The 57,232-nt window shown below is 70.8% G+C and carries 47 protein-coding genes (2 of these 47 running past the window's edge); 26 read left to right on the plus strand and 21 right to left on the minus strand.

What is annotated here, in order from left to right; genetic code table 11:
- Together ACFOY2_RS21490 and ACFOY2_RS21495 are read left to right on the plus strand one after the other, a co-directional pair.
- A protein-coding gene (locus ACFOY2_RS21490; protein WP_379529838.1) for a hypothetical protein crosses the window boundary here: on the plus strand, nt 1–35 show its 3' portion. 268 nt of this gene lie to the left of the window's left edge; the window shows 35 of its 303 coding nt (coding positions 269–303); the start codon falls outside the window, past its left edge; its stop codon occupies nt 33–35.
- 123 nt (nt 36–158) lie between these two features.
- The gene (locus ACFOY2_RS21495; RefSeq protein WP_379529839.1) at nt 159–581 is read left to right on the plus strand and encodes a hypothetical protein; all 423 of its coding nucleotides are present in this window, start codon (nt 159–161) and stop codon (nt 579–581) included.
- Here the strand turns inward: ACFOY2_RS21495 and ACFOY2_RS21500 are convergent.
- On the minus strand, nt 578–2,425 hold the full coding sequence (locus tag ACFOY2_RS21500) for an ABC transporter ATP-binding protein (RefSeq protein WP_379529840.1): 1,848 nt from the start codon (nt 2,423–2,425) through the stop codon (nt 578–580). The two genes, ACFOY2_RS21495 and ACFOY2_RS21500, sit on opposite strands and share 4 nt — an antisense overlap.
- Nucleotides 2,422–4,146 carry an ABC transporter ATP-binding protein gene (locus ACFOY2_RS21505; RefSeq protein WP_379529841.1) on the minus strand — a complete coding sequence of 575 codons (1,725 nt, stop codon included), beginning with the start codon at nt 4,144–4,146 and terminating at the stop codon, nt 2,422–2,424. Before ACFOY2_RS21505 ends, ACFOY2_RS21500 begins: the two co-directional genes overlap by 4 nt.
- Nucleotides 4,147–4,475: 329 nt before the next feature.
- On the opposite strand from ACFOY2_RS21505, the gene ACFOY2_RS21510 reads away from it, so the two are divergent.
- A complete protein-coding gene (locus ACFOY2_RS21510) occupies nt 4,476–5,768 on the plus strand; it encodes a sensor histidine kinase (protein ID WP_379529842.1) in 1,293 nt (430 codons plus the stop codon).
- A gap of 64 nt (nt 5,769–5,832) precedes the next feature.
- Here the strand turns inward: ACFOY2_RS21510 and ACFOY2_RS21515 are convergent, their stop codons facing one another.
- Nucleotides 5,833–6,291 (minus strand): aggregation-promoting factor C-terminal-like domain-containing protein, encoded by a 459-nt coding sequence (locus tag ACFOY2_RS21515; protein WP_379529843.1) that lies wholly within the window; start codon nt 6,289–6,291, stop codon nt 5,833–5,835.
- Nucleotides 6,292–6,627: 336 nt separating this feature from the next.
- Nucleotides 6,628–7,026, minus strand: a complete 399-nt coding sequence (locus tag ACFOY2_RS21520; RefSeq protein ID WP_379529844.1) for an aggregation-promoting factor C-terminal-like domain-containing protein — start codon at nt 7,024–7,026, stop codon at nt 6,628–6,630.
- 188 nt (nt 7,027–7,214) lie between these two features.
- Here ACFOY2_RS21520 and ACFOY2_RS21525 point away from each other — a divergent pair, with 188 nt between their 5' ends.
- Nucleotides 7,215–7,700, plus strand: coding sequence for a glutathione peroxidase (locus tag ACFOY2_RS21525; protein ID WP_357805274.1), 486 nt, complete (start codon nt 7,215–7,217; stop codon nt 7,698–7,700).
- Nucleotides 7,701–7,810: 110 nt separating this feature from the next.
- On the opposite strand, the gene ACFOY2_RS21530 is transcribed toward ACFOY2_RS21525, so the two are convergent.
- Entirely contained in the window at nt 7,811–8,686 is an 876-nt protein-coding gene (locus tag ACFOY2_RS21530) for an alpha/beta fold hydrolase (protein WP_379529845.1), read from the minus strand.
- Between the two features lie 2 nt (nt 8,687–8,688).
- The gene (locus tag ACFOY2_RS21535; protein WP_379529846.1) at nt 8,689–11,424 is read right to left on the minus strand and encodes a helix-turn-helix transcriptional regulator; all 2,736 of its coding nucleotides are present in this window, start codon (nt 11,422–11,424) and stop codon (nt 8,689–8,691) included.
- An 81-nt stretch (nt 11,425–11,505) separates the two neighbouring features.
- Here ACFOY2_RS21535 and ACFOY2_RS21540 point away from each other — a divergent pair, with 81 nt between their 5' ends.
- Nucleotides 11,506–12,639: a hypothetical protein gene (locus ACFOY2_RS21540; RefSeq protein WP_379529847.1), complete on the plus strand. Its 1,134-nt coding sequence runs from the start codon at nt 11,506–11,508 to the stop codon at nt 12,637–12,639.
- A gap of 12 nt (nt 12,640–12,651) precedes the next feature.
- Here the strand turns inward: ACFOY2_RS21540 and ACFOY2_RS21545 are convergent, their stop codons facing one another.
- Nucleotides 12,652–13,710, minus strand: a complete 1,059-nt coding sequence (locus tag ACFOY2_RS21545; RefSeq protein WP_379529848.1) for a LacI family DNA-binding transcriptional regulator — start codon at nt 13,708–13,710, stop codon at nt 12,652–12,654.
- 178 nt (nt 13,711–13,888) lie between these two features.
- On the opposite strand from ACFOY2_RS21545, the gene ACFOY2_RS21550 reads away from it, so the two are divergent.
- Nucleotides 13,889–15,100: an ABC transporter ATP-binding protein gene (locus ACFOY2_RS21550; RefSeq protein ID WP_379529849.1), complete on the plus strand. Its 1,212-nt coding sequence runs from the start codon at nt 13,889–13,891 to the stop codon at nt 15,098–15,100.
- A gap of 116 nt (nt 15,101–15,216) precedes the next feature.
- Here ACFOY2_RS21550 and ACFOY2_RS21555 read toward each other — a convergent pair whose 3' ends face one another.
- Nucleotides 15,217–15,972, minus strand: coding sequence for an SDR family NAD(P)-dependent oxidoreductase (locus ACFOY2_RS21555; RefSeq protein WP_379529850.1), 756 nt, complete (start codon nt 15,970–15,972; stop codon nt 15,217–15,219).
- A 35-nt stretch (nt 15,973–16,007) separates the two neighbouring features.
- On the opposite strand from ACFOY2_RS21555, the gene ACFOY2_RS21560 reads away from it, so the two are divergent.
- Complete coding sequence (locus ACFOY2_RS21560; RefSeq protein WP_379529851.1) at nt 16,008–17,150, plus strand: PQQ-dependent sugar dehydrogenase; 1,143 nt, start codon at nt 16,008–16,010, stop codon at nt 17,148–17,150.
- A gap of 9 nt (nt 17,151–17,159) precedes the next feature.
- On the opposite strand, the gene ACFOY2_RS21565 is transcribed toward ACFOY2_RS21560, so the two are convergent.
- Nucleotides 17,160–17,471 (minus strand): carboxymuconolactone decarboxylase family protein, encoded by a 312-nt coding sequence (locus ACFOY2_RS21565; RefSeq protein ID WP_357805304.1) that lies wholly within the window; start codon nt 17,469–17,471, stop codon nt 17,160–17,162.
- Nucleotides 17,472–17,717: 246 nt separating this feature from the next.
- Between ACFOY2_RS21565 and ACFOY2_RS21570 the strand changes: the two genes are divergently transcribed.
- From ACFOY2_RS21570 to ACFOY2_RS21580, 3 genes are read left to right on the plus strand one after another with little or no spacing between them, the layout of a single operon-like run.
- Nucleotides 17,718–18,398, plus strand: coding sequence for a hypothetical protein (locus ACFOY2_RS21570; RefSeq protein WP_379529852.1), 681 nt, complete (start codon nt 17,718–17,720; stop codon nt 18,396–18,398).
- 10 nt (nt 18,399–18,408) lie between these two features.
- A complete protein-coding gene (locus ACFOY2_RS21575) occupies nt 18,409–21,210 on the plus strand; it encodes an AAA family ATPase (protein ID WP_379529853.1) in 2,802 nt (933 codons plus the stop codon).
- A 27-nt stretch (nt 21,211–21,237) separates the two neighbouring features.
- A complete protein-coding gene (locus tag ACFOY2_RS21580; protein ID WP_379529854.1) occupies nt 21,238–22,683 on the plus strand; it encodes an MFS transporter in 1,446 nt (481 codons plus the stop codon).
- On the opposite strand, the gene ACFOY2_RS21585 is transcribed toward ACFOY2_RS21580, so the two are convergent.
- Complete coding sequence (locus tag ACFOY2_RS21585; RefSeq protein WP_379529855.1) at nt 22,680–23,855, minus strand: TerC family protein; 1,176 nt, start codon at nt 23,853–23,855, stop codon at nt 22,680–22,682. The two genes, ACFOY2_RS21580 and ACFOY2_RS21585, sit on opposite strands and share 4 nt — an antisense overlap.
- 152 nt (nt 23,856–24,007) lie before the next feature.
- On the opposite strand from ACFOY2_RS21585, the gene ACFOY2_RS21590 reads away from it, so the two are divergent.
- Both ACFOY2_RS21590 and glnII read left to right on the plus strand, forming a co-directional pair.
- Nucleotides 24,008–24,472, plus strand: a complete 465-nt coding sequence (locus tag ACFOY2_RS21590; protein ID WP_379529856.1) for a hypothetical protein — start codon at nt 24,008–24,010, stop codon at nt 24,470–24,472.
- Nucleotides 24,473–24,585: 113 nt separating this feature from the next.
- Nucleotides 24,586–25,605, plus strand: a complete 1,020-nt coding sequence (gene glnII, locus ACFOY2_RS21595; RefSeq protein WP_379529857.1) for a glutamine synthetase — start codon at nt 24,586–24,588, stop codon at nt 25,603–25,605.
- Nucleotides 25,606–25,644: 39 nt separating this feature from the next.
- Here glnII and ACFOY2_RS21600 read toward each other — a convergent pair whose 3' ends face one another.
- From ACFOY2_RS21600 to ACFOY2_RS21610, 3 genes are all read right to left on the minus strand, one after another.
- Entirely contained in the window at nt 25,645–27,183 is a 1,539-nt protein-coding gene (locus ACFOY2_RS21600) for an aldehyde dehydrogenase family protein (RefSeq protein ID WP_379529858.1), read from the minus strand.
- A 95-nt stretch (nt 27,184–27,278) separates the two neighbouring features.
- Nucleotides 27,279–30,533 (minus strand): NACHT N-terminal Helical domain 1-containing protein, encoded by a 3,255-nt coding sequence (locus ACFOY2_RS21605; RefSeq protein ID WP_379529859.1) that lies wholly within the window; start codon nt 30,531–30,533, stop codon nt 27,279–27,281.
- Nucleotides 30,534–30,535: 2 nt separating this feature from the next.
- The gene (locus tag ACFOY2_RS21610; protein WP_379529860.1) at nt 30,536–31,021 is read right to left on the minus strand and encodes a cupin domain-containing protein; all 486 of its coding nucleotides are present in this window, start codon (nt 31,019–31,021) and stop codon (nt 30,536–30,538) included.
- Between the two features lie 171 nt (nt 31,022–31,192).
- Here ACFOY2_RS21610 and ACFOY2_RS21615 point away from each other — a divergent pair, with 171 nt between their 5' ends.
- The 5 genes from ACFOY2_RS21615 to ACFOY2_RS21635 all read left to right on the plus strand — a co-directional run bounded on the left by ACFOY2_RS21615 (nt 31,193) and on the right by ACFOY2_RS21635 (nt 38,887).
- On the plus strand, nt 31,193–32,761 hold the full coding sequence (locus ACFOY2_RS21615; protein WP_379529861.1) for an SWIM zinc finger family protein: 1,569 nt from the start codon (nt 31,193–31,195) through the stop codon (nt 32,759–32,761).
- A 164-nt stretch (nt 32,762–32,925) separates the two neighbouring features.
- Complete coding sequence (locus ACFOY2_RS21620) at nt 32,926–34,239, plus strand: DUF5691 domain-containing protein (RefSeq protein ID WP_379529862.1); 1,314 nt, start codon at nt 32,926–32,928, stop codon at nt 34,237–34,239.
- Between the two features lie 16 nt (nt 34,240–34,255).
- Nucleotides 34,256–35,320 (plus strand): ATP-binding protein, encoded by a 1,065-nt coding sequence (locus ACFOY2_RS21625; RefSeq protein WP_379529863.1) that lies wholly within the window; start codon nt 34,256–34,258, stop codon nt 35,318–35,320.
- Nucleotides 35,317–37,602: a DUF5682 family protein gene (locus tag ACFOY2_RS21630; RefSeq protein ID WP_379529864.1), complete on the plus strand. Its 2,286-nt coding sequence runs from the start codon at nt 35,317–35,319 to the stop codon at nt 37,600–37,602. The genes ACFOY2_RS21625 and ACFOY2_RS21630 overlap by 4 nt, the downstream gene beginning before the upstream one ends.
- A gap of 100 nt (nt 37,603–37,702) precedes the next feature.
- Nucleotides 37,703–38,887 (plus strand): VWA domain-containing protein, encoded by a 1,185-nt coding sequence (locus tag ACFOY2_RS21635; RefSeq protein WP_379529865.1) that lies wholly within the window; start codon nt 37,703–37,705, stop codon nt 38,885–38,887.
- Between the two features lie 49 nt (nt 38,888–38,936).
- On the opposite strand, the gene ACFOY2_RS21640 is transcribed toward ACFOY2_RS21635, so the two are convergent.
- Nucleotides 38,937–40,382, minus strand: a complete 1,446-nt coding sequence (locus ACFOY2_RS21640) for a DHA2 family efflux MFS transporter permease subunit (RefSeq protein WP_379529866.1) — start codon at nt 40,380–40,382, stop codon at nt 38,937–38,939.
- A 101-nt stretch (nt 40,383–40,483) separates the two neighbouring features.
- Between ACFOY2_RS21640 and ACFOY2_RS21645 the strand changes: the two genes are divergently transcribed.
- The 3 genes from ACFOY2_RS21645 (at nt 40,484) to ACFOY2_RS21655 (ending at nt 43,699) form a co-directional block, all read left to right on the plus strand.
- Nucleotides 40,484–41,245 (plus strand): TetR/AcrR family transcriptional regulator, encoded by a 762-nt coding sequence (locus ACFOY2_RS21645; protein ID WP_379529867.1) that lies wholly within the window; start codon nt 40,484–40,486, stop codon nt 41,243–41,245.
- A gap of 62 nt (nt 41,246–41,307) precedes the next feature.
- A complete protein-coding gene (locus tag ACFOY2_RS21650; protein ID WP_379529868.1) occupies nt 41,308–42,684 on the plus strand; it encodes an MFS transporter in 1,377 nt (458 codons plus the stop codon).
- A 10-nt stretch (nt 42,685–42,694) separates the two neighbouring features.
- Complete coding sequence (locus ACFOY2_RS21655; protein WP_379529869.1) at nt 42,695–43,699, plus strand: enolase C-terminal domain-like protein; 1,005 nt, start codon at nt 42,695–42,697, stop codon at nt 43,697–43,699.
- Nucleotides 43,700–43,727: 28 nt separating this feature from the next.
- Here ACFOY2_RS21655 and ACFOY2_RS21660 read toward each other — a convergent pair whose 3' ends face one another.
- The 5 genes from ACFOY2_RS21660 to ACFOY2_RS21680 form a co-directional block, all read right to left on the minus strand.
- Nucleotides 43,728–44,063, minus strand: a complete 336-nt coding sequence (locus ACFOY2_RS21660) for a toxin-antitoxin system YwqK family antitoxin (RefSeq protein ID WP_379529870.1) — start codon at nt 44,061–44,063, stop codon at nt 43,728–43,730.
- A complete protein-coding gene (locus tag ACFOY2_RS21665; RefSeq protein ID WP_379529871.1) occupies nt 44,060–45,691 on the minus strand; it encodes a putative T7SS-secreted protein in 1,632 nt (543 codons plus the stop codon). Before ACFOY2_RS21665 ends, ACFOY2_RS21660 begins: the two co-directional genes overlap by 4 nt.
- 81 nt (nt 45,692–45,772) lie before the next feature.
- Nucleotides 45,773–45,955 carry a hypothetical protein gene (locus tag ACFOY2_RS21670; RefSeq protein ID WP_379529872.1) on the minus strand — a complete coding sequence of 61 codons (183 nt, stop codon included), beginning with the start codon at nt 45,953–45,955 and terminating at the stop codon, nt 45,773–45,775.
- Nucleotides 45,956–46,070: 115 nt separating this feature from the next.
- Complete coding sequence (locus ACFOY2_RS21675) at nt 46,071–48,914, minus strand: ankyrin repeat domain-containing protein (protein ID WP_379529873.1); 2,844 nt, start codon at nt 48,912–48,914, stop codon at nt 46,071–46,073.
- Nucleotides 48,915–49,040: 126 nt separating this feature from the next.
- A complete protein-coding gene (locus tag ACFOY2_RS21680; RefSeq protein ID WP_379529874.1) occupies nt 49,041–50,183 on the minus strand; it encodes an ROK family transcriptional regulator in 1,143 nt (380 codons plus the stop codon).
- 106 nt (nt 50,184–50,289) lie between these two features.
- Between ACFOY2_RS21680 and ACFOY2_RS21685 the strand changes: the two genes are divergently transcribed.
- Genes ACFOY2_RS21685 through ACFOY2_RS21700 form a run of 4 tightly spaced genes read left to right on the plus strand, consistent with a single transcriptional unit; the run spans nt 50,290 to nt 53,618 of the window.
- Entirely contained in the window at nt 50,290–51,192 is a 903-nt protein-coding gene (locus ACFOY2_RS21685; protein ID WP_379529875.1) for a glutamate ABC transporter substrate-binding protein, read from the plus strand.
- Nucleotides 51,192–51,836, plus strand: a complete 645-nt coding sequence (locus ACFOY2_RS21690; RefSeq protein ID WP_379529876.1) for an amino acid ABC transporter permease — start codon at nt 51,192–51,194, stop codon at nt 51,834–51,836. The genes ACFOY2_RS21685 and ACFOY2_RS21690 overlap by 1 nt, the downstream gene beginning before the upstream one ends.
- Entirely contained in the window at nt 51,833–52,654 is an 822-nt protein-coding gene (locus ACFOY2_RS21695) for an amino acid ABC transporter permease (protein ID WP_379529877.1), read from the plus strand. The genes ACFOY2_RS21690 and ACFOY2_RS21695 overlap by 4 nt, the downstream gene beginning before the upstream one ends.
- Entirely contained in the window at nt 52,647–53,618 is a 972-nt protein-coding gene (locus ACFOY2_RS21700) for an asparaginase (protein WP_379529878.1), read from the plus strand. The genes ACFOY2_RS21695 and ACFOY2_RS21700 overlap by 8 nt, the downstream gene beginning before the upstream one ends.
- Here ACFOY2_RS21700 and ACFOY2_RS21705 read toward each other — a convergent pair.
- Nucleotides 53,590–55,080, minus strand: a complete 1,491-nt coding sequence (locus ACFOY2_RS21705; protein WP_379529879.1) for an LCP family protein — start codon at nt 55,078–55,080, stop codon at nt 53,590–53,592. The genes ACFOY2_RS21700 and ACFOY2_RS21705 overlap by 29 nt on opposite strands.
- Nucleotides 55,081–55,199: 119 nt before the next feature.
- Here ACFOY2_RS21705 and ACFOY2_RS21710 point away from each other — a divergent pair, with 119 nt between their 5' ends.
- Nucleotides 55,200–55,364, plus strand: a complete 165-nt coding sequence (locus ACFOY2_RS21710) for a hypothetical protein (RefSeq protein ID WP_379529880.1) — start codon at nt 55,200–55,202, stop codon at nt 55,362–55,364.
- Between the two features lies 1 nt (nt 55,365).
- Nucleotides 55,366–56,280 carry an alpha/beta hydrolase gene (locus ACFOY2_RS21715; RefSeq protein WP_379529942.1) on the plus strand — a complete coding sequence of 305 codons (915 nt, stop codon included), beginning with the start codon at nt 55,366–55,368 and terminating at the stop codon, nt 56,278–56,280.
- A 17-nt stretch (nt 56,281–56,297) separates the two neighbouring features.
- On the opposite strand, the gene ACFOY2_RS21720 is transcribed toward ACFOY2_RS21715, so the two are convergent.
- Nucleotides 56,298–57,232: the 3' portion of an alpha/beta hydrolase family protein gene (locus ACFOY2_RS21720; RefSeq protein ID WP_379529881.1), read on the minus strand. The gene runs 559 nt beyond the window's last position; 935 of the gene's 1,494 nt are visible here — the last part of the coding sequence; its start codon lies off the right edge, out of view; it ends in the stop codon at nt 56,298–56,300.

A 57,232-nucleotide genomic window follows, 5' to 3' on the forward strand; every position in this document is an offset into this window, starting at 1 on the left:
CGCTGCTCAGCCCGGTCAGAAAACCGCTTTACTGACGAATAACCTGACACTTGGTGAGCATTCCATAGCTGAAAGTGTCATAAGCCCCGCCTTGCGGGGGCGCGAACCCGGGTGGACACTCAAGATGAGCGACCGATTTGTGGTCTGAGGTGATTCTTGTGCCAGACGGGTTTGACTCCCCCGAGACGTGGCCCTTCGAGTGCCTTCGTTGCTTATACGTCTGGGAAGAGGAGTTCGTCGTCAGACGTCTCACCGACAACCACGGCAACGAGGTCGAGATCTGGCTCAGCTCGGGAGTGGCGGTGCCACCGCCCCGGTCAGGCACGTGTTGCCCGCGATGCGGCGCCTACCGCGTGACCTCCTTCCCCTCCGGGTACCTGGCACACCACCCCGAGCTCGTGCCCGCGCCGGAACCGGAGCCCGAGCCGTTGTTCGTGCCGGTGATCCAGCCGGGCAGCAGGCCCGCTGAACGGTCCCCGCTGCCCGGCCGGTTGCTGGTCGCGTTAGGGCTGCCGCTGGCCGCGTTCGTCGGCTACGAGCTCTTCGCGAACCTGGTGCACCCGGCGCGCCCGCACCACTAGCTCAGGCTGTCCAGCCACGCCTGGTGCAACCCGGCGAAGCGGCCCGACGCGGCGATGAGCCGGTCCGGCGATCCGTCCTCGACGATCTCGCCGCGCTCCATCACCAGCACCCGATCGGCGATCTCCACCGTCGACAGCCGGTGCGCGATGATCAGCGCGGTCCGGTCGGCGAGGATCGTCCGCAACGCGCGCTGCACGAGGCGCTCGCTCGGCACGTCGAGGCTGGAGGTGGCCTCGTCCAGGATGAGCACCGCGGGATCGGCCAGGAACGCCCTGGCGAAGGCGACGAGCTGGCGCTGCCCGGCGGACATCCGGCCGCCGCGCTTGCCGACCTCGGTGTCGTAGCCGTCGGGCAGGGACGAGATGAACTCGTGCGCGCCGATCGCCTTGGCCGCCTCGCGGATCTCGCGGTCGGTGGCGTCGGGGCGGCCGAACCTGATGTTGTCCGCGACCGTGCCGCTGAACAGGAAGTTCTCCTGGGTGACCATGACCACGGCCTGGCGCAGCGACGCCTCGTCCAGCATGCGCAGGTCGACGCCGTCGAGCAGCACGCGGCCGTCGGTCGGGTCGTAGAAGCGGGAGATCAGCTTGGCCAGCGTGGTCTTGCCGGCGCCCGTCGCGCCGACCAGCGCCACGCTCTGCCCGGCCGGGACGGTCAGGTCGAGCCGCGGCAGGATCGGCATCTCCTCGACGTAGGCGAACCTGACGCCCTCGAAGCGCACCTTGCCACGTGCCCTGCCCTGGGGCAGCGGCTGCGGCTCGCGCGGCTCGGGCACCGACGGCTCCTCCTCCAGCACGCCTGACAACTTCTCCAGCGCCGCGCCCGCCGACTGCAGCGTGTTGTAGAACTGGCTGACCTCCTGCATCGGCTCGTAGAACTGGCGCAGGTACAGCAGGAACGCGGTCAGCACGCCGACCAGGACCTCGCCGTTCAGCGCCAGCCAGCCGCCGTAGAGCAGCACCCCGCCGATCGTCAGGTTGCCGATCAGCTTGACGCCGGTCATGAACGTCGCGCCGAGCAGCATGCTGCGCGCGTTCGCGCCCCGGTAGTCGTCGTTGAGCTGCTGGAAGATCTCCTGGTTACGCGGCTGCCTGCGGAAGGCCTGCACCGCGCGGATGCCGGTCATCGACTCCACGAAGTGCACGATCACCAGCGCCACCGTCTCCCGCGTACGCCGGTAGACGATCGCCGACTGCCGCCGGAACCACCGGGTGAACAGCACCAGCAACGGCAGCGGCAGCAGCGCCATCAGGCCCAGGTTGAAGTCCAGCACCAGCAGCAGCACGGCCGTGCCCACCATGGTCAGCACGGCCTTGACCAGCGCGTCGAACCCCGACTGGAGCAGCTCGGCGATGGCCTCGATGTCGGAGGTCAGCCGCGAGATGACCCGGCCGGAGGTGTAACCCTCGTGGAAGCTCAGCGACAGCCGCTGGAAGTGGTCGAACACCCTCCTGCGCAGCTCCAGCAGGATGCCCTGCCCGATCCGCCCCGACAGCCGCAGGAACGCCTGCCGGGTGATCGCCTGCGTGATCGCCGCGGCCAGGATGACCCCGACCACGGTCAGCAGCACGTCAGGGCCCTCGCCGCGCTGGATCGGCGGGATGCCCGCGTCGATGCCGACGGAGACCAGGAAGGGGATCGACAGCCCGGCCGCGTTGGAGACCACGATGATCGCGACGAGCAGCGCGATCTTCTTCCGGTACGGGCGGAGCAGGTCGCCCAGCAGCCGCCGGGAACGCGCCCGCAGCAGGACGGAGATCTTGTCGGGCAGCTCGTCCTGGTCCTCGGAGGCCACGCCGCGCCAGTCGGCCGCGCTCGCGGGGGTGGTGGTCGTCGTGGTCATCGCAGCGCTCCTTCCGACGCGTCGTCGAAGTCGGCGTCCTGAGCGAGCAACTCCCGGTATTCGGGCACCTCGGCCAGCAACTGCTGGTGCTGTCCGACGTGGGTGATCGTGCCGCCGCGCAGCAGCGCCACCTTGTCGGCCAGCAGCACGGTGGAGGCGCGGTGGGCGACCACGATGCCGGTGGCGTCGCGCAGCACGTGCCGCAGCGCCTCCTCCACCAGCGCCTCGGTCTCCACGTCGAGCGCGGACAGCGTGTCGTCGAGCACCAGGATCCGCGGCTTGCTCAGCACGGCCCGCGCCAGGGCGAGCCGCTGTCGCTGGCCGCCGGACAGCGACAGGCCCTGCTCGCCGATGCGGGTGTCCAGGCCCCACGGCAGGTCGTAGACGAACATGGCCTGCGCGGTCTGGATGGCGGCGTCGAGCTCCTCCTCGGTGGCGTCGGTCCGGCCGAGGGTGAGGTTCTCGCGCACGCTCATGGAGAACAGCGTCGGCTCCTCGAACGCGGTGGCCACCACCGAGCGCAGGTCCGGCAGCGTCAGGTCGCGCACGTCCTGCCCGTCGATCGTGACCCGGCCCTCGGTCGGGTCCATCAGCCTGGGCACCAGCGCGGTCATCGTCGTCTTGCCCGAGCCGGTCGCGCCCACGATGGCCACGGTCTCGCCCGGCGCGACCTCCAGCCAAACGTCGCGCAGCACCGGCTCGTCGGAGTCGGGGAAGCGGAACCCGACGCCCTCGAAGCGCAGGTGGCCGCGCGGCGTGGCGACGGTGCCGGTGCCGTCCTGGATCGAGGGGACGGTGTCCATGACCTCCATGACGCGGTCGGCGGAGGTCATGGCCTCCTGGGCCATGGCCAGGATGTAGCCGAGGCTGGCGATCGGCCACACGAGCTGGAGCATCAGCGTGGTGAAGGCGACCAGCGCGCCCAGGGTCAGCGAGCCGGTGCCGACCGCCAGCGCGCCGAGCAGCAGCACCAGGGCCAGCGTGATGTTGGGGATGATCTCCAGGAAGGAGAAGAACTTGCCGGACAGGCGGACCTTGTCCATCGACGTGCCGTACACCTTGAGCGCGGCCTCGTCGTAGCGGTCGAAGACGTGGTGGCGGCGGCCGAAGGCCTTGATGGTGCGGATGCCGATCGCGGCCTCCTCGACGAGCGTGGCGAGGTCGCCCTGCTCGTCCTGCACCTGGCGGGAGATCTTGATGTAGCGCTTCTCGAAGCGCAGGGACGTCCAGATGATCGGCACCGACGAGGCCAGCACCAGCAGCCCGAGCGGCCAGTACTTGTTCATCAGCAGCACGGTCACCGTGATGAGCTGCAGGATGTTCATGACCAGGAAGAGCATCCCGAAGCCGAGGAAGCGGCGGATCGTGGACAGATCCGTCGTGGCCCGGGATAACAGCTGGCCCGACTGCCAGTCGCCGTGGAAGCCCATGGGCAGCCGCTGCAGGTGCTCGTAGAGATCGTCGCGGATGGCGGTCTCCAGGCCGAGCACCGGTTTGACCTGAGCCCACCGCCGGAGGAAGATCAGCAGGGCCTCGACCACGCCAATGCCGATGGCGAGGAGCCCCAGCGGGAGCAGCCCGTCGGAGTCGCCGTGGGCCACGGGCCCGTCGATGACCTTCTCGCTGATGAGGGGCAGGGCGATCGCGGCGCCGATGCCGACGAGCGCGGCCAGCCAGATGAAGACCAGTCTGACGGCGTACGGGCGGAGGTAGGACTTCATCCGCCACAGGGAGTTGGAAGACAGCAGGGGACGGCGAGGTTTGTGCGTATCGGGAGGCATCCCTTCTAGGCTAATACGGACGTTCAACAGGTTTTCTGTGGCTTCCAGGTGGGTTTTGTGTTCCTGACGTGGGAAAACGTGAACGATCGTGCATGTGAGGGCATTGATGGTTTCCGTTGTGATCTGTTGGGGAATGTCGTGATTGACAGGCCGCTGCCTCCCACGCGGACCGCACCGCGACTTCGGCCGCTGAAAGGCGTTTGACCTGCGGTTTGTACTTTGCGTGGCAGAGTTAGACCATGGGGTTCGGGCAGTCCATCAGGGCTCGGATGACGATCGCGACAGTGGCGGTGTTCGGCGTCATCCTCCTCGTGGGTGTCATCGCGATCTCCCTGTCGTACCCGGTGCGGGCCAGAGCCGACCTCGTCGACCAGGCCTCCGCGGCGAGCCGCCACGTCATCGCCATGATCGACAAGGAGCGCCTGGACGGGCCGATCCCCTCGCAGAAGGGCGTCTACCTCCTGCAGGTCGTCGACGACAACGGCCAGGTGGTCGCCTCGAACGAGACCATCCCCGGCATATCGCCGATCACCAGGGCCAGGCCGGGCGGGGGCGACACCCGGGTGGAGGACCGGGTGTGCCGGTCCGACGGGTGCCTGGTCGTGGTGGGGATCAGCGACGAGGCCAGCGCGTACGGCAGCGTCATCGCCTACTCGGCCATGCGCGAGCCGCTCCTGCTGCGCTCCCACTTCCTGCCCGCGCTCCTGTACGGCGGCTCCCTGCTGCTGGTGGCCCTGCTGGCGTGGGGCGCCTGGTTCGGCGTCGGCCGCGTCCTGGCCCCCGTGGAGCGGATCAGGTCGGGGCTGGAACGCATCAGCGCCCACGACCTGAGCCAGCGCATCGAGGTGCCCAGGACCGACGACGAGGTCGCCGAACTGGCCACCACCGTCAACGACACCCTGGCCCGGCTGGAGGACGCCGTGGCCCGGCACCGCCGCTTCGTCTCCGACGCCTCCCACGAACTGCGCGCCCCGATCACGGCCCTGATGGTGCGCCTGGAAGCCGGGATGGAGGATCGCGACGAGGCCGACTGGCGGGCCGCGCTGGAGGACGCGCGGCGGTTGTCGGCCATCGTGCACGACCTGCTGCTGATGGCCCGGCTGGACGCGGGGGCGACACCCCGCTTCGAGCGCATCGACCTGGGGCGGCTCGTGGCGGACGAGGTCTCGCGGCGGCCCACCCGGCTGCCGGTCACCACGGACATCGAGTCGGGGGTGTGCGTGCGGGGGAGCCCGCTGCGGCTGCTCCGGCTGCTGACGAACCTGCTGGCCAACGCCGACAGGTACGGCGAGTCCAAGGTGCGGGTCTCCGTGCGGGCGTGCGACGGCCAGGCCGTGGTCGAGGTGGCCGACGACGGGCCCGGGATCCCCGAGGAGAAGCGGGAGCAGGTGTTCGAACGGTTCACGCGGCTGGACCAGACACGATCCAGGGACACCGGGGGGAGCGGGCTGGGACTCCCGATCGCCCGCGACATCGCCAAGGCCCACCGCGGAACCCTGACGATCGGCGAAGGCTCCGGAGCCCGGCTGATCCTGCGACTGCCGCTCAGCCGCCGGCCCTGAGAGCTTCATCGCGTTCACACGGGGCGCCGGGAGGGCACGAGGTGAGCTCCCGGCGCCCCCTGGTTCAGTACCAGTTGTGCGATCTCCAATGTCCCCAGGCGCCGCACGGCCTGCCGTACCTCCCCTTGATGTAGGCCAGACCCCACCGGATCTGCGTCTCCGGGTTCGACTTCCAGTCGCGTCCGGCGCTGCTCATCTTGACCGCGGGCAGCGACTGCGGGATGCCGTAGGCACCGGACGAACGGTTGAGCGCCCGGTGGTTCCAGCCGCTCTCCCTGGTCCACAGGTTGTCGAGGCAGCGGAACTCCCGGAGGTTCCAGGACCGCTGGACGACCTGTCCCAGGGCGATCCTTTTGTTTCTCGTAGACGGCGCCATGGCCGTGATCTTCGGTTGCGCTGACGTGGTCCAGGTCCGCAGTTTGACGACGGGTGGCGCCGACTCGGCCCTGGCGGTAGTGGTTCCGATCGCGGTGAACGCGCTGACAGTGATGAGAGTGCCGCTGAGCACACGTTTGCTGTCCAAATCGATCCTTGCTGTCGGGTCGCGTGCGGACGGGCGCTGTATGTTCCGGCGCCCTGCCGGTCCGCGTCCGTGGCTCGGACGTGGAGAGTCCGCGCGGCCCTCCGGGATTCTGCTGCCGCCCGATCAAGCTGGGCGGCCCAGAGGGCTCCGCGACGTGTCCTGTAGCACGATTCCTATTACGCTCTGTAACCGCTGATCGGCCGTCTCGACGCGCGAAGGGCAGGTGTTTGTCCGATCGTGACGGATAAAAGGCCCTCTCGCTGGGCCGGGCTTGCCCGGTCCGTCGCCCTTATGGGTGGGCCTTGTCTGAAAAACCGGGCAAACCTGGGGTTTGGCTCAGTACCAACGGTGGGATTGGAACTGCGCCCAGGCCCCACACGGCGTGCCGTACCTCTGCTTGATGTAGCTAAGGCCCCACTTGATCTGGGTGCGCGGGTTGGTGCGCCAGTCGCGTCCCGAGGTGGCCATCTTGTGGCCGGGCAGGGCCTGCGGGATGCCGTAGGCGCCGGATGAGCCGTTCGCGGCGCGGTGGTTCCAGTCACTCTCTCTCGTCCAGAGCCGTTCCAGGCACCTGAACTGGGCTTTGTTCCAACCGCGCTTGGCCACCATGGGCTCGGCGATCGACTTGTTCGCGCTGCTCGCTCGGGAGCTGTGCGCCTGCGCGGCCGAGGCGCCGCCCGCCGCCACGAGGATGGCGGTCAGGGCCAGGACGCCGGTACGGCGGAGCATGGGCATGCGGGTTCCCTTTCGAGGGGTTGCGTGGACCGCGCCACCCTGCCCGATTGCTCACCTTTACAGAGAATTAGTGGCTTAAAAGAGGGTCGTCAGTAAAGATCACGATATATGGGTGTTTCTGGGGTTTTGTCGGGAAAATGTGGGCTGCATCTCATTTCTGGGCTGACTCGTTCTGTAGGGTCTGGACCATGAGTCTCAGTGACATCCCGCTCCGCACCCTCGCCGACGCCCCGACCACGCTCGGTGAGCTGGCCGCCGGCAAACCCGCCCTCATCGTCAACGTGGCCTCCCGCTGCGGCCTGACCCCGCAGTACACCGCCCTGGTCGAACTCCAGCGTCAGTACGGCTCGCGCGGCTTCACCGTGGTCGGCATGCCCTGCAACCAGTTCGGCGGCCAGGAGCCCGGCTCGGCGGAGGAGATCCAGCAGTTCTGCTCCGCCACGTACGGCGTGGACTTCCCGCTGCTGGAGAAGGCCGACGTCAACGGGCCTGGCCGGCACCCCCTCTACACCGAGCTCACGCAGACCGCCGACGCCGACGGCGAGGCGGGCGACGTCCAGTGGAACTTCGAGAAGTTCCTGGTGGACGGCGAGGGCGCCGTCGTGGCCCGCTTCCGCCCCCGCACCACCCCCGACGACCCCACGGTCACCTCCGCCATCGAGAAGCTGCTCTAAGCGCCCCGCCGAATGGGCCAGAAGGTCGGGCTGACGCGGTTGGACGGCCCGGGTCGCGCCGTCCGCGCGCCGGCCCGGCCCGTCTGAAGGCGGCCGGACGGTCCGGGGGGTCAGCCGGCTGTGTGGTCGAGGACGGCGGTGGCCAGGGGCTCGTGGGTCTCCGGTGGGAGCGTGTGCCCCATTCCTTCGATCATCAGCAGCCGAGCCCCCGGGATCTGGGCGGCGATGAGCGCTCCGTGGCCTGGTTTGGCGGGTTCGTGGGTGCCCTCGATGACCAGTGTGGGCGCCTTCACCTGGTCCAGCACCCCCACCGGCTCGAAGTCCGGCTTGGCCATGGCGGCCAGGCGATGGTTGGCGACGGCGGCGAGGTCACGCGCCCGGTCGTACATGCGTTCCTGCAGCCGCCGCGCCGCGTCCTCGTCGAACGGCAGCGCGCCCCCGTGCAGCAGGCGCTGCTCGGCGATCATCCGGTCGATCTGCTCGCGCCGGTCGGCGGCCGGTGGGGCGGCCATCAGGTCGCGGAAGAAGGCCACGAACTCCGGCGCCGGCTCAGGCAGACTGCCCTCGGGCTGCGGCTGACCCATCAGCGCTCGCATGATCACCTGGCCCTCGCCGCCGCCGAGCGGCGACGATCCGATGACGGTGAGCGTCCGTACGCGCTCCGGCCGTTCCACCGCGATGAACTGCCCGAGCAGCCCGCCCGCCGAATGGCAGACCAGGTGCGCGCTGTCCAGGCCGTGCGCGTCCATCACCCGCAGCACGTCGTCCTTGACGTCATCCCATGTGTACGGCTCCGCGGAGAAATCGATCGTGTCGGACATGCCGGTGTCACGGTGGTCGTAGCGGATCACCCGCCGCCCGCCGGCCACGAGCCTGCCGACGAACTCGTCGGGCCACAGGATCCCCTGCGACATCGACCCCATGATCAGCAGGATCGGCGCGTCGTCGGCGCCGCCGAACTCTTCACTCCAGATGGCGTTTTGCATGCTCAAAGCATGTCCTGCCCGGACGCTGGTGCCTTCTGTAGAACTACTAGGCGCACCAGGTCAGTACGCGAGCCGATGCCGAGCTTCGGATAGATCTTGTACAGGTGGTACTCGACCGTCCGCGGGCTCAGGAAAAGCCGCGCGGCGATCTGCTTGCTGGACAGCCCGTCCGCGACCAGGCCCGCGATACGTAGCTCCTGCGGTGTCAGCGCGTCAAGCACCGTGGCGGGAGCGGAGGGCGCGCTCTCCCCGGCCGCCCGCAGCTCGCCGTGCGCGCGCCGCGCCCACGGCTCCGCGCCCGCCCGCTGGAACGTCTCCAGCGCGCCCCGCAGGTGCGCCCGCGCCTCGCCCGGCCGGTGCGCGCGGCGCAGCCGCTCCCCGAGCAGCAGGGCCGTCCTGGCCGCCTCGAACGGGTTCGCGTGCAGCCGCAGCGCCTCCTCCAGCGGTTCTGCGTCCGGCGAGAGCAGGCCGCGGCAGCGGGCGAGCAGCGCCCGCGACTCGGCGGTCTCGGCGTGGGCCGACCACCGCTCGTACGCCGCCAGCGCCGCCCGCGCCCCGTCCGGGTCGCCGGCGCCCACGGCGGCCTCGATCCGGTCCGGCGTCGAGCGCCAGACCACGGTCGGATTGCTCAGCCCGGGGCCCGCCGCGGCGATCGCGCTGAAGCGGTCGTGCGCCGCGGCGTGCCTGCCGAGGCCCAGGTCGAGCATGGCCAGCGCGTACGAGGCCACGCCCGCGCGCATCCCCACCCGGTGGGGGACGGCGATGGCCAGCGCCTCCCGCGCGTGCCGTTCGCAGGCCGCCTCCTCGCCCCGCAGGGCGGCCAGCACCGCCAGGTTGGCCAGGTGCGCGGCCTCGGTGTTGCGGTATCCGGCCTCCTTGGCCAGCTCCAGGCCCTCCTCCGAGACGGCCCTGCTCTGGGCCAGCCGCCCGGCCAGGCGTTCCGCGGTGGCCACGAACTCCAGCACCACGGGAAGCTGCCCCACCATCCCCGACACCCGGGCCACTCGTCCGGCCCGCTCGACCAGCTCGGCGGACAGGTCGGCCTCGCCCAGGTAGCTGGCCGCCGCTGCCGCCCACATGAACTCGGCCGCCTCCTCCAGCTCCCCGGCCCGCGCCAGGGCCCGCCTGAGCGGCCCGTGCCCGCTGCCGTCGGCCAGCATCGCGCCGATCCCGGTGACCACGTCGCGCAGGAACCCCTCGGGGAAGGCCGCCGCCCGCCGGCCGATCTCGACGATGGCCGCCGTGTCGCCCACGTACGAGGCCGCCTCCGAGGCGTCGGCCAGCATCTCCAAGGTCTCGCCCGCCGCCAGGACGCGCAGGGCCTCGGCCGCGCTGCCGGAGTTCAGCTCGAACCTGCCCCGCAACTGGGCGATCTCCATGGCCAGCGCGGCGCCCGCGCCGGCGTGTTCGCGGGCCTCGGCCAGCAGGGACTCCGCCTGGCCGGGCCGACCGGCCAGCCAGGCGGCGACGGCGGCGTCCTTGAGCCGTTCCGCCCTGGTGAGCGCGGCGGGGGTCAGCTCGGCGGCCCTGACCAGGGCCGTGGCCGCGTCGCCGTACCCGCCGCGGTCGCGGGCCCGCGCGGCGGTCCGCGTCAGCGCGGCGGCCACGGTCTCATCCTGGCCCAGCGCGGCCCCTGCCAGGTGCCAGGCGCGGCGGTCGCCGTCGGCCAGCTCGGCCAGCAGCGCGTGCGCGGCACGGTGGTGCGCGGGCGTGGCCGCCTCGTACACCGCCGACCTGACGAGAGGATGGCCGAACCGCACGCGGGCCCCCGACACGGCCGCGAGACCGGCCGCCTCCAGCTCGTGCAGCGCCGCCCGGCCCGCGCCCAGCCGGTCGGCGGCGCGCAGCACCAGGTCGAGGTCGCCCTCGACGGCCGCGACCAGCGCGACCTGCCGTGCGGCTTCTGACAGGGCGGCCACCCGTTCGCCGAAGAGCTGCGCGCCGCCCGGCAGGGGGTCGGGCAGCGGTTCGCGTCCCGCGAGCTGCGCGGACGTCAAGAACCTGGCCGTCTCACGCAGCGCCAGGGGGTTGCCGCCGGTCAGCGCGACCAGGTCCCGCTTGACGCTGGCGTGGACGGCGTCGCCCAGCAGCTCGGCGGCGGCCGGTTCGGCCAGGCCACCGACGTCGACCGACGGCACGCCCTTCACCGACACGTCCCCGCGAGCGCCTTTCACCGAAGCAGTCCCGGTAACCGGCGCGTCCCCGCGAGCGCCTTTCAGCGATGCGGTCCCGGTTACCGGCGTGTCGTCGCGTACGGCGAGTAGCATCGCGATCCGTTCGGCGCCCAGCCGTCTGGCGGCGAACAGCAGCGCGTCGGCCGAGGCTCGGTCCACCCACTGGAAGTCGTCGATCACGCACAGCAGCCCGTCCGGCGCGGCGGCCTCGGCCAGCAGCGACAGTACCCCGGCCGCCAGCAGGAACCGGTCGCCCGAGGCCGCCGCGTCCAGCCCGAGCGCCCCGCGCACGGCCGCGCGCTGCGGCTCGGGCAGCGCGTCGAGCAGCCCCGTCACCGGCCACAACAGCTGGTGCAGGGCGGCGAAGGCCAGGTCCGACTCGGGTTCGACGCCCGTGGTCCTGAGCACCCGCATCGCGCCGCCCCCGGAGGCGGCCAGGTCGAGCAGGGCCGTCTTGCCCACGCCCGCCTCGCCGCGCAGCACCAGGGCTCCGCCCGCGCCGTCACGCGCCCGGGAGATCACGGCGTCGATGGCGGTGATTTCTGTGGTTCTGCCGTAAAGCACAACGTTGACCCTATTGCCAGCGTGTAGTAACGGATGAATTGCGGTATGTAACCGCTTGGTCGGGGTGTCGAGGGGGCGTGCATGACGAACAATCCGTACGCAGGATCGCCGTTCAGCTATGTCGACGCGTCGACGGCGGGGCCGTACTCGATCGTCGAGCTGATGCCCGGCGTCCGCAACCTGCTGGCGTACGTGCAGCTCAAGGCCGGCGAACGGGTCCTGCTGCTCATGGAGCACACCGTGGACCCGGTCGTCGTCCAGGCCATCGGCGCGGCGGCGGCCTACGTGGGCGCCGACGTGCGCGTGTTGTCGGTGCCGCCGTTCAGCCCCGGAGGGTGGGACAGACAGGCGCCGCTCGACATCGAGACGGCCGCCTTCCACGAGGCCGACGTCGTGATCAGCGGCACCTGGTGGGGCGAGGTGCACACCGAGCCGCTGTTCTTCGACCAGATCAAGTCCCGCTCGTCACGGTTCCTGTCGCTGCACATGACCGCCACGGCCGCGGCGCTGGTCACCGGCGGCAGGCTGCCGCCCGAGGTCTTCTACGCGCTGCTGCGCCGCACGCTGCACCAGGTCGCGGGGGCCGAGTCGGTCCGGGTGACCTCCGCGCTGGGGACCGACGTGACCTTCTCCGGGCTGGCCTGGGATCCCGACCCGGGGGCGCTGCGGCCCGGCGACTGGCGGCCGTTCCCGTACGGGGGCGCCAACTTCTGGCCCAGGGACACCGAGGGCGTGATCGTCGTCGAGGACTGCACGTTCACCGGCGTCCCCGAGGAGCCCCTGCGCCTGACCCTGGAGAACAACCTGGTCCGCAAGATCGAGGGCGGGATGGCCGCCGAGCAGTTGCGCCGCTACGCGCCCGACGGCTACTACATGCGGCACGGCCTGGTCGGGCTGAACCCGAAGGTGCGCATCGCCGGGGGCACGCAGTTCGAGCGGGAGAAGCACGCCGGGGCCTTCTACTGCGGCATCGACGGGCTGACCAACGGCGCGCCCATCAAGTCGGGGCCGGGTTTCGCCCACTGCGACTGCCAGGTGGACCGGCCGACGGTCCTGGTGGACGGTGAGCCGTTCATCGAAAGGGGCCGGCTGCTGATGCTCGACGACCCCGACATCCGGGAGGTCGCCGCGCGGTTCGGGCCGCCCGACGTCATCCTCGACGACAACCCGCTGATGATCCTGCCCCGCCGCTTCACCGGCGTCGAGACCTACTGAAGGCGGATGGGGTCAGCGGCGGGGGCCGCAGCTCCCCCTGACGATCAGTTCGGTCGGCAGCACCACGCCGCGCGGTTTCCTGGTCTCGGCGCGAAGCACCAACTCGGCCGCGCGGTAGCCGATGTCGCGCCCCGGCTGGGCGATCACCGTCAGCGGCGGGGAGCACAGCTCGGCCCACGGCACGTCGTCGTACATCACCAGTGAGACGTCCCTGGGCACCCGCAGGTCCAGTTCGCGGGCGGCCAGCACGGCCGCCTCGCCCAGCACGTTCCCCCCTGCCACCACGGCCGACAGGTCGGGACGGCTCTGGAACAGGCCGGAGGCGGCGGCGTAGGCGGAGTCGCGGCTGCCGGTGCCGAACACCACGAGATCCTCGTCCACCGGCGCGCCCACCGCCGCCCTGAAGGCGGCCACCCGGCTGTCCTGGCCGGGGCCGCCCAGGAAGGCGATGCGCTTGTGGCCGAGCCCGCGCAGGTAGCGCACGGCCGTACGGATGCCCGCCCGGTCGTCGGCCACCACGGCCGGCGCGTCCAGCGGACGGGTCTGGGGGGCGGGGGACAGGCCGTCGAGGCGCATGAGGTCGTTGACCGCGGTCACTCCGGGGTCCTCCTGGAACGGCGCGGCGGGCACGCGGTCGGCGAAGACCACCCTCATGCCGGCCCGGATCACCGGCGTCCAGGTCTCTGCGTCGCCCGACGGCACGGCGATCAGGCGGTCGACGCTCTGTTCCAGCAGCATGCCGACCAGGTCGGCCTCCTGCTCGGGGTCGTCGCCCGTGGAACCGAGCAGGACCGGCTCGCCGGCCGATCGGGCGCAGGCCAGCACGCCCTCGGCGAGCTGGCCGTAGAAGGTGTCGGTCAGGTCAGGGACGAGCAGCCCCATGCCGCCGGTACGGCGCTGCCGCAGGTTGCGGCCGAGGGCGCTGGGCCGGTAGTCGAGCTGGGCGGCGACGGCCAGCACCCGCTCCCGGGTGCTCGGGCTGGCGGACCCGCCGGACAGCACCCTGGACACGGTCGCGACACCTACGCCGGCTGCCTCGGCCACATCCTTGATCGTCGCGCGCCTCTCCATGGAAACGATTCCATCATGGTTTCCGCCGGACGGGAAGCGGCATGCGTTGGTAAAGCCTGGTTATGCTGCAACCCTTGACAGTGATGTCCGTTTCGGGTGAGATGCTTGAAAACGTATCCACGTGAGCTGGAAACGGTACCAACATCCGGGCCACCGCCCTGGAGCGCGAAGGAATGTCATGGCATCCATCGTTCTGACGAACGTCGACAAGGTATACGCCGGTGGCGTAAAGGCTGTGAACGGGCTCAACCTTGAAATCAAGGATGGCGAGTTCATGGTGCTGGTCGGCCCCTCCGGTTGCGGTAAGTCGACCGCGCTCCGGATGATCGCGGGCCTCGAGGACATCAGCGGCGGCGAGATCTCCATCGGCGACAAGGTCGTCAACCACCTGCCGCCCAAAGACCGCGACATCGCGATGGTCTTCCAGAACTACGCGCTCTACCCGCACATGACGGTCGAGGAGAACCTCGCCTTCGGCCTCAAGCTCCGCAAGATGCCCAAGCCGGAGATCCAGAAGCGCGTCAACGACGCCGCCAAGATGCTCGGCCTGGAGACCTACCTCAAGCGCAAGCCGGCCGCCCTGTCCGGTGGTCAGCGCCAGCGTGTCGCCATGGGCCGCGCCATCGTCCGCGAGCCGCAGGCCTTCCTCATGGACGAGCCGCTGTCCAACCTGGACGCCAAGCTCCGCGTCTCCATGCGCGCCTCGCTCAACCAGATGCACGAGCGCCTCGGCGTCACCACCGTGTACGTCACCCACGACCAGGTCGAGGCCATGACCCTCGGCGACCGCGTCTGCGTCCTGCGCGACGGCCTGCTGCAGCAGGTCGACACCCCGCAGAACCTGTTCGACAAGCCGGTCAACCTGTTCGTGGCCGGGTTCATGGGCTCGCCCTCGATGAACTTCGCCACCGCCGAGCTGGTCCGCGACGGCGACGCCGCGGTCACCTTCGCCGACATCAAGCTGTCGATCCCCGAGTCGACCTTCTCCGACAAGCCGGGCCTCGACCAGTACATCGGCAAGAAGATCATCCTCGGCATCCGCCCGTCGGACTTCGAGGACTCCGCCTCCGCCGGCAGCCACGCCAACGGCTGGGCCACGCTGCCGGTCAAGGCGGAGGTCACCGAGGAGCTGGGCTCCGAGATCAACGTGCTGTTCCTGATCGACGCCCCGCCGGTCGAGCACAAGGACACCGTCGCCGCCGCCGACACCGGTGACGACGAGGAGGCCGCGCTGCCGCTGTCGGGCGACAAGTCCCTGTGGACCGCCCGCGTCAACGCCCGCAGCCACGTGCGCCCCGGTCAGAACATCGAGCTGGTCATCGACACGAACAACCTGCACTTCTTCGACCCGACCTCGGGCCTGGCCATCGGCCACGAGGCCAACCGCTGAGCGCAGCCGCCGGCTGACTCCTGGTTCCCGGCCGTGTCCTTAAGCGTTCACGGTCGCTCGGGCCCCCACCGCGACCCCCTCCCGCGGCGGGGGCCCGTTCCATGAGCTGGGCCGGGTCAGCGCCCGATGCGCGCCGACACGCGGGCCTGGATGCCGCGCGGCACCAGCCGCCCCACCGCGACGATGGTCTTGTAGCGCACGTCGGGGATCGACACGTGCTTGCCCAGCGCCAGGTCGCGCATGCCCGCCCTGACCACGTCGTCGGCCTTGAGCCAGAGGAAGCCGGGGATGCCGGAGGTGTCCATCGCGGCCCGCTGGTGGAACTCGGTCCGCACGAAACCGGGGCAGAGCGCCATGATCTTGATGCGTGGGTTGCCCACCGCGTTCGCGGCCGCCTCGCTGAAGCTGATCACCCACGCCTTGGACGCGCCGTAGGTGCCGCGGGTGAAGAACGCGGCCGCCGAGGCGACGTTGACGATCGCGCCGCGGTCACGCTCGCGCATCCCCGGCAGCGCCGCCAGCGTCAGCCGGAGCACGGCCTCGCAGTGCACCTTGAGCATGCGCACCTCGTCTTCAGCCGGCACGTCGGGGAAGTTCCCGGCGTGGCCGAAACCGGCGTTGTTGACGACCAGATCGACGGGGTCGCCGTCGCGGAGCCTGGACTCGACCCTGGCCAGCCCCTCGTCGGTGGCCAGGTCGGCGGCCAGCACCTCGACGTTCACGCCGTACCTGAGCCTGAGCTGGTCGGCGGTCTCGGCGAGCCGCTTGTCGTCGCGTGAGACCAGGACGAGCGAGAAGGCGTCGGCGGCCAGGCGCCGGGCGAAGGCGGCGCCGATGCCGGAGGTCGGGCCGGTGATCAATGCGGTTGGCATGCCTGAACCTTAACGTTCATGGCAGGATGAACGGCGTGCGCCTCGTTGTGGTCGTGCCTGTCGTCCTGCTGGCCCTCGCCGCCTGCGCGGCCGGCCCGCCGCCACCACCGGCCGCCCCGCCCACCGACGGCTCGTCGGCGACCGCCACCGCGACCCCCGTGGAGACGGGAAAGGGCGAGTTACGCTTCACGCGGATCGCCGAGCTGGAGCAGCCCGTGGCCTTCGCCGTGCGTCAGGGCGACGACCGCCTCTACGTCGCCGAGCAGGCCGGACGGCTGCGCACCACCGACGGCGACACGGTGATCGACCTGTCGGGCGAGGTCAGCGGCGGCAACGAACAGGGCCTGCTCGGCGTGGCCTTCCACCCGTCGGGGCGCTGGGTCTACCTCGACTGGACCGACGCCGACGGCCACACCCACATCACCGAGTGGGCCTACGACGGCTCCAAGGCGACGGGCCGGCGTGACGTGCTCGTCCAGGAGCAGCCCTTCGCCAACCACAACGGCGGCCAGCTCGCCTTCGGGCCCGACGGCCACCTCTACATCGCCCTCGGCGACGGCGGCAGCGCCGGCGACCCCCAGGGCAACGGCCAGGACCTCGGAACGCTGCTCGGCAAGATCCTGCGCATCGACCCGCGCGGCGGCCGGCCGTACCGGGTGCCCGACGACAACCCGTTCGTCGGCGAGAAGGGCGCCAAACCGGAGATCTGGGCGTACGGGCTGCGCAACCCCTGGCGCTTCAGCTTCGACCGCGGCAGCGGCGATCTGTGGATCGGCGACGTCGGGCAGAACGCGTGGGAGGAGGTCGACCGCCAGCCGGCGGGCTCGAAGGGCGGAGAGAACTACGGCTGGAACCTGCGCGAGGGCGAGCGGCCCTTCCGCGATGGAAAGGGGCGCGACCTGGTCGACCCGGTGATCGTCTACCCGTTGAAAGAGGGCGGCACCTGCTCGGTGATCGCCGGTTACGTCTACCGAGGCGAGAAGATCCCCTGGCTGCGGGGGCGGTTCCTGTACGGCGACTTCTGCGCCGGCTGGATCAAGGCGGCCCCTGCGGACCGGCTCGACGACGCGGCCGAGGTCGGGAAGGTCGAACAGCTCTCGTCGTTCGGCCAGGGACCCGACGGCGAGTTGTACGCGCTCAGCCTCCAGGGCCCGATCTACCGGATCGAGGCCGCGTGAGGCGCCCGCTCACCCGCCGGACCTGACACGCTCGATCAGGTCTTCCACCTGGCCGTTCAGCTTGGTCCCCCGCGCCCAGCCCGCGTAGTGGGTCAGGAAGACCACCACCTCGCGCAGCTCGCGCTCGCTGAGGTCGCCGCCGCGCAGGGCCGCGTCCAGCTGGACCTCCGTCATCTCGTGGAGTCCCTGGCCGACGAGCAGCCCGAAAAGGAGCAGGCGGCGCTCCCTGACCGACAGCACCGTCCTCGACCACACTTCGGCGAACTGGCGCTCGGCTGTCATGCCGAAGGAGTCGACGGTCTCCATTGCGGGCTCTGTCATTGTGCGCTCCGGAAAAGTCGGAAGGGATCCTCATATCTTCAGGCAGTTCCCGGGCGAACCAAAGGGGGTTGCGGCAACGTTTTGTCGGACCTTCGGGCGGAAGGCTCAGATGCCAAGTCGATCTGTAACAAATAAGGCCAATGTATGGCCAAGATGTGGTCAAGATTTCTCAGTGCGCATCTGGATCATCCGTCCTGAAAGCGGGCACAACAACTCCGTCGGTCCGTAAAGCGGAGGTAAGCCCTGGTGAAAAAGGCACGGGGTTTGATCGCGCTCATGGTCGCGGTCGTGACGCTGTCCGCGTGCGTCGGACAGCCCGAGTTCACCTACGTACGTGACAAGGCCGGCACCACCTACTTCAAAGTGCCCTCCTCGTTCACGCAGCTCAACGCCAATCCCATCGAGCTGTATCTGTCGGGGGAGCAGCCGAACTCCCAGGCGGCGCTGCTGCGCGCCCAGCGGGTGTGGTCGACGGCCTTCGACCAGTCAGCGGAGCCCTCGGTCAACCACCTGCTCGGCTCCCGTGACCCCTTCGTCTACGCGACCGTGCACCAGCTCACGCGGGAGCAGCGGGACACGGTATCGCTGAACGGGCTGCGCGACTTCGTCCTGCCGGTGACGGAGGAAACACGCCTGCTCTACCTGCGGCAGTCCCTGGCGGCAGGTCAGGCGCCGATGTTCCACCACTTCGAACTCCTTGGCGACGACGTCCTCATCCTGGACGACGGCGCCAGGGGTGTCCGGGTCCGCTTCAACTACCAGATCGGCGACGACGTCCAGACCTTCGACCACACCGCCATCCTCGATGAGAAGGGCGCCACGGTCTCGGTCATGCTCATCGGCTGCCAGTCGCTCTGTTTCAGGGAACGCGGCGCCGAGTTCGACAAGATCGCGGGTTCTTTCAAGCTGCTGCGGCTGCCCGGATGAGGGAGCTTCATTGATCAAGAGCGTTCAGTACGAAGGACTGCGCGCCCCGGGCGGCGGGCCTGCCGATCCGGCATTCGTCACCAGAAAGCGGATGCCGCTCTGGGACCGGAGCAAATTCCTCCTCGCCCTGGTGGCCGTCTATCTCATCCTCACGTGGAAGGCGATGGCCGACTTCCCCGGCATCGTCACCTTCACCGACGCCGCGTGGCGGATCGCGTGGGAGCATGAGTGGATCCTCTGGCTGCTGGGCGTGGAGGCCGTCCGCCAGATCCACTTCGCCGTCAGCGAGCACTGGCCGGGCTATCACCGGTTCTGGAACCGGCGGATCTTCGGCGGGTCCGAGCGCTGGACCCGACGGCGCTTCGACGACTGGACGCGCTACCGCATCTCGCGGATGCTCAAGATCGCCTTCTTCGTCGTGCTGACCGCCCTGGTCCTGGGAGCGGTGCTGGAGGTCAGCCCGATGCTCGCGCTGATGCGGGCGCCCGCGCTGGTCTGGCAGGCGATGCCGTTCCTGCCCCAGATCGTCTTCCTGTGCTTCGTGATCATCATCCCGTTCGCGGGCCTGCTCTGGTTCCTGTCCAGGGGCGGAGTCGAGACGTACTTCCCCGACGACATCAAGACCCGCTTCCACGACGTGTGGGGGCAGGACCACGTGATCGAGCGCGTCAAGGAGAGCATCGTCTTCCTGACGCGGCCGGGCGAGATCGAGCGGCGCGGCGGGTACGTCCCCGGCGGCCTGCTGTTGTGGGGGCCGCCGGGCACCGGCAAGAGCCTCATGGCCGAGGCCATGGCCGGTGAGACCGGCAAGCCGTACGTGTGCGTGGATCCGGGCGCGTTCACGAACAGGTTCATCGGCGTTCTGAAGGTCACGTCGCTGTTCAGGAAGCTGCGCAAGCTCGCGCTGCGGTACGGCGGCGTGATCGTCTTCTTCGACGAGGCCGACTCGCTCGGCAAACGCGGCCGGCCCGCCCGGCAGGGTCCGTCCGGCCAGTCCGGCTGTCACGGCCTGAACTACCTGTCGGAGGAGACCCGCCAGGTGCTGGCCTTCCGCCGCGGCCGGCCGGAACAGGAGCCGGGGCGGCACGACCGCTTCTTCATGGGCGGGGGCAGGAACGGCAGCGGCGACTCCGGCGCGCTGCAGGCGCTGCTCACCGAGCTGTCCGGGCTCAAGAAGCCGCGCGGGTTCTTCAACCGCCTGGTCAGACGGCTGCTCGGGATGCGGCCCAAGCCGCCGCCCAAATACCGCATCCTCCTCGTCATGGCCACGAACCGCCCCGACGCGGTGGACGAGGCGCTGCTGCGGCCCGGCCGCATCGACCGCATCCACAAGGTCGGCTACCCGTCCAAGGCCGGCCGGGTGCGCACCTACCAGGGCTACTTCGGCAAGGTGTGGCACGAACTCACGCCCAAGCAGATCGACAAGCTGGCCACGATCACCCCGTACGCGACCGGCGCCACGATCAAGGACCTGGTCAACGAGTCGCTCATCATCGCCATCAGGGACGGACGCGAAGTCATTACCTGGTCGGACGTGCTGCGGGCCAAACGGCTCAAGCAGCTCGGGCCGCAGGAGGACATCGAGTACATCGAGCGCGAGCGGCACGCCGTAGCCGTGCACGAAGCCTGTCACGCCGTCATGGCGTACGCGACCCGCCGCCACCTCGAGATCGACGTCGCCACCATCGAGAAAGGCGCCGACTACCTGGGCATGGTCGCCTCGATCAGGCCCGAGGACCAGTTCACCCGGTGGAAGTCCGAGCACGAAGCCGACATCATGGTCTCCCTGGCCTCGCTGGCCGGCGAGCGGATGTTCTTCGGCCAGGACAACTCCTCGGGCGTCTCCGGCGACCTGTACTCGGCCACGTACCTGACGGCCATGATGGAGTCGTACTGGGGCATGGGCTCGGGCGTCACCTCGCTGCCCGCGCTCCAGGAACTGGAGATCACGGGCGGCAAGGCCATGCGCAGGGGCGCCACCGGCATCACCGACGCCCAGCCCGACACGCTCGGGGAGCGGATCGAGTTCAACCTGGTGCGGCTGCTGGACAAAGCCGAGGAACTGCTGCGCGAGCACCGCAGGGACGTGCTCTGCCTGGCACACGCCCTGGAGACGCACAAGACGCTCAACGGCGACGACGTCGTGGCGATCATCCGCAGACAGCCGGGGCCGCTCGTCGACGGCACGATCTACGCCTCCGACGAGCTCTACCAGGAACTGGAGGACTACCACCATGAGGCGGCCAGGGCACACAAGGAGCACAGCCGCATCGAGCGCGAACTGCCCGTAGTGGCACCGCGGCCGGCCCCCTCCGGCGGGCCCGGCGTCAAGGCCACCCAGACCACACCGCTGGTCCAGGGGCCGCCTGGCGCGGAGGCGTCCGATCGGCCGAAGTTCGTGCCGTGGGCGGCGGCCACCCCCGCCCCGTCGCCCGCCGCGCCGTCGTCGGCGAGGCGCCGCCGGGTCGCGGGCCGGCTCTGGCTGGTCGTGGCCAGCCTGCTCGGGCTCGTGGTGCTGGCCCTCCTGGCCGCGCTCGCGGTGACCGGCACGGGGACGGGCGGCGGACCAGGCATGCCGGCCTCACCCGGGCTGCTGCTCCTGCTGTTCGTCGTGGTCGTCGCGGTGATCGTGGGGGCGGGGCTGGCGTACGTGGCCGTCAAGGGCGTACGCGCGGCGCAGGCCAAGGCCGAACGCGAACGCGACCAGGCCCACGCCCGCGCCCAGCTCCTGGCGGCGGCCATGGACCCGGGCATGGCCATGCGGCTGCTCGGCTACGACGGCGACGGGACGGACGCCCATAGCCAAAGGTAATCATCTGATGACCTACAGTTAAGGGCTGTGAGCGTAGTTCGCAGCCTGGTCCCCGCCCGCATGGACCGCCTTCCGTGGTCGGCGTTCCACACCCGGATGGTGATCGCGCTCGGCATCGCCTGGGTGCTCGACGGGCTGGAGATCACCATCGCCAGCAACGTCGGGGCGTTCCTGCAGCGCCCCGACACGCTCGGCCTGTCCTCCGCCGAGGTGGGGTTGTCGGCCACCGTCTACCTGGTCGGCCAGGTGGCCGGGGCGCTGTACTTCGGCTGGCTGTCCGACAGGCTCGGCCGCAGGAAGCTGTTCATCCTCACGCTCGCCATCTACCTGCTCGCCAGCGGCCTGACCGCGCTGTCGTGGGACCTGTGGAGCTTCCTGGCGCTGAGGTTCGTCGCCGGGGCCGGCATCGGCGGCGAGTACGCGGCCGTCAACTCCGCCATCGACGAGATGATCCCCTCCCAGTACCGGGGCCGGGTCGATCTGGCCGTCAACGGCACGTACTGGCTCGGCGCGCTGCTGGCCACCTCCGCCACGTTCGTGCTGCTGCACCCGGGAGGGCCGCTGGCGCCCGACCTGGCCTGGCGGCTGGGGTTCGTCGTCGGGCCGGTCATCGGCCTGCTCATCTGGCGGCTGCGCCGGCACCTGCCCGAGAGCCCGCGATGGCTGATGACCCATGGGCGCGAGCAGGAGGCCGAGCGCGTCGTCGCCGGGATCGAGCGGGAGATCGAGCGCAAGGGCCGCGTCGCGCTGCCGCCGTTGTCCGACGAGCAGGCCATCGAGGTCGTCCCAGAACGCCGCGCGCCGATGGCCCAGGTCGCCAGGACGCTGTTTCGCACCTACCCCGAGCGGTCCGTGCTCAGCGCGTCGCTGATGATCTGCCAGTCGTTCCTCTACAACGCGATCTTCTTCACCTACGCGCTGGTGCTCACCCACTTCTACGCGGTGCCCGCGGGCGAGGTGCCCAAGTACATGTTCGCCTTCACCGTGGGCAACCTGCTCGGGCCGCTGATCCTGGGGCGCCTGTTCGACACCGTGGGGCGCAGGCAGATGATCTCGGGCACGTACATCACCTCGGGGCTGCTGCTGGCGGTGACCGGGTGGCTGTTCAAGCAGGGGGCGCTGACGGCGACCACGCAGACCGTGCTGTGGTCGGTGATCTTCTTCATCGCCTCGGCGGCGGCGAGTTCGGCGTACCTGACGGTCAGCGAGATCTTCCCGATCGAGATGCGGGCGCAGGCGATCTCGCTGTTCTTCGCGCTCGGGCAGGTCGCGGGGGCGTTCGGGCCGACGGTCTTCGCCGCCCTCATCGGCGACCAGGCCCATCCCGACCCGACGCGGCTCTTCTACGGCTACTGCTTCGGCGCGGCCATGATGGTCTTCGCCGGGGTGGTCGAGATCCTGTTCGGGGTCAAGGCCGAGCGCGCCTCGCTGGAGAGCATCGCCGCGCCGCTGACCGCCGTCCGGCGTTCCTAACCCTGCCTGGCGTGCTCCTCGTGGGCGCGGCGCAGCAACGACATCAGCCTGTCCTCCTCGTGGATCTGCCTGCGGTACTTCCCGGGCAGCTCCTTCAGCCGCGCCTCGTCGCCGAGCAGCCGGTCGTAGAGCTTCGCGCGCACGTCCGGGTCGTGCTCGACGTCGAGGTACTCCTGGGCGTGCCGCCGCGCCGCCGACACCGTGTTCCGCGCGCGGCCCTTGGGGCTGGTCAGCGAGGCGACCACGGTGATCAGCAGCACGAGGACGATCACCGACAGGGACAGGCCCGTGCTGATCTCGGCCACGTTCACCGGCTCGCCGTCGTTGATGAAGGGCACGTTGTTCTCGTGCAGCGCGTGCAGGATCAGCTTGACGCCGATGAACCCCAGGATCACCGCCAGGCCGTAGGACAGGTAGATCAGCCGGTCCAGCAGGCCGTCGATGAGGAAGTAGAGCTGCCGCAGCCCCAGCAGCGAGAAGGCGGTGGCGGTGAAGACCAGGTAGACGTTCTGGGTCAGGCCGAAGATGGCGGGGATGGAGTCGAAGGCGAACAGGATGTCGGTCCCGCCGATGGCGACCATGACCAGCAGCATCGGCGTCATCACCCGTTTGCCGTCCCTGACCGTGAACAGCCTGTCGCCGTCGTAGTCGTCGGAGGTGTGCAGCAGCCGCCGGGCCAGGCGGACCATGAGGTTGTCGGGGGAGCGGCTCTCCTCGCTCTCGGCCTTCAGCAGGTGGCCGGCCGTCAGCAGCAGGATGAGGCCGAACAGGTAGAACACCCAGGCGAAGGTGTTGATCAGCGCGGCCCCCAGCAGGATGAACCCGCTCCTGGCGACCAGCGAGAAGGCGATGCCGAACAGCAGCACCTTCTGCTGGTCCGCGCGCGGCACCTTGAAGCTCGACATGATGACGAGGAAGACGAACAGGTTGTCGACCGACAACGCCTTCTCGGTGACGTATCCGGCGAAGTACTCCGCGCCGGGCTCGCGTCCGCCGAACACCCACACCCCGGCGCCGAACAGCAGCGCGATGCCGACGTAAAGCGCCGACCAGTTCGCCGCCTCGCGCAGCGTGGGGACATGGGAGCGGCGCACATGGAAGAAGAAGTCGAACGCCAGCAGGCCGGCGATCCCGGCGACCGTCAGTATCCACACGACAGCGGGCACGTCCACTCAACGCTCCAAGCACGCGGGCCCGTGGGGGGCGACTCGGCAGGAACTCGCATCTTCGCAGGTGGTACCCGATCACGGCAGCCCCAAAAGGCCTCTCGTGCCCCATCGGCCGCGCCCTCGAACCGAGGACGGCCGCCTTACGTCTTAAGGGCATGCGCCGACTCGTCCTGCTCGCCGCCCTTCTCGCCGGCTGCTCCTCCACCCACCCGTGCACGCTGGTGGGCACCCCCGTCGGGGTGGCGGTGCACGTTCAGGCGCCGCTCGCGGCCCGGGCCCAGTCCGTGTCGATGGAGGTGTGCTGGGACGGCTCCTGCCGGCCGGTGCGCTCCGACCTGATGCCGTCCACGAAGGCGGCCGGTTCGACCTGCTCGGGCGACACCTGCTCGGCCACCGCGGTCGAGACAGGGGACAAGAACACCTTCGGCGGCGTCCAGGGTCTGCCCGCGCGGGCGGTGCGCCTCCGGCTGAAGCTGCTCGACGCCGAGGCCGCGCCGGTGTTCGACCGGACCCTCGACGTCACGCCCAAGATGCGCCACCCCAACGGCCCCGAGTGCGGCGCGGCCGGGCCGAACGCCGTGCTCACCGTGGGAGCGGACGGTACGGTACGGGAGAGCTGACCGGGTAAAGGTAAACCTTTGCTGGTTAACACGGCGTTCACATCCGGGCAAAAACGGGGAAACGGCCGTCCGTAAGACTCGGCGTGGCTGTGAAACACCCCGAAAGGACCGCCGTGAGCTACAAGGCTGAGTACATCTGGATCGACGGCACCGAGCCCACGGCTCTGCTGCGCTCGAAGACGAGGATCCTCGCCGACGGGGCCGAGCCTCCGGTCTGGGGCTTCGACGGTTCCAGCACCAACCAGGCCGAGGGCCACGCGTCGGACCGCGTGCTCCGCCCGGTGTTCACCTGCCCCGACCCGATCCGCGGCGGCGACAACGTGCTCGTCCTGTGCGAGGTCGAGGAGATCGACGGCGCCCCGCACGTCAGCAACTCCCGCGCCCTGCTGCGCCCGATCGCCGAGCGGTACGCCGCCCAGGAGTCCTGGTTCGGCATCGAGCAGGAGTACACCTTCTTCAAGGGCAGCCGTCCGCTCGGCTTCCCCGAGGGCGGCTTCCCCGCCCCGCAGGGCCCCTACTACTGCGGTGTCGGCGCCGACGCCATCTTCGGCCGCGAGATCGTCGAGCTCCACCTTGACCGCTGCCTCGCCGCCGGCCTGAAGCTGTCCGGCATCAACGCCGAGGTCATGCCCGGGCAGTGGGAGTTCCAGATCGGCCCGGCGAGCCCGCTCGAGGTGTCCGACCACATGTGGGTGGCCCGCTGGCTGCTCTACCGCACGGCCGAGGAGTTCGGCGTGGAGGCCACGCTGGACGCCAAGCCCGCCCGCGGCGACTGGAACGGCGCCGGCGCGCACACCAACTTCTCCACCAAGGCCATGCGCGAGGGCTACGACGCCATCATCACCGCCTGCGAGGCGCTCGGCGAGGGCGACCGGCCGATGGAGCACATCACGCAGTACGGCGTGGGCATCGAGAGCCGCCTGACCGGCGCCCACGAGACGGCCCCGTGGAACAAGTACAGCTACGGCGTCTCCGACCGCGGCGCGTCCGTGCGCATCCCGTGGCAGGTCGAGGTTGACAAGAAGGGCTACATCGAAGACCGTCGCCCGAACGCCAACGTCGACCCGTACGTGGTCACCCGCCTGCTGGTCAACACCTGCTGCTCGGCCCTGGAGAAGGCCGGCCAGGTCTGACGACCACCGGAAAAGGGCCCCTCGCGAGGGGCCCTTTTCTCATGCCAGGCGGAAGTCCAGGTCCGGGACGATCTCCGCCACGTCCATCTGCGCCTTCTGCAGCCGCCCCGAGTGGTCCCAGTTCAACGCCTGCCAGCGGGTGAACTGGTCGAGTACCCACATGCCCGACTGGCGGCTGCCGTTGCCCGACTTGCCGTTGCCGCCGAACGGCAGGTGGGCCTCGGCGCCCGAGGTGGAGTTGTTGACGCTGACCATGCCGGCCGAGACGCCCTCGCGGAAGCCGAAGGCGTTCTTGGGGTTGGTGGTGTAGATGGAGCTGGACAGGCCGTAGCCGGGCAGGTTGGCCAGCTCGACGGCCTCGTCGAGGGTCTGGAACGTGGTCACGCCCACGATCGGGCCGAAGGTCTCCTCCAGGAAGATCCGGTCGGCCGGCCTGACACCGTCCACGATGACCGGGTGGTAGTAGAGGCCCTGGTCGCCGTCGAAGTCGCCGTGCGGGTTGTCCTTCGAGATCCGCCCGACATTTCCTGACACGACCTTGTGGTGGGGCTGGATCCAGGTCAGGAACTCCTCGTACCGGTCGGCGAACTTCTGGTCGAGCAGCGGGCCCGCCAGCACGTCCCCCATGGGGTCGCCGATCCTGGCCGCGCCCACGGCACGGGCGAAACGCTCCACAAACTCGTCGTGGACGCTCTCGTGCACGATCACCGTGCCGAGGCTGGTGCAGCGCTGACCCGCCGTGCCGAACCCGGCGAACAGCGCGCCCTCGACGGCCAGGTCGAGATCGGCGTCCGGCATGACCACCATCGGGTTCTTGCCGCCCAGCTCCAGACAGGCCGACTGCAGGTGCCGCCCGGTCAGCTCCCCGATCTTCCTGCCCACCTCGCTCGACCCGGTGAACCCGACCTTCTGCACGTTGCCCTCGTCGAGCGCGCGCTCCAGACCCTCGAAGGTCTCGGCGCCGTCGGCGAAGACGATGTTGAGCACGCCGTCGGGCAGGCCGGAGGCGGTGAACAGGCGGTACATCGCGTGAGCCGAGGCGGCGGCGTACTCGGCGGGCTTCCACACCACGGCGTTGCCACACAGCAGCGCAGGGACCAGATACCACGAGGGGACGGCCACCGGGAAGTTGCCCGCGGTGATCACCGCGGCCACCCCCACGGGATTTCTAAACGTGAACAGGTTCTTGTCCGGCATCTCCGACGGGACCGTCTGCCCGTACAACCTGCGCCCCTCACCGAGGAAGAAGTCGCAGGTGTCCACGATCTCCCGCACCTCGCCGAGCGCCTCGGCGTACGGCTTGCCGATCTCCTCGGTCACCAGGCGCGCCAGCCGCTCCGCGTTGGCCTCGACCAGCCGCCCGATGGAGGCGATCACCCGCCCGCGCACCGGCGCCGGCACCTTGGCCCACTCGCGCTGGGCCTCCTTGGCGGTGCGGCAGGCGGCGGCGAACACCTCGGCGTCGGCCAGGCCGACGCGGGCCACGACCTCGCCGGTGCGGGCGGGATTGGTCGATTCGTAGGCGGTCGCGGAAGCGGCCTCCTTGCCACCCACGATGGAAACGATCTGACGGCTCACCAGTGCCCTCCTCATAGTTCCTTCGGACAGACAATCATCCCGCCGCAAAAAACCCAAGGAGCCGTCAGCCGGAACGGGCGATGTGCCCGGGGCGGTTATTCGCGCTTCACCTCGACGGCGCCGCGTAGCAGTCGCTCGTTCGTGACCTGCTGGCCTTTTCCGATGTGGATGGTGAGGCCGTGGGTGCCCGCCAGGGGGCCGAGGTCGATGCCGACGGCCACGCCCCTCAGGTGCAGGGTCTTCAGATTGGGCAGGCCCGTGAGCGGGGAGAGGTCGCCCACCTGCTCGCACCCCTCCAGGTCCAGGTAGGTGAGCAGGCGCTGGCCGGCCAAGGGGCCGAGGCCGGAGAGAGCGGTGCACCGGGACAGGGAGAGCATGCTCAGCGGGAACGTGTTGAGCTGGGTCAGGTCCGCGATATCGGTGCTGGTGAGGGACAGGCTGTCGAGGGCAAGCCCATGGCCGGCCAGGACGTTCAGGCAGGTGGCCACCCCGGTGACGTCGGTCAGCAGCAGCCGCTTCAGCTTCCGCATCTCCGCGAACACCTCGGGTGGCACTGGCAGGCCCGACCTTCTTAGCGACAACCTCTCCACTCGGTGTTGCCGTGACAGTGGTGCCGCCCAGTCCTCGCCGTCATGCGATGGCAGGCGTAGCCCGAGGTCGCGCAGCCGGGGAACGCGGTCAAGGAAGCTCAGCCCGTCCAGCTCGAACGGCTGGAGCCAGAGCCGGTTCAGCAGCGGCAGTCGTCCCAGCACCTCGACGTTCATGGGGCGCGACCTCCCGCTCACCGCCATGAGGTCCTTCAGCTCGGGCAACGACTCCAGCCCGTCCAGGGATTCGGTGCCAAGGCCGATCAGCTGCAGGGCCTGCACCTTCGGCACGGCTCGTAGGAAACGCAGGTCGGCGATGGGTTCGTCGAGGTGGATGGACAGGTGGGTTACCGCGCTCATCTGACGGAGCCCGCGTATGAGCCGAGCGCTGGTGACCAGAACGGACTCCGCCGTCGCCAGAACCCGCCGTGCGTAGGCAACGGCGTCGAAGTAGAGCCATCCCTCCTCAAGCTGTATGCGCACCGCCGGACGCTGGTCATCCGCGTAGGCGGCCAGCTTGTCCAGTGCAGCGGCGCCGTTGATCAGCCAGGCCGTCCGCACGGTCATGGCCGCCTGCCGTTCCGTCAGACCCGACAGGTCGTCGGGCAGCCGGCGCAGGATTTCCTCGCCCACCGCGGCCAGGATGTTCGCCTCCGTGAAGGTGCGTGGCGGGATCACCGTCGCCAGGCACGCCTCGATTCTGTCGCGCAGCTCGACCGGGATCTCCTGGATCGTCTCCAGGCAGCCGGCCACCAGCAGTCGTAGCCTGCGCGCGTGCGGCCCGCCCTGGTCGGCGCGGTCCAGCAGGCCCGCGAGCAGTTCTCTGCGCACGCGCCCGGTCGCGTGTCCCGCGGCCATCACCACGACTTCGCGCCACTGGTCCAGGTGCGCCCGTTCGATCGCCGCCTCGACGTCCTCGTCCTCGACGAGCTGGCCCGCCGCCAGATAGTCCTGGACGGTGCGGTGCGCGAAGTCGATGCGTCCCGGCACGGGCTCGCGCAGCACGCCGCTCCGTCTGATCAGGTGTTCGAGCACGTCGGCGGCCGGATAGGGCATGCGGGTCATGAGGGCGAGCTTGCGCTCGACGCTCTTGAGCGCCGTGGCCTTCGACAGCTCCGAGCGGCCCATCGACACCAGCCGCCAGGCCAGGTCACGCAGGATCCACACCTTCTGGCCGGGGTCCAGGGAGACCTCGTCCTCGATGCCGCGCTCGGCGTCCCGCCGTTCCAGCAGCAGGCTGAGGACGGCGTCGTAGAGGCCCATCCGGTTGCGCGGGAGCTGCGTGCGGCGGTCCAGGTTGAGCGCGCACAACATCGCGGCCAGCAGCGGCGTCGAGGCGACGACCCCCAGGTGCGGGTTCGACTCCATCCTGGCCAGCAGCGCGACCTCGTAGCCCTCCAGCTCGTCGGGGGCGCACGGCAGGCTGGGGCAGTCGCGCATCGCCACGTGCCACTGCCGGACGAGTTCGCGCTGGTCCTCGGGCGTCATCGGCTCCAGCATCACCGCCGCGAACCCCTCGTCGGCCAGCCAGCGGGCGTCGGCGGCCGTCGGCCGGGTGGTCACCACCACGCGTATCGCCGGGTAGGCCGCCAGGAGCCGCGACAGCCACTCCCGCACGGCGGGGCGGTGCCGTACGAGGAGCTCGTCCACCCCGTCCACCAGCAGCAGGGCGCGCCCTGACTCCAGCACCCGCTCCACCCATCCGCGCGGCATCCGCCCGGCGACCTCCTGGGCGACGTCGTCGAGGAAGGCCGACGGCGGCGGGAGGCGGCCCGTCGAGTGGCTGCGGAGCTTGATCATCATGGGGACGCAGCCGTTCCAGTCGGACAGCGCGCCCGCGAAGCCGCCCCTGGCGGCGGTGACGACCAGCCAGCGCAGCAGCGTGCTCTTCCCGGAGCCCGCGTCGCCGCGCAGCAGCGTGAGCCGGGAGCGGCGCAGGGCCGACTCGATGCGTTCCGTGCCCGGCTCGGCCGCCGGGCGGCCGGTGAGGGCGGCGATCGCGAGGCGTTCGGGGACGCGCGGCCTGCGTTCGCCGGTCGAGGCATTGAGGCTGATGTAGGCGGCGCTCAGCGACGTGCGCGGGCGGTAGTTCTCGACCCGGACGCCGAACAGCTCCACCTCGTCCATCGTGCGGCTGACGAAGGTGAGGTAGTGGCGCTCGAACGCGGCGTCGTCCTGGCGGCCCTCGGGGGCCTCCAGCGTACGCAGCGGCATGCGGGCCAGCAGCCGCTCCACGCCCTCCGCCAGGCCGCTCAGCCGGGACAGGCTCTCCGTCGCCGCCCGCGGCAGGTACTGGGGGAGCTGCCGTATCATCCCCGTCAGGCAGTCGACCGACTCGGCCAGCAGCACCGCGTACAGCCGGTCCTCCGCCTCGCCGAGCCGAGGGTCCGGCAGCGCGGTCACGATGCGCTCGGCGAGTTTGGCCGGGTCGGCGTCGGCCGCGAACAGCGCCGCGTCCGACAGGTCCGCGCCGCGCAGGGCGTCGACGACCTCCAGCAGGACGGCGGCCCGCGCGGATTCGTCCAGCCCGCCGAACTCCTGCTCGACCAGCCTGCCCAGCCTGCCTTCCACGGCCAGCGCGATGCCCTGGAGCTGGTTGTCGAGCTTCCTGGGCGCCAGCCGGTCGCGAAAGCCGCTCTGGACGAGGTCCTTCAGGTCCGAGGTGCGGTCCTTGGACTGGCCCCGGGTGGCCAGCCATTCGCGTAAGGCACGTTCGGCGATCGACTTGCCCGCGGCCGTCAGCGCCGCCTCGACACCGGGCATGCTCAGGCCGTGAAGTCGGCGAAGTCGAAGCCCGGTGCCACGACGCAGCTCACCAGCACCGGCTCGGTTCCCGCCGGGCGGGCCGACTGCCACACCCCGCCGGGCACCACCGCCTGCGGCACCTCGCCGTCCTCCACGCGCGGGCCCAGCGTGATCGTCTCGTCGCCGATCGTCAGGCTGAGCGGGCCGCCCCGGTGCCACAACCAGATCTCGGCCGATCTGACCTTGTGGGGGACGGACTCCTCGCCCGGGTTCAGCAGGAAGTAGATGGCGGTGCCGGCGGCGCGGGGGCCCGGGTAGCCGTCGGGGTGGACGTCGACGGGCGATCTCCAGGTCTCGCGGTACCAGCCGCCCTCCGGGTGGGGGAGGAGGTCGAGGGCGGTGGCGATGGGCGGGCGTTCGACGAACGCGACGGGGGCGCCCGTGACGTCTCTGCGCAGGAAACGGGTGCCGTCGAGGACGAGCTGCCCGTCGAGCGGGCTTCGCATGGCCTCTGCTTCGTTCGCCACCTGAACGGTGGGCCCATCGGGGTATGTCCGTAGTTCCACCTGGCCGATCTTAGGCCCGATGCGGCTCAACAATCTTGTACGACAAACCGGTGTTTCCGGATGTAGCGGACTGCCCGCGAAATGTCGGTGCGGCTGGCTAGTCTGCGGCAGGTGATCGAACGGTGGAGCCGTGATCAGGTGCTGGCCCTCGCCCCTGACGCGTCGTCCCAGAAGGCGGCCCAGGGGGTTTCGACGCCCGCCAAATGGTCGTCGCGCGGCACGACGGGCACGGTGTTGTACGGCGAGTGCAAGGGCAGCGGGGCCAAGCCCTACCTGGCGTGCGTCGACCTCACCGAGCCCGCTTACCGGTGCAGTTGCCCGAGCAGGAAGTTCCCGTGCAAACACGCGCTGGGGCTGCTGCTCATGTGGTCCGCCGACGGGGTGCCCGAGGCGGCGGCGGTGCCGCCGTGGGTCGCCGAGTGGGTGGAGGGGCGCGCGGTCCGCGCGGCCAAGGCGGCGGCCAAACTGGAGGCCGCCCGTGAGCAGGCCGCCCAGGCGACTTCCGGGGAACTCGGCGGCTCGATTTCCGCAGAGCCCGGCGCGGCTTCTGGAGAGCTCGGCGCTGCGGAAGGGGCGGGGGCGGCGGTTCTCGGGGAGCCGGGAGTGGGCTCGGCGCAACCCGGTGGTCCGGCGTCGGGAGCGGCCGGTTCGGAAGGGCCGGGGGCGGCCGTCGGGCAGTCGGGCGGTGCGACCACCGGAGAGCTCGGTGCCGCGGGAGCGGCGAAGGGGCGCGTGGACGGGGGCGCGGAGTCCGTACGGCATGCGCGGGTCGCCACCGGGCTGGCCGAGCTGGAGCGGTGGCTGGCCGACCAGGTCCGCCAGGGGTTGGCGGGGGCGGCAGAGCACGACTGGGACGGCCTGGCCAAGCGCCTCATCGACGCCCAGGCCCCCGGGGTCGCCGGCGTCGTCTCCCGTCTGGCGCAGGTGCGTTCCGAGGAGCACTGGCCGGGGCGGCTCCTGGAGGAGTACGCCCTGATCAACCTCCTCGCCGTCGCCTACCGGCGGCGCGCCGAGCTGCCCGCCCCGCTGGCCCAGACGGTGCTCATCCGCGCCGGGTTCCCCGTCACCAGGGAAGAGGTGCTGATCAGGCCGGTGGTGCGCGATCAGTGGGACGTGCTCGGGAGGCGCGACGACGTACAGGACCGGCTGACGGCCAGGCGCGTCTGGCTCCGCGGCCGTCGCACGGGCAGGGCCGCGCTGGTCCTGTCGTTCGCTCCCCTTGGCCAGCCGCTGGACGCCTCCCTGGTCACGGGGACGACGATCGACGCCGACCTGACCTTCTACCCGGGCGCCGCCCCCTTGCGCGCTCTGGTCGCCGCCCGCCACGGCGCCGTTTCGCCGGACGAGCTCGTCGCGGAGCAGCCGCCGACGTCCCCGGAAGCCGCCTCGCCCGGCAACCCGCGCGTGCCTCCGGGGATGACCCCGGACGAGGCGCTCGACGAGGTGGCCGGGGCGCTGGCCGACGACCCGTGGACCGACTCGTGGCCGCTGGTGCTGTCCGGGGTCGTGCCCGGCAGCGCCACCCTGGGCGGGCTCCCCCTGCATCCCAAGGCGCGCGACCCGTGGCGGCTGATCGCCGTATCGGGCGGACACCCCGTGACGGTGGCCGTCGAATGGACGCCGCAGGGCCTGCGCCCCCTGACAACCTGGGACGAAGAAGGAACGGCGGTGATCCTGTGACGGATCCGCAGCGTAGCGAGGACATCCGTCACAGGGCTCCGAGCGTAGCTCGGCAATCAGATGCTGCGGATCCGCAGCGTAGCGAGGACATCCGTCACAGGGCTCCGAGCGCAGGTCGGCGATCAAGTACGACGGGCTGGGCGGAGCTGACCTCGACGGCGCTGGTGGGTACTGATCGCAGGCCGTATCAAGGGGATCTGCTCGAAGCCGCGGCCGTTGAAGTGGCGCGGCGGCGGGCGGGGCGGCGCGGGCAGAGCGAGGACGAGCAGGCCGGGCGCGCGCCCGGCGAGGAGCGCGGGGCCGTGGGCAGGCGGGCGGCCGAGCGGCTGGTGCGGATCATGGGCGGCGAGCACGGACGGCTGCTGCCCGAGTGGCTGGCCGCCGCGGCGGCGACGGGCTGCAGGGTGCCTGCTTATGTGCTGCCCGAGTTGCTGGAGACGGGCAGGCGGGACCGGTCGATCCGGGTGCATCTGGGTGTGCTGGCCGGCCAGCGCGGCCGGTGGCTGGCCGGGCTCAACCCCGCCTGGGCGTACCTGCTGGAAGAGCCCACGGGCGAGACCTGGGAGCTGGGCGGCGCGGCCGATCGGCGGGCGCACCTGCGTGCCCTCAGGGCGGCCGAGCCCGCCGAGGCCAGGCACCTCCTGGAGAGCACGTGGGAGCAGGAGACGCCCGACGATCGGGCCGAGTTCGTGGCGGTGCTGGCCGACGGGTTGAGCATGGACGACGAGCCGTTCCTTGAGCAGGCGCTCGACGACCGGCGCAGAGAGGTGCGCCAGGAGGCCGCCAACCTGCTCACCCGCCTGCCCGAGTCGCGCATGTCCCGGCGCATGGCCGAGCGCGCGCGGGCCTGCGTGTCCCTCGACGGCGGCGTCATCGTCGTCGAGGCGCCGCAAGAGTGCGACAAGGCGATGGAACGCGACGGCATCCGCGCCAAACCGCCCAGAGGCATCGGCGAGCGGGCCTGGTGGCTGCAGCAGGTCATCGCCCGCGCCCCGTTGACGATCTGGGAGCGGCCACCGCGGACCCTGCTCCAGATGAAGATCCCCGACTGGGACGTCGAGGTGAAGACCGCCTGGGTGCGCGCGGCGGTGCTGCAGCGTGATCCCGAGTGGGCACGGGCGATGTTCGGGTGGGACCCGATCGCGGATCTGCTCGAAGCGCTCCCGCCCGGCGAGCAACAGGAGCTCGCCGCGGGGTTCGTGAAGAAGCATGACGTGGACAGCCAGTTGATCATGGTGTTGGGCGGCGTCTCGTCCCCCTGGCACGAGGGTCTGGCCACGGCCGTGCTCCACAAGATCGTCAAGGTGGCCGCCACCCAGCCGTGGAACCTCGGCGAGCTGGTCAAACTGGCGGGCGAGCACATCGACCCGGCCCTGTTCCCGCTGGCCGAGAGCTATTCGCCCGTGGAGTCCATCCAGCAGGTCGCCGCCCTGCTGCGTTTCCGTGCCGACATGTACAGGGAGCTCAAACAGCGATGACAGCGAAGGAGGGCTCATGACCGTTCTGCGCCCGCATGCGGAAGACCAGTACGCCGAGGAGTTGGCGGTCCTGGCCAAGGACGATGACCGGCTCAGGCCGCCGGGATGGAAGTTGTCGCCGTGGGCCGTCACTACCTACATCCTGGGCGACGGAGAGCGCATCACCCCCAAGTACGTGGGCGCCCGCCGCATCGTCGAGGTCGCCGTCGCCACCCTGGCCACCGACCGCGCGCTGCTGCTGCTCGGCGTGCCGGGCACCGCCAAGACGTGGCTGTCGGAGCACCTGGCCGCCGCCATCAGCGGCGACTCGACGCTGCTGGTGCAGGGCACGGCCGGGACGGCGGAGGAGGCCATCCGGTACGGCTGGAACTACGCCAGGCTCCTGGCCGAGGGGCCCTCGATCGAGGCGCTGACCCCGTCGCCCGTCATGCGGGCGATGGCCGAAGGGCGCGTGGCCCGCGTCGAGGAGCTGACGCGGATGCCGTCCGACGTCCAGGACGCGCTGATCACCGTGCTGTCGGAGAAGACGCTGCCGATCCCCGAGCTCAACCGGGAGGTCCAGGCCGAACGCGGCTTCAACGTCATCGCCACGGCCAACGACCGCGACCGGGGCGTGAACGAGCTGTCCAGCGCGCTGCGCCGCCGCTTCAACACGGTCGTGCTGCCCGTCCCCGCCACCGCCGAGGAGGAGGTGGACATCGTCTCGCGCCGGGTGCAACAGCTCGGCCGGGCCTTGGAGCTGCCCGAGACGACGACGGGGATGGACGAGATCCGGCGGGTGGTGACGGTCTTCCGCGAGCTGCGCACGGGGGTCACCGAGGACGGGCGCACCAAGGTCAAGTCGCCGAGCGGCACCCTGTCCACGGCCGAGGCGATCTCGGTGCTCACCAACGGCATCGCCCTGGCCGCCCACTTCGGCGACGGCGTCCTGCGGCCCTCCGACGTGGCCGCCGGGATCGTCGGCGCGGTGGTGCAGGAGCCGGTGTCCGATCGGGTGGTGTGGCGCGAATACCTGGAGACGGTGGTGCGGGAGCGGTCCGATTGGCGCGACTTCTACCGCGCCTGCCGCGAGGTCTCATGAGCGACGGTGAGGCGCCGGGCGTGGTCGGTGGGCGGGCGAGTGTGGTGGTCGTCGGTGGCGCGAGGGTTTCCGTGCTGGGGGTGCGCCATCACGGTCCCGGCTCCGCGCGTGCCGTGCGTGCCGAGTTGGAGCGGTTGCGGCCGGACGCCGTCCTCATCGAGGGCCCGCCGGAGGCCGACGGGCTGGTCGCGCTCGCGCCCGAGTTGGAGCCGCCCGTCGCGTTGCTGGCGCATGTGCCGGGCGCGGCCGATCGGGCCGCTTTCTGGCCGTTCGCGGCGTTCTCGCCCGAGTGGCAGGCCATCCTGTACGGGGTCTCCGCCGGCGTCCCCGTGCGGTTCTGCGATCTGCCGGCGGCTCATTCGCTGGCTGACGACCGGAAAGAGGATGAAATTTCGGATATGCGGGCCGATCCCATCGGCTCGCTGGCCGCCGCCGCCGGATACGACGATCCTGAACGCTGGTGGGAGGACGTCGTCGAACACCGAGGCGACACCCCCTTCGAGGCGATCGCCGAGGCCATGGCCACGGTGCGCGACGGCCACGTCCCGGATGAGCGGGAGGCCAGGCGCGAGGCGTACATGCGCAAGACCCTCCGCGCGGCCGTCAAGCAGGGCTTCGGCAGGATCGCGGTGATCTGCGGCGCCTGGCACGTGCCCGCGCTCACCGGCTCGCTGCCGTCGGTCACGGCCGACAACGCGGTTCTGCGCGGGCTGGCGAAGGTGAAGGCGGAGCTGACGTGGGTGCCGTGGACGTACGGGCGGCTGGCCTCGTGGAGCGGGTACGGCGCGGGGATCACCTCGCCCGGCTGGTACCACCATCTGTTCGCCGCCCCTGACCGGCCCGTGGAGCGGTGGCTGGCCGAGGCGGCGGGGGTGCTGCGCGAGGAGGGGCTGGCGGTGTCGTCCGCGCACGTGATCGAGTCCGTACGCCTGGCCGGCAGTCTGGCCGCCCTGCGCGGCAGGCCGCTGGCCGGGCTCGGCGAGGTCACCGAGGCGGCCAGGGCCGTGCTGTGCGAGGGCGACGACCTGGCGGTGGAGCTGATCCAGCGGCGCATGGTCGTCGGCGACCGGCTCGGCCACGTCAGCGACGGCACGCCGATGGTGCCGCTCCAGCGCGACCTGCGCGACCAGCAGCGGCGGCTGAAGCTCAAACCCGAGGCCCTCGACCGCGAGATCGACCTCGACCTGCGCAAACCGCTCGACCTCGACCGCAGCCACCTGCTCCACCGGCTCCGGCTGCTCGGCGTGGAGTGGGGGACGCTGGGGCAGGCGCGGGGGAAGGGCACGTTCAGGGAGACGTGGACGCTGCGCTGGCGGCCGGAACACGACCTCGCGCTCATCGAGCACGCCGCCCTGGGCACCACCGTGGTCGCCGCCGCCGCGCGGCGGGCCGGAGACCTGGCAGGGGCCGAGACGGCGGCGCTGGCCGACCTGACCTCGCTGGTCGAGCTCTGCCTACTGGCCGACCTGCCGGAGGCGCTGCCCGAGGTGTTGTCGGCCCTGTCGGCCAAGGCGGCCCTGGACACCGACGTCACGCATCTGATGGCCGCGCTGCCCGCGATGGTGCGGGCCCACCGCTACGGCGATGTGCGGGCCACGTCGGCGGCGGGGCTGGCGGTGATCGTGCGCTCGATGCTGGACCGGATCTGCGTCGGGCTGCCGGTGGCGGTGAGCGGGCTGGACGACGAGGCGGCGGCCGGCCTGCTCAAGCACGTGGACGGGGTGCACGCGGCGGTCGCCCTGCTCAGCGAGGCCCCCGGGCAGCCTTCGGAGGGCCATGAAGAGGCGGTCCAAGCAGGCGCCGCGCTCGCCTCGCCGCGCAGCCGGTGGCTGGTCACGTTGCGCGGCATCAGCGACCGGCCCGACCTGCACGGGCTCATCGAAGGGCGGCTCACCCGCATCCTGCTCGACTGCGGTGAGCTCGGCGACGCGGCCGACCGCATGTCCAGGGCGATGTCGCGGGGCCAGGCCCCGGCCAGGGCCGCCGCCTGGGTCGAGGGGTTCCTGGCAGGGGGCGGGCTGCTGCTGGTGCACGATCCGCGCCTGCTCGGCCTGGTGGACGGGTGGCTGACCGGGCTGTCCGCGGACCAGTTCACCGACGTGCTGCCGCTGCTGCGCCGGACGTTCGGCGGCTTCGAGGTCCCCGAACGCCGCGCCATCGGGGAGCGGCTGCACTCGGCGGGACAGGGCGAAGAGGGGGAGATCGAGCAGGACGTGGACGAGCGGCGCGCGGCCCCGGCCGTCGCGACCGTCCTGGCGATCCTCGGCCGGGAACGCGGATGAACACCTGGACGGCGAGGGCCGTGAGAGGGACGAACGGGGAGCATCCGGAAGGCAGACGTCCCTTCGGGGGGACGGGCGAGGATTTGACGGAGGTGGGCGGATGAACGCGACCGACGAGCGGATGCGCAGGTGGCGGCTGGTGCTCGGCGGTGGTGAGGCCGACGGCACCGGGTGCGGCCTGCAGGGGCGCGACGCGCAGATGGACGCCGCGCTGTCGGCCGTCTACGACCAGGGCGCCAGGGAGGGCGGCCTGGGCGCGTCGGCGCCGCGGGTGGCCCGCTGGCTGGGCGACATCCGCTCGTACTTCCCCTCCACGGTCGTCCAGGTCATGCAGAAGGACGCGATCGAGAAGCTGAACCTCACCCGGCTCCTCCTGGAGCCCGAGATGCTGGAGGCGGTCGAGCCCGACGTGCACCTGGTCGGCACCCTGCTGGCGCTCAACCGCGTCATGCCCGACCAGGTCCGCGAGTCGGCCAGGGCGCTGGTGCGCAAGGTGGTCGAGGAGCTCGAACGCCGGCTGGCCCAGAAGACGAGGGCGGCCGTGACCGGGGCGCTCGACCGTTCGGCCAGGACGCACCGGCCCAAGCGGGTGGCCGACATCGACTGGGACCGTACGATCCGGGCGAACCTGAAGAACTACCTGCCCGAGCGCAACACCGTCGTGCCCTCACGGCTGGTCGGTTACGCCCGCAGGCAGCGGTCGGTGCAGCGGGAGGTGGTGCTCGCCATTGACCAGAGCGGGTCGATGGCGGCCTCGGTGGTGTATTCGAGCGTGTTCGGCGCGGTGCTGGCGTCGATGCGCTCGCTCAAGACGTCCCTGGTGGTGTTCGACACCTCGGTGGTGGATCTCACCGACCAGTTGCACGATCCGGTCGAGCTGCTGTTCGGCACCCAGCTCGGCGGCGGCACCGACATCAACCGGGCCATCGCCTACAGCCAGGGTCTGATCACGCGGCCCACCGACTCGATCTTCATCCTGATCAGCGACCTCTACGAGGGCGGCGTCCGGCAGGAGATGCTGCGCAGGGTGGCGGCGATGACGCAGGCGGGCGTTCAGGTGATCGTGTTGCTGGCGCTGTCGGACGAGGGCGCGCCGTTCTACGACCACGAGAACGCCGCCGCGCTGGCCGCGATGGGTGTGCCGGCGTTCGCGTGCACGCCCGACGCCTTCCCCGATCTGATGGCGGCCGCGATCGAGCGGCGCGACATCGTCCAGTGGGCCGAGCGCAACACGGTCGGCACGGCGCCGCCGTGGTCCCAGCAGGAGGGCCACGGCCCCGTGTGACACCGGGGGCCCAGCGCCCCCGGCGTGCCCCCGTCGCCCCCGTGGCCGGTCAAGCGCCGTGACCGTCCGGCCGCGCCCGGCGGGGCAGCAGGTACGACAGCGCGAACGTCAGCGCCAGCAGCCCGGCCTCAACCCAGACCGTGACCTGCATGGCGGCCCCGAAGGCCCACTTGCCGGCCAGCAGGTTGAAGAAGAGCGTCCCGAGGACGGCGGTGCCCAGCGCGCCGCCGAGCTGCTGGACAGCGGTCAGCGTGCCGGAGGCCGACCCCGACTCGTGCGGTTCGACGCCGGCGAGCACGATGTCGAAGAACGGCGCCATGGTCAGCCCCATGCCGACCCCGACCAGGGCCAGCCCGGGGGAGAGCTGCCAGCCGCTGACGTCGAGCCCGGCCTGGTGGATGGTCAGCGCCAGCACGGCCGCCCCGGCCGCCATGACGCCGGTGCCGATCTGCAGCAGCCCGCGTCCCAGCTTCTCCTGCAGCCCGGACATCGCCAGCCCGAAGCCGACCACGCCGCCGAGCGCCTGCGGCAGCCCCACCAGGCCGGCCTGCAGCGGGGTGAAGCCGAGCCCGAGCTGGGTGTAGAGGCTGAAGACCAGGCCGAAGCCCATCAGGCCGGAGAAGAACGCGAGCCCGGCCACCAGCCCGCCGGTGAAGGCCCGCTTGCGGAACAGGCCGGGGGTGATGAGCGGATCGCGGCCGGAGGCGGCCCGGCGCGACTCGTAGCGGCCGAACACGGCGAAGACGGCGATCGAGGCGGCCATCGACACGAACGTCCACGCCGGCCAGCCCAGCTCGCGCCCCTGGATGAGCGGGAAGACCAGCAGGAACGCGGCCACCGACACGAGCAGCACGCCGACGATGTCGAGCCTGGTGGCGTTCGAGAGGCGATGTTCGGGCAGGAAACGCATCCCGGCCAGTACGGCGGCCAGGCCGATCGGCAGGTTGATCAGGAAGATCATGCGCCATCCCGTGCCGAAGAAGTCGGCGTCGACCAGCCATCCGGCCAGCACCGGGCCGCCGACGGAGGAGATGGCCATGACCGGGCCGAACATGCCGAAGGCCTTGCCCAGCTCCCGCGGCGGGAACATCTCCTTGATCAGCCCGAGCCCCTGCGGGATCATCACGGCGCCGAACAGGCCCTGCAGCACCCGGCCGGCGATCAGCATCTCTGGGCTGACCGAGACGCCGCAGGCCAGGGAGGCGGTGGTGAAGCCGAGCGCGCCGATCACGAACATGCGCTTCCTGCCGTACAGGTCGCCGAGCCGGCCGCCGGTGATCAATCCGACGGCCATGGCCAGGGTGTATCCGGCGCCGAGCCACTGCACGAGGCTGTCCGAGCCGCCCAGCTCCCGCTGGATGGTGGGGGCGGCGATCGCGGTGACGAGCGCGTCGAGCAGATCCATGGCCTCGGCGGCCAGGATCACGAAGAGCGCGATCCAGCGCCGGCGGTAGGGCTGGACCTCGGTTGGCGCCGTTAAGGCGGTGACTGACATGAGAACCCCCTGCTAGAAACGGTGTTCTTGGCAACGAACGCTGTTCGTCAACGAACACTGTTTTATTGGCGAACGCCGTTCGTGTCAAGTACAGTGTTCGTATGGTGGATCGCAAGGGACACGACGCCGCGGAGCTGCCCGCGCCTCCATGGCGCAGGCCGCGCAAACCCCCGCAGTTCAAGCGGCAGTTGAGCCAGGACCTCATCGTCGAGACCGGGCTGCGGATCCTCGACGCGGAGGGGCTCGACGCCCTGAGCATGAGACGTGTCGCCCAGGAGCTCGACACCGGCCCCGCCTCGCTGTACGCGCACGTGGCCGGCAAGGAGGAACTGCTCGAGCTCGTCTACGACCGGGTGCTCGGCGAGATCGAGCTGCCCGAACGCGATCCGAGCCGCTGGAAGGAGCAGTTGCGGGCCTACGCGATGGAGGTCCACCGGGTGCTGATCATCCACGCCGACCTGGCGCGGGCGGCACTGGCCAACATCCCCACCGGCGAGAACTCCCTGCGCGCCGGCGAGTACGTCTTCGGCCTGCTCATCGAGGCCGGGATGCCCCCGCGTGAGGCGTCCCTGTCGATGGACCGGCTCTCCCTCTACATCGTCGGCGACGCCTACGAGGGCTCCCTGCACTACGCCCGCATGCGCGCGGCGGGCATGACCGACAGACAGGAGTACTTCGAGTCGTTCGTCGGCCAGATCGCCGGCTACTACCGGTCGCTTCCGCCGGGGCGGTTCCCGCACGTGAGCAAGCATGTGGACGACCTCGTCGCCGACGACGGCGAGGAACGCTTCCGCTACGGCCTGGAACTGCTGCTCGACGGCATCGAGACGCGCATGCCGCCAGGACGTCAGACAGGGCATTAGGCCCAATTGCCTAGGGCTGTCGCCCGATGTGCCGCCCGGTACTTCGCCATAGCTTGCCGAGCATGACGACAACGACTGCAGAACGGCCCGTGGCCGGCGTGGTGTCCAAGGAATACCGGGCGCTCAGCATCGGGCTGATCGCCTTGGTGATGTTGACGGCTTTCGAGGCCATGGCGGTGGCCACGGCGATGCCCGTCGTGGCCCGCGAACTCGGCGGCCTGCCCCTGTACAACCTGGCCTTCAGCGCCACCCTGGCGGCCAGCGTGATCGCGACGGTGCTGGGCGGCCGATGGGGCGACGTGCGCGGCCCGCTGCAGCCGCTCGCGGCGGGCGTGGCGGCGTTCATCGCGGGGCTGTTGCTGGCCGGGTTCGCGCCGACCATGGAGGTGCTGGTCGCGGGCCGGTTCGTGCAGGGGCTCGGAGCCGGGTTGATCCAGGTCGCGCTGTACGTCCTGGTCGCCAGGGTTTACCCGCCAGAGCTGCACCCCAAGGTGTTCGCCCTGTTCTCGGCCGCCTGGGTGGTGCCGTCGATGGTCGGCCCCGCGATCGCCGGGTTCGTCGTCGAGCGCGTCGACTGGCGCTGGATCTTCCTCGGCGTCTGCGTGATCGTCGTCCCCGCCGCGCTGCTGCTCTGGCACGGCACCACGGGCCGGGCCCTGGACAGCGGCATCGCCCGGCCCGCCCCCGGCCTCGGCCGCAAACTCGCCTGGGCGACGCTCACCGCCGTCGCCGCCGCGCTCATCCAGTACGGCAGCGCGCTGAAGCTCGCCGGACTGCCCCTCCTCCTCGCCGGCGTCGTCCTGCTGGCCGTCGCCCTGCCCAGGCTGCTGCTGCCCGGCGCGCTCAGAGCCGCCCCAGGACTGCCGACCGCGCCCGTGCTGCGCGGCCTGGCCTTCGGCGCTCTGACGGCCGCCGAGGTGCTCATCCCCCTCATGCTGATCAACGAGCGCGGCCTGACCCCCACGGGCGCGGGCATCGTCCTGACGATCGGAGCGCTCGGCTGGTCCACCGGCTCCTGGCTCAAGGGGCGCGGCACGATCGGCACCGTGACCGCCATCCGAGGCGGCGCCGCCATGATCACCGTCGGCATCTCCCTGGTGTCGCTCGTGCTGATCGACTCCGTCCCGATCGCGCTGGCCTACGTGGGCATGGGCATCGCCGGGCTCGGCATCGGCGCGCTGCACCCCACGGTGTCCGTCCTGGTGCTGGAGATGTCGGCAAAGGGGGAGGAGGGGCAGAACAGCGCGGCCGTGGGCGTCGGTGAGTCGGTGTTCACTGTGATGGCCGTCGCGACCGGCGGCGCCCTGTTCACCGCCGCCGGCGCGAACTACGCCGTCGGCCTCGGCTTCGCCTCCGCCCTCGCGGCCGTCGCCTTCCTCATCGCCCCGCGTTTGGTCCGTGCCCACGCAGCGGGCACTATGGAGACGACCGCGTCATAAAGGGGGGCACATGCCGCGAGTGCGGGAGCTTGAGGTCTTCCGGCTGGTCCTGCCGTTCGGCAGGCGGTCGGAGACCCTGCTGGTGAAGCTCACAGACCAAGGCGGCATGACCGGCTGGGGCGAGGCGACCTCCCCACCGCCCAAAACCTGGTCCAAACTTGAGGAATCGCTCGCCGCCCTGCTCATCGGCGTCGACTGGGAACATCCCGACGCCGTGCCCAGCGGCGAATCCGCCGTGGACATGGCCTGCTGGGACCTGTGGACCAGGATGCGGGGCATGCCGCTCGCGGAGGCCATCGGCGGCACCCGCACCTCGCTCATGGCCACCGTGCGGCTGACGCCCGACCCGTCCGTCGAAAGCCTCGTGGCCCGGGTCAACCAGCAGGTCTGCGCCGGCTACGGGCACGTCACGCTGGACGTGCGGCCCGGATGGGACGTCGAGCCCGTACGGGCGGTACGGAACGCCTACCCCGCCCTGACCCTGGCCGTCGACTGCGGCAACGCCTACACCGAGCTCGGACAGCTCGTCGCCCTCGACTCCTACGGCCTGGAAGTCATCGAACGACCCTTCGCCGTCACCGACGCCTCCACACACGCCTCGCTGCAGGACCAGGTGACCGCCTCGGTCGCGGTCGAGATCGGCTCGACGGCCGAACTGGACGACTACCTGACGCTGCGGGCGGCCAAGGTCCTGCTGCTACGGCCGGCCACGTTCCCGTCACTGACCGAAGTCCGCCGCGCCCACGACCGGGCCGTGGCGGCCGGCTGGGACATCCAGTGCGCCGGCGGCCAGGGCGCGGGGCTGGCCAGGGCGGCGACGGTCGCGGTCGCCAGCCTGCCCGGCTGCACGCTGCCGTGCGACGTCACGCAGCCGCCGCGCCAGAACCAGATCGTCACCCCGATCGTGGGGGCCGACGGCGGAGTCATCGCCGTCCCGCTGACCCAGGCGGGGCTGGGGCACGACGTCGACGAGGCGCGGCTGCGGCGGTTCGCCAAAGACTCTTTTCGTACCTAGACGGGTGGCGGGCCGCTTTCCGCCGCCCTCAGCCCGTGGGGTCGCCGTTCTCGTCCCACCGCTGTTCGCTCACGACCCGGCCGTTGCGGAGGTGCTTTTCGCGGGCGAGCCGGCCGTTTGAGTGCCACTCCCGCTCTTGCACGGTGGAACCGAAGTCGTAGATGTTCTCGGCTGTCAACCGGCCATCGTGCGTGAATTGGCGTTCCGGGCCGTCCTGGACGCCGCTCGTGTAATACGTCTCGGCGAGGAGCGTGCCGTCGGGAAAGTTTTCGACGGTGACACCGGTGAGCACTTCTCCGTTGTAGGTGACCCTGCCATCGGTGGTCTCATCGGTGTCATCAAGCAGCACCCTGAGCACGGTCACGCCTCCTTGCCGGGAATCGAGTCGATGGGCCCCAGAATATGGGTGCAGTTGGGGCAGCAGGGAGCGGGTAGTCCGGTGCCGCCGCCGAACAGGCGCCGGTTGTCGATGACGATCTCGGACAGGTGGGCCTCGCCGGTGGGGGCGCCGATCGCCTCCCGAGCCCAAAGGGCCTTGTTGGTCGCCACCACTTCCGAGTGCGTTCCTGGGAAGTCGACGTGGGGGAATCCGCCCCGGCGCCCTCCTCCGTAGTCGTAGGCCGCCGGATTGCGATCGGCGTAGTCGACCATGTCGTCGAGCGGTTTCTGCAAGGTGGGATGTAAATCGGTGGGCACGTCGTGGGGGATCGTCCGGTTGTCGGCCTCAAAGAGCTCTCCGGTTCGCCGGTCGAAGGCGATCGAATGCATTCTCCCGGTGAGCCGCTTGGTGAAGTTGCCGGGGTCGGTCTGCCGCAATTCCTGGTAGAGGTCATTGCGTTGTGTGGCGATGTCCTGCACGAACTCGTTTACCGGTCGCCCGTTAACCGTGTCGATCAGGCCGTCCCGGCCGCGGGTCGTCGTGAAGTCTCGCGGTAAGGGGTTGCCCACTCTTTCCAGGCGTGACGGGGCCTCGGACAGGGCGCGGGTCTGAGGGGTCGGGCGGAGGCCGCGGCCGAGGAGGCGGCCCAGGCCGGCGCGTACCGCCGCCGCCATCCCGCGCAGCCCGCCCGCCGCCACCATCCCGTGTGCCAGCAGTCCCGCGCTCTTGCCTCCCGGCAGCATCCCGAGCCCGTTCAGGATGACCTCGCCCAGGCTGGATCTGCCCTCGCGGTACTTGTTGAGCGAGTCGGCGAACACCACGGCTCCGGCGGCGATGGCCGCCCCGGCCAGAAGTGCTCCGGCCAGACCGCCGGTGCCGACGATCAGTACGGCGATCCCGGCGACCAGGGCCACCTTCCCGGCGAACGACACGAAGTCATCCCAGGAGCGGAACGGCGTCGAGACCGTGTCCCAGGCTTTGGCCAGCCACGACTTGTCGCGGATGCCGCTGCCGTCGAGTGCCTGCGTGATCTCCTCGACCGCCCGCGTCTCGGCGTCCGAGCGCAGCCGGGCCGCCTCGTCGGCAACGCGGCGGGCTCGTGCGCGGTCGGCGTCGGCGGTTCTGGCCCGCTGCACCGCCGGGCGTACCGATGCCTGGACGGCCGGGGCGGCGGCGGAGACGGCGTGCTCCACGTCGGGGAGGGAACGCAGCCCGGCCGCGGCGGGCAGGTGGGCGCGGACCTCGCGTAACGCCCCCTGGTACTGGGCGTCGGCGGTCTGGCCCTGGCGCAGGGCGGTGCCGGCCTGGGTTTTGGCCTGGTCCAGGGTGCCCGCGTAGGTCATGAGCGCGTTTCCGGCGCCCCGGTATGCCTTGCCCAGTTTGGCCAGCTCGGCGGGGAGCCCGCTCAGGGCCTCGGTGTACGGGGCCGCGTAGTCGCCGCGCATCCGCAGCGCCGAGCTGTTTCCCGAGACCGTGTTCAGTCTGGCCGTGTTGTCGTCGGCCAGCTCCGCCTGGTCGAGCAGTCGGCGGGCGAGCACCCGCACCTGGTCAGGGTCGCCCGGGGCCGGGTCGTCGGCCAGCCCCAGTACCTGCCATCCGGCCGGCACGCCCATGACGCACTCCCTCCGTGCGCTTGTCGGAGGGTTGTACGCGTTTGCGGCCGCATCCGGTTCAACGGGTGCGGGAGAAGGGGCTCAGATCGGCATCTCGTCGTCGTCCGCGCTTTCGAAGAACGAGGCAGGGTGAGTGATGCTGGTGACGACGTCGCGGACACCCTGGGCGATGCCGATGAGGGAGCCGGGAACGGCGATCGGGTTGAGCGGGTCGACGGCCATGATCAGGGCGGCGATGGCGAACAGGTGGGCATGGCGGTGCATGCGTACCTCCTTGACGTGGTGTGCGAACTGCGCCCAGGAGATCACAACGCCGAGCGCCGCACCCCGCGCCGCCACCGGGGCGCGGGGCGTTCTTTACCCGCCCGGGAGGATCACCTCATTCCCCGGCCGGCCTCGTGCGCACACTCAGGCGGCGCTGGAGCGCTTCGAGTTCCTCCACGCTCTCGCGCGACTCCTCCACCGTCGTGTCGTCGATGGAGCCCGCACCCCAGTTCCACGGCTGCATGAATTCCCATTCGTCCAGGTGGTGCAGGGCGGTGAGGTACTCGTGCAGGACCGTGAGGAGGGAAGGGCCGCCGGGCCTGACGGACAGTTCGCCGCCTTCATCGGTCCGCCGCCACGGGACGCCGACCACGGTGCTCCGACCGGCGGCGAGCTCGCTCAGGCGGTAGCAGAGGATCAGGTTGCCGTGGGGCACCCACGGCTGCGGTGTCTTCGCGCCGTGGTCGATCCGGGCGTCGCCGTACAGCGCCATGAGCGGGACGAGGTCGGGGTCCCAGGCGAAGATCCGCCGCTCGGGCCGCCACATCATCGGCGAGGGCCGTACCAAGGGACCACCCCGGTCGAGCGGGACGGCCAGCTCCCACGGCAGGTTGGTCACATGCCCTGGAACCGCGTCGTGGGGGTTCGCCTCGACGATCACGAAGAACTCCTCGGGGAGCGCGACCCCGAAGCATTCGGCCAGCACCTCGCGCGGGCCCAGCCCGGTGGCGTACAGCGCTCGTGCCAGGCGGCTCATCGAGCGGTAGTCGCCGCGCGACGCCCGTGCCCTCAGCGTCGCCGTCGCCGGGGCCCGCCTGGTCGTCGGCGCGTGGTCGTCGTCGGGCCCGATCAGGGCCTTGACCTGGTCGAGCGCCGCGCGGTGGTCAGTAAGCCGCTGCGGGTCGTCGAGCTCCGTCGCCTCCAGCCGATCGATGACGGCGGCGTGGTGTTCCCGCAGCACCGCGAGCAGGGACGGGCCGCACCGCTCCACCTCCTCGTCCGGGCCGAGGATGTCGACCCCGAAGACCGTCGTCCGGCCGGAGGTGAGCTCGCTCGACCGGTAGCACAGGGTGAGGCCGCCGTACTCGGTGCGGCGGTCGCTCAGCCGCACCAGCGGGATCAGGTCTCGATCGCGCTTGAGTACCATCTCGTCGTTGTAGTCGTCGTCGAGGTCGCCGAAGGGTTCAGAGCTCGGCGCGACCGGGCCGCCCCGGTCGGGTGGGACGGCCAGCTTCCAGGCGTGGTGCTCGAAGTCCTCGGGGTCGTGGCCGGCCGGCGGCAGGTGCTCGGCGAGTGCGAAGAACTCCTCGGGGAAGGCGACACCGAAGCATTCGGCCAGCACCTCGCGCGGGCCGTGCCCCGTGAGGTAGAGCCCTCGTGCCAGATTGACCAGGGAGCGGTAGCGGCCCCGCTTCGCCTTCTTGCGCAGCCGCGCGAGCTTCTCCGCGGTCGGCGGTGGCCGCAACTGCCAGACGGCGTCCTCCGGCGGGGGCGGTGTCCGGGTGACGTCGCTTCCCAAGCAGCTCGTCACTCCCCGCTGCCCGCACACGTCGATGCCGCCCGCGTCGATGAGCCGGTCGATCAGGTCGTCGGCCTGCCGCCGCGCGGACAACCACTCGGCCGCGGCGTGCAGCGGGGTGTGCCCCTGCGCGTCGACCGTGTTGACGTCCAGCCCGGCGGCGAGCAGCCGGGGCAGCAGCGCTTCGTGGTCGAGGCGGACCAGCAGGTGCAGCAGTGTCTCGCCCGCCTCGTTGCGGGTCCTCGGGTCTGACCCGGCATCCAGCAGCGCCATCACGCCGGGCGTGTCACCGTGGAAGGCCCGTTCGAGCAGCTCCCCGTCGTCGGCGGACGACGCCGGGGGCGGCGGCCCGCTGCCGGCGGCCGGGTCGCGCGCCGGGAACAGTGCCCGGCAGACCAGCGGGTGCAGGTCGTCCGGTCGCAGGTATCCGAACCGCAGCAGGTCGAAGTCGGCCGGATGACGGTACTCGGCGAGGGTCACGATCAGCTCTTCGCCGAGCGGGCGGTTTCGGCGGCGCACCGTGACCCCGCCGGAACGGCCGAACGTCAATTCCAGATCGGTGAAGGGCCGCGTCTCGTCGTTGCTATCGACCCACACCGTCGGCTCACGACGCCGGGGCGGGGTCACCAAGCGCGGCTCGGGCACGCCGTGGTCGAGGACGTGGCGAGCCTCGGCCACCAGCCGTTCCACCGCCACCTGCGGCCGGTCCGGCCAGGTGTCCCGCTCACCAGGGGCGAGGGTGATTCCGCACGCCGCCAGGGCCTCGCCGGTGCGGCCCTGGTCCCACAGCATGGTCAGCCACTCCACGGTGGCGACCGGATCGTCCGGACGTGGCCCGCCGGGCAGCTCGGCCAGGTCCAGCGGGCGGCCGTCGGCGTGGAAGAACGGGATCCGGTCCGTCCCGCCGCAGCGTTCCCGCAGCTCGTCGGTGTGCCGGGCGTCCCAGTAGGACCGGTGCAGGTGATAGTTCCACGTTCCCCGGTCCGGTAACACCGCCTCTCCCGACCGTTTGGTCCGCACCTGCAGCGTCAGCCGCAGCGGTTCCTTCCACGCCCGGTCCACCTGCAGGTTCGCGCCTGCGGGGTACCGGCGCAGCACACCCCTCCAGTTCCAGACCCCGCCCGGTGGGTCGAGGACGCGGGGCAGGTGCCAGCGCAGCAGGTCGGGGGCCAAATGCCGCAGATCTTCCGCGATCTCGTCGGCGGTCTCCTGGCCGCACTCCTGCGCCACCTTCGCGAAGTCGATGTCCAGGTCGATGCCCGCCACCGCGCAGGCGCCCGCCGCGTCACCGGCCAGCCGCCGCTCGGTCGCGGCTTCGATCATCCACATCGGCACCGCGTACCTGCGCACCCGCTGGTACATCGCCAGCAGCGTCCGGCGTGCCTCGGGGAGCTCGTCGGCCAGGAGCGGCCGCAGGGGCCCTGCCGTGTCGCGGGTCACCGGCGCTCCTCCGCGACGCTCCCGATGGACGAAACCCGCCCTGATCGCGACTGTTCCACACCCACCCCCGGTTCGCGTGATCTTCCGCAGAACCTTCGCACAGTTTCCCCCGACGGGATACCGGATTCAGCGTCCCGTCAGGGCGGCGTCCAGGAGCAGGGCGCCGGCGCCGAGCAGCGCCGCGTCCCTGCCCGCCCGCGCCGGGGCGATCTCCAGGTCCCGTGTGGCCAGCGGCAGGCAGCGCTCCCACACCGCCGCCCTGATCGAGGTGATCAGGGGCTCGGCCGCCGACAGGCTGCCGCCGACCGCGACGACGTCGGGGTTGAAGAAGTTCACCAGCACGGTCAGCACCTCGCCGATGCGGCGGCCGGCGGTGCGTACCAGGCTCGTGGCCTCGGGGACGGCGTCGTTGACGAGGGTGACGACGTCCGCCGTGCGGGCCACCTCGATGCCGGACCCGCGCAGGACCGACATCAGGGCGGCGCCGCTGGCGTGGGCCTCCAGACAGTCGGGGTGGCCGCAGGCGCACAGGATCGAGTCGTCCGACAGGACCCGTACGTGGCTGATGTCCCCGGCGGCGCCCCTGCCCCTGTGTAGGCGGCCGTTGACGACGACGCCGCAGCCGATGCCCGTGCCGGCCTTGACGACCATGAGGTTCTCGCGCTCCGGCCACCAGCGGGCCTCGCCCGCCGCCATCAGGTTGGCGTCGTTCTCGACGAGGACGGGCAGGTCGTAGCGGGCGGCGAGGTGGTCGGCGACGGGGAAGTCGTTCCAGCCCGGCATGCGGGACGGCGTCACGACCCGGAGCGTGGCCGGGTCCACGGGGCCGGGGATGCCGGTTCCGACGCCGCGCAACGGCGTCCCCGGTGGCACGTGCTCGGCCAGGAGTTCGTCGAAGGCGTCCGCGATGGCGTCCAGGGTGGCCTGCGGGCCGTCGGCGATCTCGCAGCCGCGTTCCTCGATGACGAGCGGGGCGCCGCTGAGGTCGAGCAGGCCGAGGCGTACGTGGTGGGAGCCCAGGTCGGCGACCGCCAGCACGCCGGCTCCGGAGGAGAGTCGCAGGCGGCGGGGGCGCCGGCCGCCGCGCGAGGTGCCCGAGCCCTCCTCGGCCAGCAGCCCGGCGTCGATGAGCTCCTCGACGCGCAGGGAGACGCTGGAGGCGGCCAGGCCGGATAAGCGGGCCAGCTCGGCGCGTGATTCGGCCCTGCCGGTGGCGACGAGTCGCAGCAGGTCGCCCTGTGCCCCCTGCACGGGCAGCCGCTGGTTCATGGGAGATACCTACCATGTCTGGACTTCAGCCGACAACGTATTGACTTGCTACGAAATCTCCCACTACGGTCCGGCTTATCTTCGAAATCGAAGGAAGTGACCTTTCATGAAGAGGTTTGTCGCTGTCGCCGCCGTCTCCGTGTTAGCCCTGGCGGCCTGCGGCGAGTCGAGCAGCCCGGCCGTGCCAGGCGCGGCTCCCAAGAGCGACGTTCTCGCCAAGGCGCCCGTCGCGGCGGCGGCCGACATCCTGCCCGGCTCCACCATGGAGAAGATCAAGCAGCGCGGTGAGCTCCTCGTGGGCGGCTCGCTGGACGCGCCCCTGCTCTCCCAGCAGAACCCGGTCACCGGCCAGGTCGAGGGGTTCGACGCGGAGATGGGCAAGGCGCTGGCCAAGTACATCCTGGGCGAGCCCAAGGTCAAGATCGTCAACTCGGCGTCGGAGACCAGGGAGGCGCTGCTGGCCAACGGCACCGTGGACGTCGTCTTCCAGACGTACACGATCACCGAGGAACGGGCCGAGCAGGTGGCGTTCGCGGGCCCTTACTACACCTCCGGTCTGACGATCGCGGTGAAGAAGGGCACGACGGGCATCGCCAAGCCGCAGGACCTGAACGGCAAGAAGGTCCTCGCGGGCGCGAACACCCCGGCCATCCCGGCGATCAAGAAGCTGGCGCCGCAGGCGGAGATCATCACGTTCGGCAGCGATCCCGAATGTGTCCAGGCGCTCAAGCAGGACCGCGGCGTGGCCTACGTCCAGGACGAGACGATCCTCATCGCCGACGCCAAGAAGGACCCGTCGATCGAGATCGTGACCAAGCCCTTCACCCAGGACCCGTACGGGATCGGGCTCAAGCACGGCGACGACGCGTTCAAGTCCTTCACCAACGCCTGGCTGAAGAAGATGCAGGACGCCGGGGCGTGGCAGGAGATCTGGAAGAACTCCATCGGCACCGTCGTGACGGGTGAGGCGCCCCAGCCGCCCCAGATCGGCTCCGTGCCGGGGTCCTGATGTCCGTTCTGTTCGATCACCTGCCCGAGCTGTGGCAGGGGTTGATCGTGACGATCCAGCTCACCGCCGCGTCGTTCGCGGGCGCGGCGGTGCTGGGCGCTCTGGTGTGCGCCCTGCGCGTGAGCCCGGTACGGGTGCTGCGCGCCCTCGGCACCGCCTACGTGGAGACGTTCCAGAACCTGCCGCTGCTGGTGCTGCTCGTGCTGGCCTTCTTCGGCCTGCCGGAGATCGGCCTCAAGGCCGACCTGATGACGACGGCCGTCGTGGTCATCGCCGTCTACGAGGCCGCCTACATCTGCGAGGCCCTGCGCTCGGGCGTGAACTCGGTCCAGAAGGGGCAGGGCGAGGCGGCGCGGGCGATCGGGCTGACGTTCGGCCAGTCGTTGCGGCACGTCATCCTGCCGCAGGCGCTGCGCACGGTCGTGCAGCCGATCGGCAACATCTTCATCGCCACCACCATGAACACGGCCCTGGCCGCCGCGGTCGGCGTCGTCGACCTGACGGCCGCCGCCCACCGGGTGAACCTCGTCGAGGCCCAGCCCATCCCGATCTTCGTGGGCGCGGGCCTGGCCTACGCCCTGATCGCCGCCGCCGCCGGATTCGTGACGGGACGGCTCGAACGCAGGCTGGTGATCCTGAGATGAGCTCCACCGCCCTGTTCGACGAGCCGGGCCCGAAGGCGCGGCGGCGCGTGCGGATCGCGACCGTGCTCGGCACGCTGGCCGCCGTCGCGCTGGTGGCCCTGGCCGTGCGGCAGTTCGCGGCCAACGGGCAACTCGACGCGGTCCGCTGGCAGCCGTACACGACCTGGCCCATGTGGCGATATCTCCTGACAGGCTTGTGGTCCACGTTCCTGGCGGCCGTCGTCTCGGCGGCGCTGTCCATGGCGCTCGGCCTGCTCCTGGCCTTGGGACGGCTCTCGCCGCGCCGCTGGGTGAGCCGCCCTGCCGCCGCCTACGTCGAGGTGGTCCGGGTCATCCCGGCGCTGCTGCTGGTGTACGTGGTGCTGTTCGCGCTGCCCCGCTACGGCATGGACCTGCCGCTGTTCTGGAAACTGGTCGTGCCCCTGACGGTGTCCAACGCGGCCGCCTTCGCCGAGATCTTCCGCGCCGGCATCAACGCGGTCGAACGCGGCCAGATGGAGGCGGGCCTGGCCGTGGGCCTGACCAGGTTCCGTGCGATGCGGCTGATCGTGCTGCCCCAGGCCGCCCGCCGGGTGCTGCCGTCCATCGTCAGCCAGTCGGTGGGCCTGCTCAAGGACACCTCGCTCGGCTTCGTCGTCAGCTACGGCGAACTGCTCTACAGCGGCAAGGTCCTGGCCGCCTTCAACGGCCTGCTCATCCAGACGTTCCTGGTCGTCGCGCTGATCTACCTCGTGGTCAACGCGTCGCTGTCCAAGCTGGCCCGCACGCTGGAGGCCCGCCAGTCCGTCACCCTCAGAAGGAGAACCGCAGGTGCCTGAACAGCTCCCGACCCTGGCCGAGGTGGTCCGCTCGGGATTCGTCGAGAGCGTCCACTACGGCAGCGCCGTCGGCCTGGACCCGTCGGGCCGGGCCGAGGTGGCGCTCGGCCCGGTGGAGGCGCCGGTGCTGCCGCGCTCGTCGGCCAAGCCGTTCCAGGCACTGGCCTGCCTGATCGCGGGCGCCGCGCTGGCCGGGCCGAGGCTGGCGATCGCGGCGGGCAGCCACACGGGCGAGGACTTCCACCTGCGCCTGGTGCGCGAGATCCTCGACGACTACGGCCTCGGCTTCGACGCGCTGGCCTGCCCGCCGTCCTGGCCCGAGGACAGGGCCACCATGGAGGAGCTGATCAGGCAGGGCGCGGGCGTCTCCCGCGAGCGCATGAACTGCTCGGGCAAGCACGCCGCCATGCTGGCCGCCTGCGTGGCCAACGACTGGGACGTGCCCGCCTACCTGTCGGCCGACCACCCCCTGCAGCGGCGGGTTCGTGCGGTCACCGAGGAGCTGGCGGGGGAGGAGTCGGCGCACGTGGCCGTGGACGGGTGCGGCGCGCCGCTGTTCGGGCTGTCGCTGACGGGCCTGGCACGGGCCGTGCAGGCCCTGGTGCTGGCCGCGCCGGGCAGCGCCCCGCGCCAGGTCGCCGACGCGATGCGCGCGCACCCCGAGTACGTCGGCGGCACCGGCCACCAGAACACCGACCTGATGCGGGCCCTGCCAGGCGCGCTGGTGAAGGGCGGCGCGGAAGGCGTGCTGGTGGCGGCGCTGGAGTCGGGGCACACGGTCGCGGTCAAGGTCATCGACGGCAGCCCGCGCGCCACCACGGCCATCGCGCTGGACGTGCTGCGCCTGATGGGGTGCGACGTGACGGCGGCCGAGGACTTCGCGCGCGTGGACGTGCTCGGCGGCGGCATCCCGGTGGGCCGGATCGTCACCACCGTCACAGGGCGCCGGCACAGCCCTCGGTGATGCCCTGAACGGGGTTGTCCTGGCCCGGCTGCTTCGTCCGCTGCGGCTTCTTCGGAGACTTCGTCGGCGACGGGCTGGCCTCGGCCTCGCCGTCCGGGGTCGGAGCGGCCGAGACGGTCGCCGCCACGGCCGGCTTGGCGCCCGAGGCGTCGCGGATGGCCTTGGCGGCGATGTCGCGGATCTTCGCCCAGTCGGGGTAGCCGGTGTTGATCAGCGGCGGCACGAACTGCACGCTCGACACCTTGGCCTCCTTGACCTTGAGGGCGAGCGGCACCAGGTGGGCCAGCATCGGCCGGGGGATGTCGGTCCTGATCAGCTCTTTGGTGGCCACCGCGATCCTGTTGAACCTGGTCAGCACCGTGGCCGGGTCGGACTGCTCGAGGATCGCGCCGAGCACGCACCGCTGGCGGCGCATCCGGGTGAAGTCGTCGCTGTAGGTGCGCGAGCGGGCGTACCACATCGCGTCGGCGCCCTTCAGCTTGCGGGTGCCGGCCTTGACCAGGCCCTCGTTGTACTTGCCGAACACCACGTCCTTCTCGACGTTGATCGTGATGCCGCCGATCGCGTCGATGAGGCGGGCGAAGCCCCACATGTTGACCAGGGCGTACCAGTCGACCTTGACCCCGAGCGTGTGGCCGATCGTCTCCATGAGGACCTTGGGGCCCTGGTGCTGCTTGCCGCCGAAGATCTCGGGGTGGGCGTCGGCGTACTCCCAGACGCTGTTGAGCAGGTCGCTGCGCCCGCCGCCGGGGTCGGGCGGCAGGCGGAAACCGTTGGGGAAACGCTGGGCCATCGGCGTGCCCGGGCGGAAACGCACTTCCTCCAGGTTGCGCGGCAGGCTGAACAGCACGGTGTTGCCGGTCTTCACATCGACGCTGGCCAGGTTCATGCTGTCGGTGCGCACGCCGGTCCTGTTGTCGTCGGCGTCGCCGCCGAGAAGCAGGATGTTGACCCGTTGCCGGCCCGCCCACGGGTCGTCCGGCTTGGGCTGGGCCACGGGCGGGGAGTCGGGGTCGGCCGGGGTCTCCTTGAAGATGTTGTTGATCAGCTCCTGCGAGGCCCACACGTACTGGGCGGTGACCCCGAACGGCACCACCACGACAACGGCCAGCAGCCCGGCGAGCGTGCCGGTGAGGATCTGCCCGCCCTGCGGCAGCCGTCCGGGACGCAGGACCACGAACGAGTGCACGACCAGCGCGAACCACGCCAGCCCGAGCACGGCGGCGCCCACCATGATCGCGGTCAGCCAGGAGTTCTCGGTCAGCGAGCCGATGAGGCTGTCGAACGGGACGCTCAGGCCCACGGCCAGCAGCGCCAGGAGGAACGCGGCGTAGACGCAGAGGAGGACGAGACCGGTCTTGCGCCAGCCGGCACGCAGGTGCGCGGAGCCCGGTGCCAGTGCCGACAGCACCAGCCAGCCGAGGACCGCTGCCGCGCTCACCGGTTTCTTCGCCTGCTGCACGCCTTCCCCGTTTCCCCGCTGGTCCAACCGTAGGCCGATTGAGGGGGCAGCCTACGTGCCGAATACGAAATATGTCTTTATGGGAGAGTGAACATCAGCGACAGAATAAAATTCCGGGCATGGGCGTCTCTGAGATCGAGTACGGCGCAACCGATCGCATCGCCACGGTGACATTGAAGCGCCCTGAGCGGCCGAACGCCTTCACCTTTGCGATGCGCGGGGAGTCGAGCGAGGATCTGTCGCCCGGTGTGCCGTCATGGCGGGACAATCCCTATCGTGGCTGACATGTACGAGATCACCGTGCTGCACCTGCCGGACGACTTCGAGGGCGAGGTCGTCGCGACGCTCGTCACCAGAAGGGCCGCCTCCCCCACGCGCAGGGCGGTGCTCTACCTGCACGGATTCACCGACTACTTCTTCCAGGATCACCTGGCCGAGCACTATGTGCAGCGCGGCATCGACTTCTACGCCCTCGACCTGCGCAAATACGGCCGCTCGCTGCTGCCGCACCAGACCAGGGGCCTGATCAGGAGCGTCACCGACTACTTCCCCGAGATCGACGAGGCCGTCCGCATCGTCAGGCAGGACCACGACGAGCTGACGATCAACGCCCACTCGACCGGCGGCCTCATCGCCTCCCTGTGGGCCGACCGCGTCCGCGGCCGGGGCCTGGTGCAGGGGCTCGCGCTCAACAGCCCGTTCTTCGACCTGAACGTGCCAGGCCCGATGCGCGTGGCCGCCGACCTGCTCCAGACACCGCTGTCCTACACCCGCCGGGCGCTCCCGCTGAGCTCCAGCACCGTCTACGGCCAGACCCTGCACCGCACCGAGCAGGGCGAATGGGACTACGACCTGGAGCTCAAGCCGCTCAAGGGCTTCTCGGTGCACGCCATGTGGCTGGCCGCGATCCGGCGCGCGCAGCGGCGGCTGCACGCGGGCCTCGCGGTGGACGTGCCCGTCCTCGTGCTCGCCGCCTCCGCGGGGCTCCGAGTGCGCGATTTCGTCCCCGAGGCGCGTTCTGCCGACATCGTCCTCGATCCCGAGCACATCGCCCGCTGGTCCACCTCGCTCGGCCCCCACGTGACATGCGTGCGCATCACCGACGGCCTGCACGACCTGGTGCTGTCGGCCGAACCGGTGCGCAAGCAGGTCTTCGCCGAACTCGACCGCTGGATGAACGCCTACGTCCACCAGACGTAGCCGGGACGGGCCCGCGTTCACCACGGGAAGGAGAACAGCCCGTAGTAGGCCGCCGCCACCAGCAGCAGGCCGGTCCCGCCGAGCACGCCCGCGACCGCCACATGCTGCCAGCGGCTCGGCAGCAGGCCCTCGCGCAGCGCCGACACGAACGCCGCCACCGCCGTGACCTCCTGGACCAGCATGAGCACGGCCAGCACGCGCACGACCAGCCAGCCGGCCAGCACCGCGGGCCAGGCGCCGGCCTGGTTGACCGAGAACAGCACCAGCAGCATGATGAACGCCACCACCGAGGCCAGCAGGCCCAGCCCCGTCCAGACCATGCGTCTCAGCCTGCGCCTGATCGGCGGCCAGAGCCTGGCGTGGGTGTCGGCGGCGAGGTGGTGGCGGCCGCGCAGACGCACGACCATGGCGGCCACGGGGCCCGCGACGTAGCCGACGGCGGTCAGGCAGATCGTCAGCCCCAGCATCGTGCCGCCCGCGTACCAGGGGGCGGCAGGCACGTCGCTCGCCTCGAACCGCTGCACCGGCGTCGCGCCCGCCAGGTGCACCGACGGCTTGGCCGTGGCGGGCAGCCCGAGGATCCAGTTGGCGAGGGTCTCCAGGTAGCCGGCGGTGAACTCGCCGCCGTTGACCCGCATGGCGTGATCGCCCTTGGCCATGAAGCGGATCGTGTAGTCGTCGTTGCCGGCCTCGTCGAGGGCCGTGACGAGCGCCTTGGTCGACTCGACGAAGGGGATCGACGGGTCGGTGGTGCCGTAGAACGCCAGAACGGGCTGGTCGATGTGGCTCAGCGCGGGCATCGCGTCGTAGCGCAGGAAGTTGAAGCCGACCCCGCCCATCGCCCTGGTCAGCAGGTCGCGGGCGCCGATCGGCGCGCGCAGGCGGATTAACTGCTCGTTCAGCGCCCAGGCGACCTGACGCAGCGGGGAGACGTTCGGGGAGGAGACCAGCA

It is taken from the genome of Nonomuraea purpurea, assembly GCF_042650645.1.
Taxonomy (GTDB): domain Bacteria; phylum Actinomycetota; class Actinomycetes; order Streptosporangiales; family Streptosporangiaceae; genus Nonomuraea; species Nonomuraea purpurea.

Bases quoted from the DNA above. Each gene is read 5' to 3' on its own strand.
- ACFOY2_RS21500 (WP_379529840.1), bottom strand. From the start codon at position 2,425: ATGACCACGACGACCACCACCCCCGCGAGCGCGGCCGACTGGCGCGGC.
- ACFOY2_RS21505 (WP_379529841.1), bottom strand. From the start codon at position 4,146: ATGAAGTCCTACCTCCGCCCGTACGCCGTCAGACTGGTCTTCATCTGG.
- ACFOY2_RS21510 (WP_379529842.1), top strand. From the start codon at position 4,476: ATGACGATCGCGACAGTGGCGGTGTTCGGCGTCATCCTCCTCGTGGGT.
- ACFOY2_RS21520 (WP_379529844.1), bottom strand. From the start codon at position 7,026: ATGCCCATGCTCCGCCGTACCGGCGTCCTGGCCCTGACCGCCATCCTC.
- ACFOY2_RS21525 (WP_357805274.1), top strand. From the start codon at position 7,215: ATGAGTCTCAGTGACATCCCGCTCCGCACCCTCGCCGACGCCCCGACC.
- ACFOY2_RS21530 (WP_379529845.1), bottom strand. From the start codon at position 8,686: ATGCAAAACGCCATCTGGAGTGAAGAGTTCGGCGGCGCCGACGACGCG.
- ACFOY2_RS21540 (WP_379529847.1), top strand. From the start codon at position 11,506: ATGACGAACAATCCGTACGCAGGATCGCCGTTCAGCTATGTCGACGCG.
- ACFOY2_RS21545 (WP_379529848.1), bottom strand. From the start codon at position 13,710: ATGGAGAGGCGCGCGACGATCAAGGATGTGGCCGAGGCAGCCGGCGTA.
- ACFOY2_RS21550 (WP_379529849.1), top strand. From the start codon at position 13,889: ATGGCATCCATCGTTCTGACGAACGTCGACAAGGTATACGCCGGTGGC.
- ACFOY2_RS21555 (WP_379529850.1), bottom strand. From the start codon at position 15,972: ATGCCAACCGCATTGATCACCGGCCCGACCTCCGGCATCGGCGCCGCC.
- ACFOY2_RS21565 (WP_357805304.1), bottom strand. From the start codon at position 17,471: ATGACAGAGCCCGCAATGGAGACCGTCGACTCCTTCGGCATGACAGCC.
- ACFOY2_RS21590 (WP_379529856.1), top strand. From the start codon at position 24,008: ATGCGCCGACTCGTCCTGCTCGCCGCCCTTCTCGCCGGCTGCTCCTCC.
- ACFOY2_RS21605 (WP_379529859.1), bottom strand. From the start codon at position 30,533: ATGCCCGGTGTCGAGGCGGCGCTGACGGCCGCGGGCAAGTCGATCGCC.
- ACFOY2_RS21610 (WP_379529860.1), bottom strand. From the start codon at position 31,021: ATGCGAAGCCCGCTCGACGGGCAGCTCGTCCTCGACGGCACCCGTTTC.
- ACFOY2_RS21625 (WP_379529863.1), top strand. From the start codon at position 34,256: ATGACCGTTCTGCGCCCGCATGCGGAAGACCAGTACGCCGAGGAGTTG.
- ACFOY2_RS21630 (WP_379529864.1), top strand. From the start codon at position 35,317: ATGAGCGACGGTGAGGCGCCGGGCGTGGTCGGTGGGCGGGCGAGTGTG.
- ACFOY2_RS21635 (WP_379529865.1), top strand. From the start codon at position 37,703: ATGAACGCGACCGACGAGCGGATGCGCAGGTGGCGGCTGGTGCTCGGC.
- ACFOY2_RS21640 (WP_379529866.1), bottom strand. From the start codon at position 40,382: ATGTCAGTCACCGCCTTAACGGCGCCAACCGAGGTCCAGCCCTACCGC.
- ACFOY2_RS21645 (WP_379529867.1), top strand. From the start codon at position 40,484: ATGGTGGATCGCAAGGGACACGACGCCGCGGAGCTGCCCGCGCCTCCA.
- ACFOY2_RS21650 (WP_379529868.1), top strand. From the start codon at position 41,308: ATGACGACAACGACTGCAGAACGGCCCGTGGCCGGCGTGGTGTCCAAG.
- ACFOY2_RS21655 (WP_379529869.1), top strand. From the start codon at position 42,695: ATGCCGCGAGTGCGGGAGCTTGAGGTCTTCCGGCTGGTCCTGCCGTTC.
- ACFOY2_RS21665 (WP_379529871.1), bottom strand. From the start codon at position 45,691: ATGGGCGTGCCGGCCGGATGGCAGGTACTGGGGCTGGCCGACGACCCG.
- ACFOY2_RS21670 (WP_379529872.1), bottom strand. From the start codon at position 45,955: ATGCACCGCCATGCCCACCTGTTCGCCATCGCCGCCCTGATCATGGCC.
- ACFOY2_RS21680 (WP_379529874.1), bottom strand. From the start codon at position 50,183: ATGAACCAGCGGCTGCCCGTGCAGGGGGCACAGGGCGACCTGCTGCGA.
- ACFOY2_RS21685 (WP_379529875.1), top strand. From the start codon at position 50,290: ATGAAGAGGTTTGTCGCTGTCGCCGCCGTCTCCGTGTTAGCCCTGGCG.
- ACFOY2_RS21690 (WP_379529876.1), top strand. From the start codon at position 51,192: ATGTCCGTTCTGTTCGATCACCTGCCCGAGCTGTGGCAGGGGTTGATC.
- ACFOY2_RS21695 (WP_379529877.1), top strand. From the start codon at position 51,833: ATGAGCTCCACCGCCCTGTTCGACGAGCCGGGCCCGAAGGCGCGGCGG.
- ACFOY2_RS21710 (WP_379529880.1), top strand. From the start codon at position 55,200: ATGGGCGTCTCTGAGATCGAGTACGGCGCAACCGATCGCATCGCCACG.
- ACFOY2_RS21715 (WP_379529942.1), top strand. From the start codon at position 55,366: ATGTACGAGATCACCGTGCTGCACCTGCCGGACGACTTCGAGGGCGAG.